This is a genomic window from Nonomuraea sp. NPDC049607, assembly GCF_040675375.1.
In the GTDB taxonomy this organism is placed as follows: Bacteria; Actinomycetota; Actinomycetes; order Streptosporangiales; family Streptosporangiaceae; genus Nonomuraea.
The window spans coordinates 1-55,888 of record NZ_JBFAOV010000022.1 but is presented as its reverse complement, the minus strand read 5'-3'; the positions used below and the strand labels follow the sequence as shown (position 1 = coordinate 55,888).

Annotated in this window: 47 protein-coding genes and 5 tRNA genes (1 of these 52 cut by a window edge); 33 read left to right on the top strand and 19 right to left on the bottom strand. The window is 72.8% G+C overall.

Features of this window, described 5'->3' with window-relative positions; all coding sequences use genetic code 11:
- A protein-coding gene (locus tag AB0J97_RS33905; RefSeq protein ID WP_364096318.1) for a LysR family transcriptional regulator crosses the window boundary here: on the bottom strand, positions 1–942 show its 5' portion. It extends 12 nt beyond the left edge of the window; 942 of the gene's 954 nt are visible here — the first part of the coding sequence; it begins with the start codon at positions 940–942; its stop codon lies off the left edge, out of view.
- Positions 943–1,331: 389 nt separating this feature from the next.
- Between AB0J97_RS33905 and AB0J97_RS33900 the strand changes: the two genes are divergently transcribed.
- Together AB0J97_RS33900 and AB0J97_RS33895 are read left to right on the top strand one after the other, a co-directional pair.
- Entirely contained in the window at positions 1,332–1,700 is a 369-nt protein-coding gene (locus tag AB0J97_RS33900) for a PH domain-containing protein (protein ID WP_357706696.1), read from the top strand.
- 66 nt (positions 1,701–1,766) lie between these two features.
- The gene (locus tag AB0J97_RS33895) at positions 1,767–2,918 is read left to right on the top strand and encodes a hypothetical protein (protein WP_364096314.1); all 1,152 of its coding nucleotides are present in this window, start codon (positions 1,767–1,769) and stop codon (positions 2,916–2,918) included.
- 62 nt (positions 2,919–2,980) lie between these two features.
- On the opposite strand, the gene glgA is transcribed toward AB0J97_RS33895, so the two are convergent.
- The gene (gene glgA, locus AB0J97_RS33890; protein ID WP_364096311.1) at positions 2,981–4,156 is read right to left on the bottom strand and encodes a glycogen synthase; all 1,176 of its coding nucleotides are present in this window, start codon (positions 4,154–4,156) and stop codon (positions 2,981–2,983) included.
- Between the two features lie 236 nt (positions 4,157–4,392).
- On the opposite strand from glgA, the gene glgC reads away from it, so the two are divergent.
- The gene (glgC, locus tag AB0J97_RS33885; protein ID WP_352329862.1) at positions 4,393–5,628 is read left to right on the top strand and encodes a glucose-1-phosphate adenylyltransferase; all 1,236 of its coding nucleotides are present in this window, start codon (positions 4,393–4,395) and stop codon (positions 5,626–5,628) included.
- 249 nt (positions 5,629–5,877) lie between these two features.
- Here glgC and AB0J97_RS33880 read toward each other — a convergent pair whose 3' ends face one another.
- Entirely contained in the window at positions 5,878–6,186 is a 309-nt protein-coding gene (locus AB0J97_RS33880) for a hypothetical protein (protein ID WP_364096307.1), read from the bottom strand.
- 265 nt (positions 6,187–6,451) lie between these two features.
- Here AB0J97_RS33880 and AB0J97_RS33875 point away from each other — a divergent pair, with 265 nt between their 5' ends.
- The gene (locus AB0J97_RS33875) at positions 6,452–7,783 is read left to right on the top strand and encodes an amidase (protein WP_364096304.1); all 1,332 of its coding nucleotides are present in this window, start codon (positions 6,452–6,454) and stop codon (positions 7,781–7,783) included.
- A gap of 144 nt (positions 7,784–7,927) precedes the next feature.
- On the opposite strand, the gene AB0J97_RS33870 is transcribed toward AB0J97_RS33875, so the two are convergent.
- The 6 genes from AB0J97_RS33870 to AB0J97_RS33845 all read right to left on the bottom strand — a co-directional run bounded on the left by AB0J97_RS33870 (position 7,928) and on the right by AB0J97_RS33845 (position 13,478).
- Positions 7,928–8,003 (bottom strand) — tRNA-Pro (locus AB0J97_RS33870).
- Between the two features lie 221 nt (positions 8,004–8,224).
- Positions 8,225–9,301: a mechanosensitive ion channel domain-containing protein gene (locus AB0J97_RS33865; protein WP_364096301.1), complete on the bottom strand. Its 1,077-nt coding sequence runs from the start codon at positions 9,299–9,301 to the stop codon at positions 8,225–8,227.
- A 161-nt stretch (positions 9,302–9,462) separates the two neighbouring features.
- Positions 9,463–10,413, bottom strand: coding sequence for a tripartite tricarboxylate transporter substrate-binding protein (locus tag AB0J97_RS33860; protein ID WP_364096298.1), 951 nt, complete (start codon positions 10,411–10,413; stop codon positions 9,463–9,465).
- Between the two features lie 108 nt (positions 10,414–10,521).
- Positions 10,522–11,295: an SAM-dependent methyltransferase gene (locus tag AB0J97_RS33855; protein ID WP_364096295.1), complete on the bottom strand. Its 774-nt coding sequence runs from the start codon at positions 11,293–11,295 to the stop codon at positions 10,522–10,524.
- Positions 11,296–11,357: 62 nt separating this feature from the next.
- Positions 11,358–13,178, bottom strand: coding sequence for a glutamine--fructose-6-phosphate transaminase (isomerizing) (gene glmS, locus AB0J97_RS33850; RefSeq protein WP_364096292.1), 1,821 nt, complete (start codon positions 13,176–13,178; stop codon positions 11,358–11,360).
- Between the two features lie 12 nt (positions 13,179–13,190).
- On the bottom strand, positions 13,191–13,478 hold the full coding sequence (locus AB0J97_RS33845) for a hypothetical protein (RefSeq protein WP_357706707.1): 288 nt from the start codon (positions 13,476–13,478) through the stop codon (positions 13,191–13,193).
- 220 nt (positions 13,479–13,698) lie between these two features.
- On the opposite strand from AB0J97_RS33845, the gene AB0J97_RS33840 reads away from it, so the two are divergent.
- The 5 genes from AB0J97_RS33840 (at position 13,699) to AB0J97_RS33820 (ending at position 16,190) form a co-directional block, all read left to right on the top strand.
- Positions 13,699–15,732 (top strand): peptidoglycan recognition family protein, encoded by a 2,034-nt coding sequence (locus AB0J97_RS33840; protein ID WP_364096288.1) that lies wholly within the window; start codon positions 13,699–13,701, stop codon positions 15,730–15,732.
- A gap of 90 nt (positions 15,733–15,822) precedes the next feature.
- Positions 15,823–15,894, top strand: a tRNA-Gly gene (locus tag AB0J97_RS33835).
- 15 nt (positions 15,895–15,909) lie between these two features.
- Positions 15,910–15,980: transfer RNA gene (locus AB0J97_RS33830), tRNA-Cys, on the top strand.
- 47 nt (positions 15,981–16,027) lie between these two features.
- Positions 16,028–16,099, top strand: a tRNA-Gly gene (locus AB0J97_RS33825).
- Positions 16,100–16,118: 19 nt separating this feature from the next.
- Positions 16,119–16,190 (top strand) — tRNA-Val (locus AB0J97_RS33820).
- 252 nt (positions 16,191–16,442) lie between these two features.
- On the opposite strand, the gene AB0J97_RS33815 is transcribed toward AB0J97_RS33820, so the two are convergent.
- A complete protein-coding gene (locus AB0J97_RS33815) occupies positions 16,443–16,622 on the bottom strand; it encodes a hypothetical protein (RefSeq protein WP_364096285.1) in 180 nt (59 codons plus the stop codon).
- Positions 16,623–16,746: 124 nt separating this feature from the next.
- On the opposite strand from AB0J97_RS33815, the gene AB0J97_RS33810 reads away from it, so the two are divergent.
- The 3 genes from AB0J97_RS33810 (at position 16,747) to AB0J97_RS33800 (ending at position 21,371) form a co-directional block, all read left to right on the top strand.
- Positions 16,747–17,988 (top strand): serine hydrolase domain-containing protein, encoded by a 1,242-nt coding sequence (locus tag AB0J97_RS33810; protein ID WP_364096282.1) that lies wholly within the window; start codon positions 16,747–16,749, stop codon positions 17,986–17,988.
- Between the two features lie 186 nt (positions 17,989–18,174).
- A complete protein-coding gene (locus tag AB0J97_RS33805; protein ID WP_357706713.1) occupies positions 18,175–19,389 on the top strand; it encodes a bifunctional glycosyltransferase family 2/GtrA family protein in 1,215 nt (404 codons plus the stop codon).
- 158 nt (positions 19,390–19,547) lie between these two features.
- Entirely contained in the window at positions 19,548–21,371 is a 1,824-nt protein-coding gene (locus tag AB0J97_RS33800) for a glycosyltransferase family 39 protein (RefSeq protein WP_364096278.1), read from the top strand.
- 71 nt (positions 21,372–21,442) lie between these two features.
- Here the strand turns inward: AB0J97_RS33800 and AB0J97_RS33795 are convergent, their stop codons facing one another.
- The gene (locus AB0J97_RS33795) at positions 21,443–24,298 is read right to left on the bottom strand and encodes an AAA family ATPase (RefSeq protein ID WP_364096275.1); all 2,856 of its coding nucleotides are present in this window, start codon (positions 24,296–24,298) and stop codon (positions 21,443–21,445) included.
- 285 nt (positions 24,299–24,583) lie between these two features.
- Between AB0J97_RS33795 and AB0J97_RS33790 the strand changes: the two genes are divergently transcribed.
- The 7 genes from AB0J97_RS33790 to AB0J97_RS33760 all read left to right on the top strand — a co-directional run bounded on the left by AB0J97_RS33790 (position 24,584) and on the right by AB0J97_RS33760 (position 35,271).
- A complete protein-coding gene (locus AB0J97_RS33790) occupies positions 24,584–26,866 on the top strand; it encodes a TOMM precursor leader peptide-binding protein (protein WP_364096272.1) in 2,283 nt (760 codons plus the stop codon).
- A 39-nt stretch (positions 26,867–26,905) separates the two neighbouring features.
- Positions 26,906–28,264 carry a SagB family peptide dehydrogenase gene (locus AB0J97_RS33785; RefSeq protein WP_364096269.1) on the top strand — a complete coding sequence of 453 codons (1,359 nt, stop codon included), beginning with the start codon at positions 26,906–26,908 and terminating at the stop codon, positions 28,262–28,264.
- 54 nt (positions 28,265–28,318) lie between these two features.
- Complete coding sequence (locus AB0J97_RS33780) at positions 28,319–29,131, top strand: HlyD family efflux transporter periplasmic adaptor subunit (RefSeq protein WP_357706722.1); 813 nt, start codon at positions 28,319–28,321, stop codon at positions 29,129–29,131.
- A 42-nt stretch (positions 29,132–29,173) separates the two neighbouring features.
- Complete coding sequence (locus AB0J97_RS33775) at positions 29,174–31,579, top strand: NHLP family bacteriocin export ABC transporter peptidase/permease/ATPase subunit (RefSeq protein ID WP_364096266.1); 2,406 nt, start codon at positions 29,174–29,176, stop codon at positions 31,577–31,579.
- Between the two features lie 4 nt (positions 31,580–31,583).
- Positions 31,584–34,511, top strand: coding sequence for an NHLP bacteriocin export ABC transporter permease/ATPase subunit (locus AB0J97_RS33770; protein ID WP_364096263.1), 2,928 nt, complete (start codon positions 31,584–31,586; stop codon positions 34,509–34,511).
- Between the two features lie 19 nt (positions 34,512–34,530).
- On the top strand, positions 34,531–34,857 hold the full coding sequence (locus AB0J97_RS33765; RefSeq protein ID WP_357706727.1) for a YciI family protein: 327 nt from the start codon (positions 34,531–34,533) through the stop codon (positions 34,855–34,857).
- Positions 34,858–34,926: 69 nt separating this feature from the next.
- The gene (locus tag AB0J97_RS33760) at positions 34,927–35,271 is read left to right on the top strand and encodes a YciI family protein (protein WP_357706729.1); all 345 of its coding nucleotides are present in this window, start codon (positions 34,927–34,929) and stop codon (positions 35,269–35,271) included.
- A gap of 22 nt (positions 35,272–35,293) precedes the next feature.
- Here AB0J97_RS33760 and AB0J97_RS33755 read toward each other — a convergent pair whose 3' ends face one another.
- Genes AB0J97_RS33755 through AB0J97_RS33745 form a run of 3 tightly spaced genes read right to left on the bottom strand, consistent with a single transcriptional unit; the run spans position 35,294 to position 37,580 of the window.
- On the bottom strand, positions 35,294–35,479 hold the full coding sequence (locus tag AB0J97_RS33755) for a hypothetical protein (protein WP_189646391.1): 186 nt from the start codon (positions 35,477–35,479) through the stop codon (positions 35,294–35,296).
- On the bottom strand, positions 35,476–36,327 hold the full coding sequence (locus AB0J97_RS33750; protein WP_364096258.1) for a methyltransferase domain-containing protein: 852 nt from the start codon (positions 36,325–36,327) through the stop codon (positions 35,476–35,478). Before AB0J97_RS33750 ends, AB0J97_RS33755 begins: the two co-directional genes overlap by 4 nt.
- Positions 36,324–37,580 (bottom strand): cytochrome P450, encoded by a 1,257-nt coding sequence (locus AB0J97_RS33745; protein WP_364096255.1) that lies wholly within the window; start codon positions 37,578–37,580, stop codon positions 36,324–36,326. The genes AB0J97_RS33750 and AB0J97_RS33745 overlap by 4 nt, the downstream gene beginning before the upstream one ends.
- A 305-nt stretch (positions 37,581–37,885) precedes the next feature.
- Between AB0J97_RS33745 and AB0J97_RS33740 the strand changes: the two genes are divergently transcribed.
- From AB0J97_RS33740 to AB0J97_RS33730, 3 genes are read left to right on the top strand one after another with little or no spacing between them, the layout of a single operon-like run.
- Positions 37,886–38,260: a hypothetical protein gene (locus AB0J97_RS33740; protein ID WP_357706732.1), complete on the top strand. Its 375-nt coding sequence runs from the start codon at positions 37,886–37,888 to the stop codon at positions 38,258–38,260.
- Between the two features lie 40 nt (positions 38,261–38,300).
- Positions 38,301–39,257, top strand: coding sequence for an ABC transporter ATP-binding protein (locus AB0J97_RS33735; RefSeq protein WP_357706733.1), 957 nt, complete (start codon positions 38,301–38,303; stop codon positions 39,255–39,257).
- A complete protein-coding gene (locus AB0J97_RS33730; RefSeq protein WP_364096250.1) occupies positions 39,254–40,111 on the top strand; it encodes an ABC transporter permease in 858 nt (285 codons plus the stop codon). Before AB0J97_RS33735 ends, AB0J97_RS33730 begins: the two co-directional genes overlap by 4 nt.
- A 12-nt stretch (positions 40,112–40,123) precedes the next feature.
- On the opposite strand, the gene AB0J97_RS33725 is transcribed toward AB0J97_RS33730, so the two are convergent.
- On the bottom strand, positions 40,124–41,320 hold the full coding sequence (locus AB0J97_RS33725; RefSeq protein WP_364096247.1) for a cytochrome P450: 1,197 nt from the start codon (positions 41,318–41,320) through the stop codon (positions 40,124–40,126).
- Between the two features lie 51 nt (positions 41,321–41,371).
- On the opposite strand from AB0J97_RS33725, the gene AB0J97_RS33720 reads away from it, so the two are divergent.
- From AB0J97_RS33720 to AB0J97_RS33705, 4 genes are read left to right on the top strand one after another with little or no spacing between them, the layout of a single operon-like run.
- Entirely contained in the window at positions 41,372–42,619 is a 1,248-nt protein-coding gene (locus AB0J97_RS33720) for an FAD-dependent oxidoreductase (RefSeq protein WP_364096244.1), read from the top strand.
- On the top strand, positions 42,616–43,530 hold the full coding sequence (locus AB0J97_RS33715; RefSeq protein ID WP_357706738.1) for a Rieske 2Fe-2S domain-containing protein: 915 nt from the start codon (positions 42,616–42,618) through the stop codon (positions 43,528–43,530). Before AB0J97_RS33720 ends, AB0J97_RS33715 begins: the two co-directional genes overlap by 4 nt.
- Positions 43,527–44,348, top strand: a complete 822-nt coding sequence (locus AB0J97_RS33710; RefSeq protein WP_364096240.1) for an alpha/beta hydrolase — start codon at positions 43,527–43,529, stop codon at positions 44,346–44,348. Before AB0J97_RS33715 ends, AB0J97_RS33710 begins: the two co-directional genes overlap by 4 nt.
- Positions 44,326–44,961, top strand: a complete 636-nt coding sequence (locus AB0J97_RS33705; RefSeq protein ID WP_364096237.1) for a VOC family protein — start codon at positions 44,326–44,328, stop codon at positions 44,959–44,961. The genes AB0J97_RS33710 and AB0J97_RS33705 overlap by 23 nt, the downstream gene beginning before the upstream one ends.
- Here the strand turns inward: AB0J97_RS33705 and AB0J97_RS33700 are convergent.
- Positions 44,944–45,105 carry a hypothetical protein gene (locus AB0J97_RS33700; RefSeq protein WP_357706742.1) on the bottom strand — a complete coding sequence of 54 codons (162 nt, stop codon included), beginning with the start codon at positions 45,103–45,105 and terminating at the stop codon, positions 44,944–44,946. The genes AB0J97_RS33705 and AB0J97_RS33700 overlap by 18 nt on opposite strands.
- 164 nt (positions 45,106–45,269) lie before the next feature.
- Between AB0J97_RS33700 and AB0J97_RS33695 the strand changes: the two genes are divergently transcribed.
- The 3 genes from AB0J97_RS33695 (at position 45,270) to AB0J97_RS33685 (ending at position 48,207) form a co-directional block, all read left to right on the top strand.
- Positions 45,270–46,643, top strand: a complete 1,374-nt coding sequence (locus AB0J97_RS33695; RefSeq protein ID WP_357706743.1) for an NAD(P)/FAD-dependent oxidoreductase — start codon at positions 45,270–45,272, stop codon at positions 46,641–46,643.
- A complete protein-coding gene (locus AB0J97_RS33690; protein ID WP_364096233.1) occupies positions 46,643–47,239 on the top strand; it encodes a hypothetical protein in 597 nt (198 codons plus the stop codon). The genes AB0J97_RS33695 and AB0J97_RS33690 overlap by 1 nt, the downstream gene beginning before the upstream one ends.
- Before the next feature lie 116 nt (positions 47,240–47,355).
- On the top strand, positions 47,356–48,207 hold the full coding sequence (locus tag AB0J97_RS33685; RefSeq protein WP_364096230.1) for a hypothetical protein: 852 nt from the start codon (positions 47,356–47,358) through the stop codon (positions 48,205–48,207).
- Between the two features lie 101 nt (positions 48,208–48,308).
- On the opposite strand, the gene AB0J97_RS33680 is transcribed toward AB0J97_RS33685, so the two are convergent.
- Positions 48,309–48,614 carry a DUF6401 family natural product biosynthesis protein gene (locus AB0J97_RS33680; RefSeq protein ID WP_357706747.1) on the bottom strand — a complete coding sequence of 102 codons (306 nt, stop codon included), beginning with the start codon at positions 48,612–48,614 and terminating at the stop codon, positions 48,309–48,311.
- A 66-nt stretch (positions 48,615–48,680) separates the two neighbouring features.
- Positions 48,681–49,841: a 4-hydroxybenzoate 3-monooxygenase gene (locus AB0J97_RS33675; RefSeq protein WP_364096227.1), complete on the bottom strand. Its 1,161-nt coding sequence runs from the start codon at positions 49,839–49,841 to the stop codon at positions 48,681–48,683.
- Positions 49,842–49,921: 80 nt separating this feature from the next.
- Between AB0J97_RS33675 and AB0J97_RS33670 the strand changes: the two genes are divergently transcribed.
- Positions 49,922–50,674, top strand: a complete 753-nt coding sequence (locus AB0J97_RS33670; protein ID WP_364096224.1) for an IclR family transcriptional regulator — start codon at positions 49,922–49,924, stop codon at positions 50,672–50,674.
- A 115-nt stretch (positions 50,675–50,789) separates the two neighbouring features.
- Here AB0J97_RS33670 and AB0J97_RS33665 read toward each other — a convergent pair whose 3' ends face one another.
- Positions 50,790–52,556, bottom strand: a complete 1,767-nt coding sequence (locus AB0J97_RS33665) for a thiamine pyrophosphate-dependent enzyme (RefSeq protein ID WP_364096221.1) — start codon at positions 52,554–52,556, stop codon at positions 50,790–50,792.
- Between the two features lie 87 nt (positions 52,557–52,643).
- On the opposite strand from AB0J97_RS33665, the gene AB0J97_RS33660 reads away from it, so the two are divergent.
- The 3 genes from AB0J97_RS33660 to AB0J97_RS33650 all read left to right on the top strand — a co-directional run bounded on the left by AB0J97_RS33660 (position 52,644) and on the right by AB0J97_RS33650 (position 55,675).
- Positions 52,644–53,531 (top strand): SDR family oxidoreductase, encoded by an 888-nt coding sequence (locus AB0J97_RS33660; protein WP_364096218.1) that lies wholly within the window; start codon positions 52,644–52,646, stop codon positions 53,529–53,531.
- Between the two features lie 102 nt (positions 53,532–53,633).
- Positions 53,634–54,260, top strand: a complete 627-nt coding sequence (locus AB0J97_RS33655) for a cupin domain-containing protein (protein ID WP_357706755.1) — start codon at positions 53,634–53,636, stop codon at positions 54,258–54,260.
- Entirely contained in the window at positions 54,257–55,675 is a 1,419-nt protein-coding gene (locus AB0J97_RS33650; RefSeq protein ID WP_364096215.1) for an FAD-binding oxidoreductase, read from the top strand. Before AB0J97_RS33655 ends, AB0J97_RS33650 begins: the two co-directional genes overlap by 4 nt.
- The last annotated feature ends 213 nt before the right edge of the window (positions 55,676–55,888 follow it).

The following is a 55,888-nucleotide window of genomic DNA, read 5'->3' as shown; positions in this document are numbered from 1 at the left end:
CAGGGCCTCGTCGGCCTCGGGAAGCCAGGAGTCCGGCGGGCGGCGCAGCCAGTGGTGGGCCCGTCCCAGCTCGGCCACAGCGGCCAGGAGCGCGGCGAGGCCCGGGTGACGCAGCTCCTGGGGATGCACCAGGTTCACCAGGCCGAACGGCACGGGCTCGGCCAGCGGCCTGGTCACCGCGCCCGGTATCCCGCCGATCCCCACGCCGGCCAGCACCGGCTCGCGATGCCGCCGCAGGTAGTGCCCCATCTCCGCGGCACCGACGGGCGCGGCGTGCGGCCGGGCCAGGCGCAGCCCGAACGCCTCGGCCAGCCGCTCCCCCAGGTCGCTCCACTCCCGCGTGCCGGCGTTCCCGGCCATGACGTCCAGGGGGAAGCCCGCCAGCAGGCCGAGCGGCACGGCGTCCGGCACGGCCAGCGGATGGTCCTCCGGCACGAGCACGGCCAGGCGGTGCAGGCGCACCGGGACCTGCGACAACCGGCCGCGCAGGTCGGCGGGCAGCCCGGCGAACCGCCCGAACGACACGTCGAGCCGCCCGTCCAGCATCGCCGCCGCGCCCGCGGCGAGCCCGCCGTGGAAGCGGGCCAGCATCTCGACGCCGGGAGCCAGTTCTCTCGCTCTGACCAGCGGCTCGGGCAGGTCGGGGCCTTGCATGGTGACGTCCACGAGCAGGGGGCGGTCGGCGCCGAGGACGTCGGCGACCACCTCGTCGTGCAGTGCCAGCAGCCGCCGTGCCCCGGGCAGCAGCCGGACGCCCGCGGGGGTCAGCTCGACCCGGCGCGTGGACCGGACGAACAGCGGCGTCCCGAGCCGGGTCTCCAGGGTGCGCACGTCGCGGCTGAGCGCCTGCTGGGCGAGGAAGAGCCGGGCGGCGGCCCGCCCGAAGTGCAGCTCCTCGGCCACGGCGACGAAGACGCGCAGCAGCCGGGGGTGCAGATCCACGACGCCACATTAACCACAGAAACGCGTCAATCACGAAATTTCCGGTGTTGGACCGGGGGTAGGCGTCGCCACGACGCTGAGAAGCATGATCCCCCACCTGCTGACCCGCCTGACCGGCCCCACCGGCTTGACGCGCCGGCTCCGCTCGACCCGATTGGCCGGAATGCCCCGATTGGCTGGGTCGACCCGTCTGCTCCGCCTGACTGGCTTGGCCCGTTTGGCCCGTCTGGGCCGCCTTGGGCCGCCTCCTTCGGTGCAGGTGCGCGTTCTGTTCGGGCTGCCGAGGCCGCCGGGTGCGTGCCGCTGCCTGCTCGACCTGCCGCACGACCCGTCCGCCCATCCCCGGGCGGGCATGGAACGCGGGGGCCCGTCCCGTTCGTTGGCCAGGCATGGCTGACATCCCCTACGACCGTAAAGAGCAGCTGAAGCAGATCGAGAGCGGCCTCCTCCCCGGCGAGCAGATCATCGCCGTCTACGACGCGATCGGCGCGGGCACCGGGTTCCTGGGGCTCACGGACCGGCGGGTGATCGTCCAGGACAAGTCGTTCGTGGGCAAGCGCATCGCGATCACCAGCATCCCGTACGGCAAGATCTCGGCGGTGAGCGTCGTGAGCAACAAGTCCCTGGCCGGCGGGTTCTTCTCCTCGGGCGCCATCGCCATCCACGTGGGCACGCACACCTACGAGGTGGACTTCCGGGGCGACAACAAGGCCCACCACGTGCACAACGTCATCCTCCACTACATTTCGCAGACCTGATCGGCGTCACGCGCGGTCTCCTGGGCAGGGTGAGCGTAATCTGCCGGTGATCGCGAAGGGGGCGAGGTGGGGCGTTCCGTACGTGCCCGTGCGGCCGGCGTCGGCATGCTGGTGGCGCTCTCGGCCTGCGCCGCGCCTGCTGGGCGAGATGTCGCGTCCGCTCCGCCGGCGAGCCCCACGGTACCGGCGCGCTGCTCCGAGCCCGGCGGCGACGACCTGCGGGCCGAGCCCGTACGGTCGCCGTGGCGGGCGATCCCGGCGGGCGAGGGGCACGGCACGCTCGACCGGCTCGCCGTCTCCGCCGACGGGGCGGTGTGGGCGGTGCGTTCCGTCCAGCGGGAGACGTCCGCCGGGATGGAGACGACGCCCGGCGGGCTCAGCCGATGGGACGGCGCCCGCTGGCGGACGTACGCGCTGCCGTCCGGGATGACGGTCGCCGCCGTCGGAGCGGTCTCCGGCGAGCGGGCGTGGGCCTTCGGGACCGGCGAGGACGAGCGTCCCGGCCTGGTCGCCGGCGTCGCGGACGGCGCCGTGAGCGCCCCCACGGCACCCGAGGAGGCCGCCTCCGCCATCGGTCTGCACGGCACCGCCGCGAGCGGCCCGTGGGCGGTGTCCGGGCACGACGCGCTGCGCTGGGACGGCTCGGCCTGGCGCGCGTACCGGCTGCCCGCCCCGGCGCGGGCCCTCGGCGGCGAGGGCGCGGACATGTGGACGGTGGGCGAGACCGCGCGCGACCCCGCCGCCCGCTGGAACGGCGCCGCGTGGCAGGCGGTGCCGCTGCCCGCGTTGACCGCGCCCCGGGGCGCGGCGTCCGCCCGGACGGGGCTCGGCGACGTCGCGGTGCTCGGCCCGGACGACGTGTGGGTGGTCGGCGGGATGTCCTGGTTCCCGCCCGGCGAGTACGACGCGCAGGGCGAACCCCTGGAACGCCGGCGCCCGCTGGCGCTGCACTGGGACGGCTCGGCCTGGCGGTGCCTCTGGGGCCCGGAGGGCGCGGCCTTCACCGAGGCAGAGCCCGACGGCCGGGCGGGCCTGTGGGCGCTCGACTCGACCCGCTCCCGGCTGCACCACTACACGACCGGCCGCTGGACGACGACGAGCGTGCCCGGCACGGTCACCGCCCTGGCCCGCCGCCCCGGCACGGCCGAGGTGTACGCGGCGGGCTGGACCGGCCCCGAGGGCGCCCTGACCAGCCCCGCCCTCTGGCTCACCCGCTGACCCGGCCCCGGGGCCCGCGCTCAGGGGCGCCGCAGCGAGGCGCAGAGGTCGAGGGTGCGGGCTCAGGAGCGTCGCAGCGAGGTGTAGAGGTCGAGGGTGCGACGGGCGATGCGCTCCCAGGAGAAGTGCTCGACGGCCCTGACCCGGCCCGCGCGGCCCATCGCGGCCGCCCGCGCCGGGTCGGCCAGCAGCTCGTTGACCCGCTTCGCCAGATCGGCGGCGAACGCCTCGGGGTCGTGCGGGGTGCCGTCGGGGCCCTGGTCGATCGGCACCAGCAGGCCCGTCTCGCCGTCGGCGACGACCTCGGGGATGCCGCCGGTCGCCGTGGCCACCACCGGCGTCTCGCAGGCCATCGCCTCCAGGTTGACGATGCCCATGGGCTCGTAGACCGAGGGGCAGACGAAGACCGAGGCGTGCGTGAGGAGCTGGATGACCTCGGGCTTGGGCAGCATCTCCGAGATCCAGAAGACGCCGTCGCGGTCGAGGCCGCGCACCAGCCCGGTCACCTCGGCGGCGATCTCCGGCGTGTCCGGCGCCCCCGCGCACAGGACGAGCTGGGCGGCCGGGTCGAAGGAGCGGGCGGCGTGCAGGAGGTGCACCAGGCCCTTCTGGCGGGTGATGCGGCCGACGAAGATCACGTAGGGCCGGCCGGGGTCGACGCCGTGCTTCTTCAGCACGTCGAGGCCGGGGTCGGGGGCGTACTCGGCGGTGTCGATGCCGTTGTGGATGACGGTGACCTTGCCGGGCGGGATCTCGGGGTAGGCGGCCAGCACGTCGCGCCGCATGCCCTCGGAGACCGCGATCACCGCGTCGGCCGCGGCCAGGGCGGTGCGCTCGGCCCAGGACGAGACCGTGTAGCCGCCGCCGAGCTGCTCGGCCTTCCACGGGCGCAGCGGCTCCAGGCTGTGGGTGGTGACGACGTGCGGCACGCCGTGGAGCATCTTGGCGACATGCCCGGCGAAGTTGGCGTACCAGGTATGGGAGTGGACGACGTCCGCGCCTTCGCAGGCGGCGGCCATCTCCAGGTCGACGCCGAGCACCTGGAGGGCGGCGTTGGCCCGCTCCAGGCCGCCGGGCACCCGGTAGGCCGACACGCCGGGCTCCTCGCGATCGGCCCCGAAGCAGCGCACCCGGACGTCGGCCAGCTCGCGCAGCTCCCTGGCCAGGTACTCCATGTGCACCCCGGCGCCGCCGTAGACGTCCGGCGGGTACTCCCTGCTGAGCAGATCAACACGCATGCCCACGACCTTACGACGAGCCGGGCCCGGCGCCCCCTACCGAGCCGCGAGTTTCGCGGTGACCATCAACTCCGGCGCCGCACTTGTGAACCGGCGCAAGGCATAGGGAACACATCGATACAGCCCAATGTCGGTAAGTCCGGCCCGTGCTCTAGGCGGATAAGTCAGGACACGGGAGCACAGCACAGTGTGGGCTTTCGTCGATAGATCGGCCATTTACGGGTAGCGTCCTGGACATGAGGTCCCGAAGGGTGCTTGCGGTCGTGCTGGCAGGTGGAGAGGGCAAGAGGCTCATGCCGCTCACGGCGGATCGGGCCAAACCGGCGGTGCCGTTCGGGGGGATGTATCGGCTGATCGACTTCGTGCTGTCGAACCTCGCGAACGGCGGCTTCCTGAAGATCGTGGTGTTGACCCAGTACAAGAACCACAGCCTGGACAGGCACGTCTCCCGTACCTGGCGGCTGTCGGCGATGCTGGGCAACTACGTGACCCCCGTCCCCGCCCAGCAGCGGCTCGGGCCGCGCTGGTTCTCCGGCTCCGCGGACGCGCTGTTCCAGAACCTGAACCTGATCTACGACGAGATGCCGGAGCACGTGATCGTGTTCGGCGCCGACCACATCTACCGCATGGATCCGCGGCAGATGGTCGAGCAGCACGAGGACTCGGGCGCGGACGTGACGGTGGCGGCGATCCGCCAGCCGCTGTCGCTGGCCGACCAGTTCGGCGTGATCGAGACCGATCCCGAGGGCCGCCGCATCGTGGCCTTCCGGGAGAAGCCGAAGGACGCCGTGGGCCTGGCCGACTCCCCCGACGAGGTCTACGCCTCGATGGGCAACTACGTCTTCAAGACCCAGGCCATGATCGACGCGCTGCGCGAGGACGCGCTCGACCCGACCAGCAAGCACGACCTGGGCGGCAACATCATCCCGATGCTGGTCAAGTCCGGCGGCGCGGACGTCTACGACTTCAAGAACAACATCGTCCCCGGCTCCAGCGAGCGCGACCGCGGCTACTGGCGCGACGTCGGGACTCTCGACGCCTACTACGAGGCCCACATGGACCTCATCTCCGCCCACCCGATCTTCAACCTGTACAACGACAAGTGGCCGATCTTCACCGGGCACGACCCGCTGCCCCCGGCCAAGTTCGTGCACAACGATGGCGACCGGGTGGGCCGGGCGATCGACTCGCTGGTCTCCCCCGGCGTGATCGTCTCGGGCGGCATGGCGATGCGCTCGATCCTGTCGCCGAAGGTCGTGCTCCACTCGCACTCGCTGGTGGAGGACTCCGTGCTGATGGAGAACGTCAAGGTCGGCCGGGGCGCGATCGTGCGCAAGGCGATCATCGACAAGAACGTGGTGATCCCCGACGGCGCGCGCATCGGCTTCGACCTCGACTACGACCGCACCCGCTTCGCGCTGACCCGCGGCGGGGTCGTGGTCATCGGCAAGAACGAGATCGTCGACCGTTAGGGCCGGGGCGGCCGGTCCGCGAGCGCGCTCGGGGCCGGCCGGGCAGCCCGTCGGCCGGAGAACGCCGCGCGGCGGCGATCGGGCGCGATCCCCTCGTGGAACGTCCGGCGGGCGGGCGCGCCCGCCCTCGCGGAAGGCGCGGCGCCGCTCATCCGGCGCTGGTGGGGGTGCGGGGCGGCCGTCACCGGCCGCCGGCAACGCGTGATCCCGGGCCACGCGCGGCGCGGCCCGGGATCGGATGACGCGATCTCAGAGGCCGACGCCCATGCCGACGCCCATGCCGTAGGCCCACCCGCCGGGCCAGTAGCCACGGCCCGGCCAGAAGCCCCAGTTGTCGCCGTCGTGGGGACGCCCGTAGTCCCTGCGGTGCTCGCAGGCCTCGGCGTCACGGTGTCCGGCGAACACACCCCATGGCGTGATGCGCAGCGCGGTGGAGTCGTCGTCGGTGCTCAGGTCGCACCTCTCCGAGTGGCCGTAGCCGCTGGCGTCGGCCGTCCCCGCCATACCGAACAGCGCGGCGACAGCGAAGCCGCCCGCCACGATGAGCTTGGCTTTCATGAATCCCCCTGGATCACGAAGTGACATCGCTGATCACTGTACGTAATCGCCTTCGTACCGCCGTGTAACGCCACGCCAGGAAGCGACTCACCGCTTTCCGGTGCTTCCGGCCGATGTCCCGCCTTCTCCTGGCACTCCGGAAGCCCGCCGCGTCCCGGCACGCCGCAGGAGGCCGGGACGGGGGTTCGACTAGTCTGCTCCGGACGCCTGTTCCCGCCCTTCCCTTGCCCGGCGGGGTCGCCGTGACCTGCCAGGAAAGGACCCCATGCCGCCCACACCGCCCGGCCCGTTCACCGGCCGCTCCGTCACCGGCCTGGCCCGGGACCTGCGCGCCGGCCGCACCACCGCCGCCGAGCTGGCCCGGCTGGCGCTCGACGCGGCCGCCGCGCTGGGTCCGGCGCTCGGCGCCTTCGTCACCGTGGACCGGGAGGGCGCCCTGGCCGCCGCCCGGCGGGCGGACCAGGAGCTGGCCGCGGGGAGCGACCGCGGCCCGCTGCACGGCGTGCCGGTCGCCGTGAAGGACCTCATCGACGTCGCCGGCCTGCCCTGCACCATGGGGTCGCGGCACTTCGCCGGCCATGTCGCCGACGCCGACGCCGCCTGCGTGACGCTGCTGCGCCAGGCGGGGGCGGTGATCGTCGGCAAGACCACGACCCACGAGTTCGCGTACGGCCCCACCGGCGACCGCTCGGCCAACGGCCCCTCGCGCAACCCGCACGACCCCGGCCGCATGTCGGGCGGGTCGAGCGGCGGCAGCGCGGCGGCCGTGGCGGCGGGCATCGTGCCGCTCGCGCTCGGCACCGACACGGGCGGGTCGGTGCGCATCCCGGCTGCTCTGTGCGGGATCGCCGGGTTCAAGCCCGCCTACGACGCGATCCCCACCGCCGGGATGTTCCCCCTGTCGAGAAGCTTCGACCACGTCGGTGTGCTGGCCGCCGAGCCGCTGGACTGCCTGATCGCCTACCGGCAGCTGGCGGCCGGCGAGCCGCCCGCCGCCCGGGGCGGCTCCGGAGCGGCGGCGGCCGTCCGGGTCGGGTGGATCGATCCCACGGTCCTGTCGCCGTGCGACCCGCGCGTCGTGCAGGTCGCACGGGCGGCCGCCGGTGCCGGGGCGGGCGAGGCGCGGTTGTCCAGGGAGCTGGCCGAGGAGTTGCGGGAGACGTACGCGACGGTCCAGGGCGCGGAGGCCACCGCCGTGCACGCCGACCGGATGGCCGCGGCGCCCGGGCTGTTCGACCCCGAGGTGCTCGACCGGCTGGGCGCGGCCATGGACCTGCCCGCCTGGGCGTACGTCAAGGCCCTGGACGAGCGGCCCGCACTGGCCGCCGCGGCACAGGCGTTGTTCGACGACCACGACGTGCTGGCGCTGCCCACCGTGCCGCTCGTCGCGCCGCCGCTGGGCGAGCGCGGGACCGAGCTGGACGGCCGGGCCGTCGCCGTCCGGGCCGCGCTGCTGGCCCTGACCAGCCCGTGGAACGTGCTCGGCCTGCCCGCGCTGACCGTGCCGGTGGGCTCGGTGGACGGCCTGCCGGTCGGGCTGCAGCTCGTCGGCCGTCCCGGGCAGGAGGAGCTGCTGTTCCGTGTGGCCGCTCGCTGAGAGGTGAGGCTGAGGGGTGAGAAGGTGGGCCCCGGGTCGGCCCGGCGTAGGCCGCGCCCGGGGCGGGGGCCCGTGTCCGGCCGGGGGGCGCCATTCCCGTCGGCCAGGCCGAAGCCCACGGCCCTTTTCTTTCAGGGCCGTACGTCCGAGTGGCAGGATTCGAACCTGCGATGCTCCTGCACCCAAGGCAGGCGGGCTGACCAAACTGCCCCACACTCGGTCACGAAATCAAAGAAGCCGCCCCCGGCCGAGGCCCGGGACGGCTTTCCTGGTGGATTCTCCGTGGAATCACCGGGAAAGCCTTGGCCGCAGCTCAGGCCGGTCGGCAGACGGCCTGGCGCATCGGGGTCCGCGCATGGCCACCGCCTTTCTCGTCGTTCCGGAAATGTCGTTCCCGGCGTGCTCCACGGTAGACCGGCGGCAGCCGGACATGCCAGGCATTTAACGCCGGTCGCGGTCGCGGTCGTTCGTCCAGGCCACGCCGGCGCGCGTTTCGGGCGCCTCGACGCGGAACCGGGGAAGGGCGTCCGGGTAATTGTCGCGGACGAAATTGACGAGGAATTCGCGGACGTCGCACTTGAGGTCCCAGGAGGAGGGCGAGTCGGCGGCGCTCATCAGGGCGCGCAGTTCGACCAGGCCGTTGGGCAGCACGTCGGTGACCTGGAGCGTCCAGTCCTTCTGGTCCCACAGCGGGTTGCCCTGGAGGAACTCGTACAGGGCGTCGCGCAGTTTGGGCACCGGCACCGCCCAGTCCACGCGCAGGAACACCACGGCGAGCACCCGGCTGCCGTGCCTGGTCCAGTTCTCGAACGGGTTCTGGGTGAAGTAGGAGACGGGCAGCACCAGCCGCCGCTCGTCCCACAGGCGCAGCACCACGTACGTGAGCGTGAGCTCCTCGATCCTGCCCCACTCCTTCTCCACGACGACCACGTCGTCCAGCCGCAGCGCGTCGCTGAAGGCGAGCTGCAGCCCGGCCAGCATGTTGCCGATGGTCGGCTGGGCCGCGATGCCGACGATGGCGCCGGCGATGCCGGCCGAGGCCAGCAGCCCGGCGCCGAGCGCCCGCACCTGCGGGAAGGAGAACAGCATGGCGCCGAGCGCGATGACGATGATGACGGCGGCGGCGATGCGGCGCACCAGCGCGATCTGCGTCCTGATCCGCCGCGCCCGCCGGTTGCGCTCGCCCTCGACCAGCACCAGCCGGTCGAGCACGACGTCCGTCAGCGCGTACGTCGCCTGGATGATCAGCCAGGTGACCGTGCCGATGGTGAGCAGGCCGATGATCCGGTCGATCGACTGGGCCGTGGGGGTGTCGCCGAAGCCGCCGGGGGCGAAGACCAGGTTGCAGGCCACCGTGGCGGCCACGAAGAACGCCGGCCAGGTGCAGTGTTCGACCAGGTGCCGGGCCAGGGCCCATTTTCGTCCGACCCTGATCAGCACCCGGCGGACCACCTCCACCAGGAGCACCGCTCCGACCACCGAGATGACGAGGATCGGCCAGGCTTCCGGCGACTGCACGTTTCGCGCCCCCTATGTTGTAGAACGTCGCTTCAAGGTCACATTGCCCTCAACCGCCACTTCATACGCGCGGACACGCCGCCGGAAGCCGAAGGAGGCGAACCGGCGGCGACGCCCGGAGCGGCCGTTCGGTGACCACTCAATGACCGCTCAGTGAGCGGTCAGTGGCCGTTCCCGCAGCTGCCCCAGCAGGTCGTGGCCCGGGTGCTGGCCAGCAGGCCGAGGTCGCGCAGCACGGCCTGCGTGCGCTCGACCTCGGAGGTGAGCCAGAGCCGGAAGTCGTCCCCGCTGAGCGGGATCGAGATCCACCCCGCCTTGCGGCACGCCCGCCGCCACGAGGGCGAGGAGGTCACCTCGTCGCACATCCGCACGGCCGACTCCCGGCCGTCCTCCGGCATGTCGTCGGGCCCGACGGCCGCGGCCCAGTCCGCGAAGTCCACCCGTACGCCGCACTCCAGCAGGGTCGGGACGTCGAGCCCCGGCACCCGGCGGGCGCACGAGACGGCCAGCGCCCTGACCCCGCCGCCGTCGATGACCGCCCGCCAGTCGCCGAGCAGGCCCGCCGCGGCCGCCGCCTTGCCGCCGAGCAGGGCGGAGACGGCCTCGTGGCTGCCCGGGTAACCGGTGTAGTCGATCTGCCTGGTGTCGGCGCCGAGCCCCTTGGCGATCAGGCCGAACAGCAGGTGGTCGGGCTCGCCCTGCGGCCCACCGGCCAGCATCGTCCCGCTCGGGTCGGTGCGCAGGTGGACGCCGAAGTCGTCGAAGTCCTTGAAACGGGAGTTGACGGGCACGACGACGACCTCGACGTCGCCGGTGAGCCTGGACAGCGGGGTCGAGGTGTCGAGCAGCGTCTGCCCGTTGTTCAGCTCGGAGGCGGCCAGCGCGGGCAGGCCGGTCACGGTGATCGGCGTGCCGGTGGACGACGTGCCGACGCCGGAGGCGCGGGCGGCGGCGGCGAACGCCTCGCCGACGCGGGCCCAGCGGCGGCCCCCGGCCACGATGGAGAACCGGCCGCCCGCGTCGGCCGGGCCGCCGCCGACGTGTCCCGTCCCGCACCCGGCCGCGCACGCCGCCGCGCCCAGGGTCCATGCCAAGAATCGCCGACGACGCATCCGCCCTCCCCCGACCTTCGCGAGTCCGCCCTTACCTCAGGTTATTGACGCTTCACTCGCTGTTACACATCGGGATACGGTTAACCGATATTTCGGCGTATAGCGGGGTCACTCCGGCTTCGCGGCCACCCCGGCCATCAGGGACGACGGCAGCGACCAGTCGCCCACCAGCTTGGGCCGGTCCGGCCGCCAGTCCACGGCCTGCACCAGGCCCGGCGGGTCGAACGCGAAGCCGCCGAAGAAGGCGCGGATCTCGGCCGGACTGCGGTCGCCACCGCCCGAGCTCGACGAGCCGCGCCGGACGCCCCGCGCGTCCTCGTCGTCGGACAGGCGTCCCATCGAGGTGGCGTGGGAGATCACGAGGCGGCTGCCGGGCGCGACCGCCTCGCGCAGCGCCGCCACCGCGCCCTGCGGATCGGCCGCGTCGGGCAGGAAGTGCAGGATCGACACCAGCACGATCGCGACCGGCCGCGACAGGTCCAGGAACCGGCCCGCCCGGGCCAGCACCTCTTCGTGGTCGAGCAGGTCGGCTTCGAGGAAGGCGGCCCTGCCCGACCCGGCGAGCAGGGCCCTGGCGTGCGCGGCGACGACCGGGTCGTGGTCGACGTAGACGACCCTGGCCTCCGGCGCGACCTCGTGCACGCTGCCCTGCGTCGGCAGCCCGCTGCCCAGGTCGATGAACTGGGTGACCCCCGCGGCGCTGACGTAGCGCACGGCACGCTGCAGGAAGGCCCGGTTCGCCCGGGCCAGCGGGACCGCCTCCGGGACCAGCTCGGCGAGCTGCTCGATGGCCAGGCGGTCGACCGCGAAGTTGTCCTTCCCGCCGAGCATGTAGTCGTACATGCGTGCGAGGTTGGGCGTGTGTGGGTCGAACTGCCGCACAGTACTGAATTTAAGTGGTCCGCAGCCGGATAAACACTACCCCGCACGGATTGTGGCTGAATTTATTCGACAGTCACGCTCTTGGCGAGATTGCGAGGCTTGTCGACGTCCCTGCCGAGGGCGACCGCCGCGTGGTAGGCCAGCAGCTGGAGCGGGATCGTCAGCAGCATCGGGTCGAGCTCGATCTCGTTCTTCGGGATCACGATCACGTCGTCGGCCAGCTTGGTGCCGGGCTCGCGGTGGCCGACCATGAGCACCTGGCCGCCGCGGGCGCGGATCTCGCCGAGCGTGGTGAGGTTCTTGTCGAGCAGCTCGTCGTCGGGGACGACCGCCACCGTCGGCATGTCGGGGCCGATCAGCGCGAGCGGCCCGTGCTTGAGCTCGCTGGCCGGGTACGCCTCGGCGTGCACGTACGAGATCTCCTTGAGCTTCTGCGCGCCCTCGCGGGCCACCGGGTAGCCCCGGACCCGGCCGACGAACATCATGCTCGGGTGCTTGGCGTACTTCTGCGCCAGCTCGGCGATCTTGTCGCCCTGGGCGAGGATCTCCTCGATCTGGCCAGGGAGCCGGCGCAGGCCCTCCACGATGCGCCGCCCGTCGGCGGGCGAAAGGTCGCGCACCCGGCCCAGGTGCAGCGCCAGCAGCGCGAAGGCGACCGAGGTCGAGGTGAACGCCTTGGTCGAGGCGACCGACACCTCGGGCCCGGCGTGCAGGTAGATGCCGCCGTCGACCTCGCGGGCGATCGCGCTGCCCACGGCGTTGACGATGCCGATCACCCGGCCGCCCTTGCGCTTGAGCTCCTGGACGGCGGCGAGGGTGTCGTAGGTCTCCCCCGACTGGCTGATCGCGACGTAGAGGGTGTCGGGGTCGACGACGGGGTTGCGGTAGCGGAACTCGCTGGCCGGCTCGGCGTCGGCGGGGATGCGCGCCAGCTCCTCGATGAGCTGCGCGCCGATCTGCCCGGAGTAGTACGCCGACCCGCAGCCGATGATCTTCACCCGGCGGAACGAGCGCGTCTCGCGGGCGTCCATGTTCAGGCCGCCGAGGTGGGCCACGTGGAAACGCTCGTCCAGGCGGCCGCTCATCGTGCGGGTGATCGTCTCGGGCTGCTCGGAGATCTCCTTGAGCAGGTAGTGCTCGTAGCCGCCGGTGTCGTAGTGGCCGGCGTCCCAGTCGACGGTCAGCGGCTCCTTGGCGGTCTCGCGGGCGTCGCCGGTGAAGGTGTGGAAGCCGTCGGCCTTGAGCACGGCCAGCTCGCCGTCCTCCAGGTGCACGACCTGGCGGGTGTAGCGGACCAGGGCGGCGACGTCGGAGGCGGCGAACATCTCCTTCTCGCCGATGCCGATCACGATCGGGCTGCCGTTGCGCGCCACGACCACCTCGCCGGGCCGCTCGGCGTCGATCACCGCGATGCCGTACGTGCCGACGATGGCCTTGAGCGTCTTCCTGACCGCCTCCTCCAGCGTGTCGTTCTCGTCGGCGGCGCGGGCGATCAGGTGGGCGAGGACCTCGGTGTCGGTGTCGGACAGGAACTCGACGCCGTCGGCCACCAGCTTGGCGCGCAGCTCGCCCGCGTTCTCGATGATGCCGTTGTGCACGACCGCGATGCGCTGGTCGGACGACAGGTGCGGGTGGGCGTTCTCGTCGCTGGGCACGCCGTGGGTGGCCCATCGGGTGTGGCCGATGCCGTGGTTGCCCTTGAACCGCACCGGCACGACCTTGGCCAGGTCGGCGACCCGGCCCTTGACCTTGCGTACCTTGAGTCCCTTGTTCGACACCACGACCCCGGCGGAGTCGTAGCCCCGGTACTCAAGCCGCTGCAGCCCTTCCAGCAGGATGGGCGCCGCGTCCTTGGGGCCGACGTAGGCCACGATTCCGCACATCGAGCTCTCCTCTTATCCGTAGACGATCCTGCGGAGCTGCCGCAGCGACAGCTCTGGTGCCGCTACCCGGCGTGCGGGTAACTCGGCGGCGATCCGGGGGAAGATCTCGTCGTTGGTCAGGCCGCGGGCCTTGAGCTCGCCGTGCCGGCGCCGTACGAACTCCTCGACCGTCTCGGAGAAGTACGACAGAACGTCGGCGACCACGCGGGCCGCCTCTCCAGGGTCGAGCGCGCTCGTCCTGGTGAGGTGGGCGATGAGGTCTTCATAGGGATGCCGCGCCGTGGACACAGACGAGGACATTACGCATCTGGAGCGGGACACGCCAACATCCTGCCCGGAATCGGGCAGGATTTAACTCCAAGGCGCTTCCGCTTCTCCCCATCGCTCACTGATGAGCTGGTAGGCGGGTTGGCGGCGGATCCCGTGGTTCTCATCCGTATCATCCGACCCGTCTGACACATCCCTTTCTGGGAATAGTTACGCTCAGTGATCGAGCAGTGCCGTTCCGTGGGGAGATGTCATGCAGCTCCGGCTTGCCGTCCTGGTCGCCAGCGTGATCGCCGCCGTCGGCGGTCCGGCCGTCCCCGCCGTCCCCGCCGTCACGGGCGTCCGGGAGCAGGGGCGGCAGGCCGACTTCGCGGCCGCCGCCGCGGAGTTCGGGGTGCCGGTGAGCGTGCTGCTCGGCGTGTCGTACCTGGAGTCGAGGTGGGACGCCAACCGCGGCCGTCCCAGCACGGCCGGGGGCTACGGCCCGATGCACCTGGTGGACGCCGTCCCCGCCGGGCAGCCGCTCGCCGACGCCATGGGCGACGCCAGAGGCGACGACACCCGCCCGCTGCCCCGATCGGCGATGCGGTCGGCGGCCCGCCCGGCGGGCTCCTCCCGCACTGCGGCGATCCCGGACGCGACCCTCGCCCTGGCCGGCCGCCTGGCCGGGATCGCGCCGCGCGCCCTGCGCACGGACCCGCGCGCCAACATCAGGGGCGGGGCCGCCCTGCTCGCCTCCTACCAGCGGCGTCCCACCTCCGACCCGGCCGGCTGGTACGAGGCGGTCGCCCGCTACTCGGGCAGCAGCGACCCGCTCGCCGCACGGTCCTTCGCCGACGAGGTGTACGCGGTGATGGGCGAGGGCGTCGCGCGGCGCACCGACGACGGCTTCGACGTGCGCCTGGACGCCGTGCCCGGCCTGCGCCCGCCCACGACGCCGCCGAAGAGCGGGGCCGACGACGACTACGACGAGGACGACGACGACCCGTTCTTCTTCTCCGACATGGAACCCGAGGGCGACGACGACTCGGAGGCGGCCGACGAGTCCGACTGGGACGTGCCCGCGCAGGACGAGATGCCGCTGACCGCCGCCGACACGTCCGTGGAGTGCCCGAGCAGCCTCAGGTGCGAGTGGATGCCGGCCGCGTACAAGAGGTACGGCAAGAGGAAGGACCACGACTACGGCAACCACGACCGGGTCGAGGGCCGCAGGCAGGTCGACTACATCGTCATCCACGACACCGAGGGCGGCTACCAGGGCATCCCGTCGATGATCCGCAACCCGAAGTACGTGAGCTGGCACTACACGATCCGCTCCCGCGACGGACATGTCGCCCAGCACGTGCCGACGAAGGACATCGCCTGGCACGCCGGCAACTGGGACGTCAACGCCCGCTCGATCGGCATCGAGCACGAGGGCTACCTGGCCAAGGGCGCCTGGTACACCGAGGCCATGTACCGGTCGTCGGCCCGGCTGGTGCGCTACCTCGCCGGCCGGTACGGCATCCCGCTCGACCGCGCCCACATCCTCGGCCACGACAACGTGCCGGGCGCCACGGCCGACGCGGTCGCGGGCATGCACGAGGACCCCGGCCCCTACTGGGACTGGGCCCACTACTTCGAGCTGATGAACCATCCGATCAAGGGCGACGGGACGGGCTCGTCGGTGATCATCCGTCCCTCCTACGACGCCAACCGCCCGTACTTCACCGGCTGCGTCAGCACCAAGCCCGGCCGGCGGTGCCCGGAGCACGGATCGGCCAGCGTGTGGCTGCACACCGGGCCGAGCTCGACCGCCCCGCTGGTCACCGACCTCGGCAAGCACCCGGGGCCCAAGCCGAGCACGTACAGCGTCTACGACCACAGCGCCCGCGCCTCGACCGGGCAGCGGTACGCGGTGGCCGGGCGGGAGGGGGACTGGACGGCGATCTGGTACCTCGGGCAGCGGGCCTGGTTCCTCAACCCCGAGTCGGATCCGACTGCGGTGCCGGCGAAGGGCGCCCTGGTCACGCCGCTGGCCGCGGGCACCAAGGTGTACGGGCGCGCCTACCCGGAGCGGTCGGCGTACCGGGGCGGCGGTGCGCAGCCGTTGACGCCGTTGAAGTACCGGATCGGGCCGGGGCAGTCGTACTCGCTGGGCGGCACGGTCACCGGGTCCTTCTACTCGGCGAGCGCCTTCAACCCGGCCCGGCACGTACGGGTCACGGGGTCGGTCCGGTACCACCAGATCCAGCTCGGGCACCGTGTCGCGTTCGTCCAGGCCAAGGATGTGCGCGTCATCCGGTGAATTTCGCCCCACAGGGCTCGGGCTGCGCACGGGCACTCCGCGAAGACGATATGGTTTTCCCGTGGCCCCGCGAGTTCGCGGGGGATTCACGCGGAAGTGGCTCAGTGGTAGAGCATCACCTTGCCAAGGTGAGGGTCGCGGGTTCGAATCCCGTCTTCCGCTCGGAGTCAAACTCCTGGTGGAGTGGCCGAGAGGCGAGGCAGCGGCCTGCAAAGCCGTCTACACGGGTTCAAATCCCGTCTCCACCTCGGTGGTACAACGGACTCTTCTGGGTCCGGTAAAGTTAAGTGCGCATGCGGAAGTGGCTCAGTGGTAGAGCATCACCTTGCCAAGGTGAGGGTCGCGGGTTCGAATCCCGTCTTCCGCTCTGAGTGACAACTCAACAAGGACGATTAGCTCAGCGGGAGAGCGCTTCCCTGACACGGAAGAGGTCACTGGTTCAATCCCAGTATCGTCCACCTCTGCTCGTCGGCGGTCAGACCGGGTTTCGGCCCGGTCCGGACACCAGTCAAGCCCCAGCGGCCGGCACATGCCGGACGACTGGGGCTTCTTCGTGTCGAGGGCCGGGCCCCGCCTCCCCTGGCAAGGTCCCCCCGTTCCTCCGGCCTGCCCGGCGGTCAGGCCGGAGGACAGCGGACGGCACCGACCATCAGCCGCCAGACGCACCCCGCTGGTCAACCCGCTCCGCGAGCGGCCCGGCTCGGCCGCCTTCAGCCGGAACCGGTGCCGGCGTCGTTCGTTCCCATGTCGCCGACCAGGTCGCGTTCGGCCTGTCCCCGGGCTGCGGCGTCGGCGTTCATCGCGGGCGGCAGGACCATCGCGCTGCCGGCCTGCGCCCGTTCCTTGATGCCGGGGATCTCGGTGTATCGCGGGCGTATCGAAATGCGCATACGCCACCGCAACAGTCCTCCGTCTTCAGTTGAGGCACCGGCCACGTGGTGGGTGATCGGTTGCCGACGGCGGTCGCCGTCAGACCTGCAACGGCCGGTTCGTCGTCAGGAAAGGACCGTGATCATGGACTCGGATTCTGCAGGTGGCATCGGCCGTCGGCGGCTGCTCGGGTGGAGCGGGGTGGCGGCTGCCGGCGTGGTGGCGGCCGGTGCGCCGCTGGTGGGCGGGCGGCCCGGCCCGCGACGGCACCCTCCGGCCACGACCGGCCCCGGCATCCCGCCGGCCACCCGTCCCGGCGGAGCCTACGACCGGTACGTGGCGAAGCTGGCCGCAGAGGGCAGGTTCTCCGGCGTGGTGCTGTTGTCGCACCGGGGCAGGACGGTGCTGTCCCGCAGCTACGGCATGGCGGACAAGGAGAAGGGGATCCGCAATCACGAAGGCATCGCGTTCAGCCTCAGTTCGGCGGGCAAGCCGTTCGGCGCGGTGGCCATCTTGCAGCTGGTGCAGCAGGGCAAGGTGAAGCTGTCGGACACGGTGGGCACCCACCTCAAGGGCTATGCCAGGGACATCGCCGAACGGGTGACCGTCCACCACCTGCTCTCCGGCACCTCCGGGCTGAACACCCCGGAGGAGGATCTGCGGCGCATCTTCCGGAGCCGGGAGGAGGTGCACGAGTTCTACGAGCAGTGGGCCCGGAAGGCGAAGCTGGTGGCCGCCCCCGGCACTCCCACCGAACACGCCGGTGCCGAGGTCGTCATCCCGGCGCTGATCGTGGAGGCGGTGACCGGCAGGACGTACTGGGACTACGTCGAGGAGAACATCTTCAAGCGCTGCGGCATGACCGGCTCGGCGTTCCGCACGAGGCCGCAGTGGCTCACCGATGCGCATATCGCGCACCCTTACATGAGGTTGGCTGACGGCAGCGTGGTGGACGCCGTCCGCCACCTGGACAAGAGCAGCTCCAACCAGTCCACGCCGGGCAAGAACCCGGGCCGCGGCTTCATCGACGTCCCAGGGGACGGTGGCTTCGCCACCGCACCGGACCTGGTCCGGTTCGCGCACGCCCTGAGCGAAGGCACGGTGCTGGAACGGCCCTACGCCGAGGTGCTCACCGCGCCCAGGTCCCCCCACGGACCGCAGTCGTTCGGGGCTTACCAGATGCCGGTCCGCATCGTCAGTGGTCAGTGGGTGCACGGGCGCGCCGGTGCCAACCCTGGTGTCGGCGCCAGCTGGAACATCTACCCGTACACCGGCTGGGTCGGTGTCATCCTCAGCAACACCGACGGCGGGACGCTGCAGGAGCTGAACGAGCGGGAGGTACAGGCTGTCACCGGAGGCACGCCGGGCGGCGGCGGGGGTGGCTGAGGTGGTCCGGCGGTCGACACGAAGAGAACGGATCTCCTGACGTCTCCCGTGGCCACCGCAGCCCGATGTCAGCCGGTCGCAGTCCTTCCGCGTGCGTCCCGGCTTGGCGCAGCGGACGTCGCCGCCAGGTCATCGGCTCCGCGGCCACACCTTTGAGAGGCCCTTCGAGCGAGCGAGGAGTTGGTCATGGATCGCATGGTGGAGATCGCCATTCCGGTCTACAACGAGCAGCATGTGCTGGCGTGCAGCGTGCGCAGACTGCACGCCTATCTGGAAGAGACGTTCCCCTACCGGTTTCGGATCACGATCGCCGACAACGCCAGCGTCGACGGAACGTGGCAGGTTGCGCGGGAGTTGGAGACCGAACTGCAAGGGGTCCGGGCAGTGCGGCTGGAGCAGAAGGGCCGGGGACGGGCGCTGCGGCATGTGTGGAGCCACAGCGACGCCGACGTGGTCGCCTACATGGACGTGGATCTGTCCACCGACCTGGACGCGTTCTTTCCGCTGGTGGCGCCGCTGATCTCCGGGCACAGCGATCTGGCCATCGGGACTCGGCTGACTCGCGGGTCGGCGGTGGTGCGCGGCCCGAAAAGGGAGCTGATCTCCCGGGGTTACAACGTGTTGTTGCGCACGACGCTGTCGGCCCGCTTCACCGACGCCCAGTGTGGTTTCAAGGCCGCGCGGACCGTGATCGCGAGGGCGTTGCTGCCGTCGGTGCAGGACGACAAGTGGTTCTTCGACACCGAGTTGTTGCTGCTGGCCGAGTGCAACGGGCTGCGCATCCACGAGGTGCCGGTGGACTGGGTCGACGACCCCGACAGCCGCGTGGACGTGCTGCGAACCGCGCTGGATGATGTGAAGGGCATGGCCCGGGTGGCGCGGCGCATGCTGACGGGCGCGTTCGACGCCCCGGTGGAGAGCCGGCCGAGGCCGCGGCTGCCGGCGGGGATGGCCCGGCAACTGCCGACTTTCGCGATCATCGGGGTGTTCAGCACGATCGCTCAGCTGCTGCTGTTCGTGCTGCTGCGCATGGTGATGGGGCCACTGTGGGCGAACGCGGTCTCGCTGTTGATCACCACTGTCGGCAACACCGCCGCCAACCGCCGTTTCACCTTTGGGGTGACGGGCCGTGAACGGGCGTTCAGGCAGCAGTTGGAAGGCGGTCTGGCGTTCCTGCTCGGACTGGTCCTGAGCACCGGCTGCTTGGCCCTGCTCCACGCACTGGCGCCCGAGCCGCCACGGGCCGTCGAGGTCGCCGCGTTGGTGACCGCCAACGGGGTCGCGACGCTGGTGCGGTTCCTTCTGATGCGCACCTGGATCTTCCATCCACGGCGCCTTGGGCACCGGTCGACCCCGGCCGATCCGACCATCGACACGGCCCGGAAGGACGAGGTCGCATGACCATCCGCGTACGTCGTTCACAGACGCCCTCCGATCCGCCGGGCCTGCCTGACAGGCCCGGCGGGAGTCGCCCCTCGGATGCCGGATCGGGGTGGCTGCGCCGACTGGCCTTGGGCGGGCCTGAAGATCCGCGCTGGTCGCGTCCCGGGCTCTGGGGCGTGCTGTCGGCGGCTCTCGTGCTGTACGCGTGGAACCTGTGGTCGGCCGGCTACGCCAACTCCTACTACTCGGCGGCGGTCAAGAGCGGCACCGAGAGCTGGAAGGCGTTCTTCTTCGGGGCCCTGGACTCCGAGTCGTTCATCACCGTGGACAAGCCTCCGATGGCACTGTGGGCGATGGGGCTGCTCGCCCGCGTCCTGGGGTTCGGGACGTGGAGCCTGATGTTGCCGCAGGTGCTGGCCGGGGTGGCCGCCGTCGCGGTGCTGCACGCCACGGTACGGCGCGCGGCCGGGTTTCCGGCGGCGCTGATCGCTGCCGGGGTGCTGGCGCTGACCCCGATCACGGTGGCCATCAACCGCGACAACAATCCTGACACGCTGCTGGTGCTGTGGCTGGTGCTGGCTGCGTGGTCGTGTCAGCGCGCGATCGAGTCGGGACGCCTGCGCTGGCTGCTGGCCTCGGCCGCGTTCGTGGGGTGCGGGTTCGACACCAAGATGCTGCAGGCGTTCGTGGTCGTCCCGGCGCTGGCGCTGGCCTACCTGGTGGCGGCCAGGCCGGGCGCGCTGCGCCGGGTGTGGCATCTGCTGGCGGCGGGTGCGGCGCTGGTGGTGTCGAGTTTCTGGTGGATGGTGGTGGTCGACCTGACCCCATCCGGGAATCGCCCGTTCATCGGAGGCAGCACCGACGGCACCGTGCGTGACCTCGTCATCGGCTTCAACGGCCTGGGCCGGATCTTCGGCCTGGAGACGCACGGCGGCGGCCGTGGCGGCGGGGGGTTCGGTGGCGCCGCGGGCGTGGGACGGATGTTCAACGACATGGTCGGCGGTCAGATCTCCTGGCTGCTGCCGTTCGCGGTGCTCGCGCTGATTGCGGGGATGGTGCTGCTGTGGAAGCGGCCGCGCACCGACCTGGCACGGGCTGGGCTGGTGCTGTGGGGCGGCTGGCTGGCGACGTACTACGTGGCGTTCAGCTTCGCCAAGGGCGTGTTCCACCCGTACTACACCACATCACTGGCCCCCGCGATCGCCGTACTGGTCGGAGTGGGCGGGGTACTGCTGTATGGCGCTCACCAGGGGTCTGTCCGGTGGTCGTGGGTGCTGCCCGTGGGCGTCGCGGTCACAGGTGCGTGGTCGTTCGCGCTGCTGAACCGGACGCCCGACTGGAATCCATGGCTGCGCTGGGTGATCGTGGCGGCGACCGTGCTGGCGGTGCTCGCGCTGGTGGCCGCGCGGCTGCGGTGGGCGCCGGGCCCCGGCATCGTCGTCGCGTCGATGACGTTCACGCTGGTCGCAGCCCTGGCAGGGCCGGGCGCGTACGCGGCGGTGACCGCGTTCGGCGGCGGCAACACCAGCGGCAACGCGCTGGCGGGGCCGTACGCGGCGCAGGCCCAGAACGGTCAGGCCCAGAACGGTCAGGCGCCGCCCCAGGGGCGGGGCGGCATGCTGGTGGTCGGCGGACCGGCCGGTGAGTTGAGCGACGACATGGTCGACTACCTGCTCAGGAACCGGGGCGGTGCGCGCTGGCTGGTCGCCGTGGTCAGTGCCCAGCAGGCGTCGTCGATCATCCTGTCGACCGGCGAGCCGGTGATCGCGATGGGCGGCTTCACCGGGCAGGACCCGGCGATGACGGTGGCCGGGCTGCAGGAGTACGTCCGCAGGGGCGAGCTGCGTCACATCGTGATCGACGGGTCGGGTGAGAGCGGCCCGATGAGCGGCGACCCCGCCGTCGCCCAATGGGTGCGGAAGAACGGTACGAGGGTTCCCGCGAGCACGTACGGCGGCACGTCCGACACGGGCGGCGGTGAACTGTACCGGCTCGGCTGAGGGAGCACGATGACGGCGCCCGACGAGGCGATGTTGGAAGCAGTGGGGTCCTGAGCTGCACGCCCCCGCCGTTACAGGTATTCGTGGGGGCCTGTGGGGACGGGCTCGGTCCGGGGTGGGGTGGGGTGGTCGTCGTCGGACAGGCCGGTGAGGATGACGGCGAGTTCGGCGCGGGTGTGGATGCCGAGTTTGCGGTAGATGCGGGCCAGATGGGTGTCCACGGTGCGCTTGCTGATGGACAGCGTCGTGGCCACCTCCAGGTTGCTCATCCCGCGCAGCACCAGGTCGGTGACCCGGCGTTCGCCGACGGTCAGCACATGGTCGTCCTGGCCGGGAACGAGCGTGGCGGCGCGCGCCGGGGCGGTGGCGGCGCGGTGCTTGTCGGCCAAGGCGGCCAGGCGGGCCGCGCCGCAGTCGGCGGCCAGCCGCAGCGCCAGGGCCAGCGTCTCGTGGGCCTTGCCGTCGTCGCCCGCCTGCCGCTGGGCGATGCCCAGGCGCAGCAGGGCCCTGGCGTGTTCGAGCCGGGCACCCCGGTTGCCCAGCAGGGCGACGGCCTCGTGCAGCATGTCGAGCCGGACCTGACCCTCGTGGGCGATGCTGGCCGCGCTCAGCGCGCGGGCGACGACGGTGGGCGCGCCCCACGCGCGGGCCAGCTCCAGCTCCCGTTCGGCCACGATGCGGGCCGCCGAACGCTCACCGGACAGGACGTACGCCAGGATCGAGTTCGTCCCCCAGGGCACGCAGGCCGGGTTCGTGATGCCGGCGGCGGTCAGGCGGCGGCCGCATTCCAGCAGGGTGAGCAGGCCGTCGCGCGGACGGCCCTGCGCGAGCCGGAGGCGGCCCAGCGCGTCGAGGGCCTGCCCGGAGATCATCGGGTGCCAGTCGCCGTACGGGGCCACGGACTTCAGCGCCGCCTCCGCGGCCTCCAGGTCGCCGTACTCCACCAGCACCCGGGCGGCGCAGGCGGCGGCGGCCACGTGGAAGCCCTCGGCCTGGCACTCGCGCGAGCTGACGACGGCGGCCTCGGCGTCGGCCAGCCCCGCCTCCAGGCTGCCGAGCTGGTAGCGCACCTCGGCCCTGGTCAGCAGCGCCAGTGCCAGGCCGGTGCCGGAGCCGGCGTCCTGGGTCTCGGTGACCAGCCGTTCGGCCCAGTAGGAGGCTTCGTCGAGGCGGTCGCCCCACACCAGCGGCAGGACGGCGGCCACCGGCACCGGGCCCTGGCCGTCGAGGCAGCGCCGGGTCTGGGCGAGCATGCGCGGCAGGCTGCGGCCGCGCGCGCCGGTGGCCAGGGCGAGCACGCTGACGAACTCCCTGGCCGCCGGGCTGACCAGTGTGCCGAGGGAGCGTCCCAGGCGGCGCAGGCCGAGCCGGCCGGCCGAGCGGCCCCACAGCAGCGCCTGGGCGGCGAACACCAGCAGCAGGTCCGTTCCGCCGAACTGCGGCGTGGCGGCGGCGGCCTCGGCCGCGCCGGCGAAGACCTCGGCGGCCTCGGCGGAGTTCGCGGTGACCAGGATGTCGGCGAACGGCGCCAGCGACATCAGGGCGTGCGGGGCCGTCCTGACCCGGCCGTAGACGGTGCGCAGGTGGCGCAGGCAGGCGGGCAGGTCGCGGTGCTTCTCCACGGCGCCCAGTTCGGCGGTGACCTCCAGGACGGTGTCCCGGTCGTCGGTCTCGGCCAGCGCGCGGTGCAGGTAGCCGGTCGCGTCCGCCCACGAGTGCTTGGCGGCGGCCTCGCCCGCGGCCTCGCGCAGCACGGTGACCGTGAGCGGGTCGCCGGTCGGGCCGGCCGACATCAGGTGGCGGGCCGAGCGTCTCAGCGGCGCGCCGAGCCGGTACAGCAGCGACGCGGTACGGCGGTGCAGCCGGTCGCGCTCGCCCGGGTCCATGCCGGCCAGCACGGCCTGCTGGATGCGCGGATGGGCGAAGCGGTCGGGCGGCGTGCCGGTGACCAGCCCGGCGCGGCGCAGCGTCTCCCCCGCCGCCCTGGCGGTGTCCTGGCCGTGCCCGGCGATCATGGACGCGACCTCCATGCCGTCCTCGGGTGCGACGATGGCCAGGCTGCGCAGCAGGTCGACGCCCGCGGCGTCCACGCCCGACCCGCTGCCGGACAGCCAGCCGAGCGCGGTCTCGGTCAGCGCCAGCGCGCCGATCTCCAGCACCCGGGACAGCTCGGCGCCCACCGGGCGCACGCCGGACCTGGCCAGCCGCCCGGCCAGCTCCCGCAGCAGCAGCGGGTTGCCCTGGGTGAGCCGGTGGCAGGCCGCGGCGACCTCCTCGCCGATCTCCTCCTCCACGCCGAGCACGGACTCCATGAGCCGTCCCGCGCATTGGGCGCACAGGGGGGCGGGCCGCAGCAGCCGCGTGTACGGCAGCGTGGCCAGGTCTCTGGCCAGGTCGTCGGGGCCGCCGGTGTCGGCGGTGGTGAGGATCATCGCGATGGGCAGGCCGTCGAGCCGCCGGGCGATGTAGGAGCACCACTGGGAGGACTGCGGATCGGTGTGGTGCACGTCGTCGACGGCGATGATCAGCGGCCGGTCGCCGGTGAAGGAGCGGGTGGCCCGGTAGAGGCCGTGCAGCAGGTCGGGCGTGACGGGATGGCTCCGGTCGAGCCCGCCGCCCAGGTCGGGACCGACGACGGCGCCCTCGCCGGGTGGCGGCGCGCGGCCGGCGGTCATGACCGGTTCGAAGAGCTGGCGGACCACGCCGAACGGGTGGTCGCGCTCGGTGGGGTGCCCCCGCGCCATCAGCAGCAGCGCCCCCGCCTCGCCCCTGGCCGCCAGCGCGGCGTTCAGCAAGGTGGTCTTGCCCATGCCCCGGGACCCCTGGATCAGGAGGACGGAGGGCCCGCCGGCGCGGACCCTCGACAGCGCCTCCCGCATCGCCGCGGTCTCGATGTCACGGTGTAGCAGCGGCTGTCCCGAAGACATCGCCACTCCCCACAGTTCGGCCCCCCTGAAACTGTCCACCAGGATCATGCCGCCTCGGGCGGGCGGGCTGTCAATACCTAGGCACGCAAATCCGACTAATCCGGACTATTGGCACCTGGTTCAACAGCGCGCCCACACCGGGGCGCATGCGCATTCCCGCCGGACCAATACGTATTTTCGCCCACCGTACCGGTGAAATGCGTACGCCGGAATTACGTCTTTACACCGGATCCGGCCCGGTGCGACTCTGCGATCAACCAATATGGACCCGATACGGGGAGGGTCATGGACCGCCCACGTCTCAAGGCGCACTTCACACCGCAGGTGATCGACGGGTCGAAGGTGTTTCTCCTGGCCGAGGGTCAGCACTACCTCGTCCAGTCGGCGGGGGCCGGGAAACTCCTTCCCTACCTGGACGGACGGCGTACCGTAGCCGAGATCGCGAGCGCGCTGATCGACGAACTGCCACTCCCGCAGACACTCATCGCCATTCGTAAATTCGCCGCATTCGGCCATCTCGCCAATGGCCGCCCCGATTGGCCGGACAGCACGCTGGCATTCTGGGACGCGCAGGGAATTGACCCGGTGCACGCGCACGACGCGCTCTCCCGCGCCGAATTCACCGTCGTGGCCTGCGAGGGGGCCGACGCCGCCGCGGTGGTCCCGGTGCTGGCCGAGCACGGGTTGCGTATACGTACGAGGAGCGTGGCGGAGGAGGCCGCCAGGCCCGAGGGGACGATGGCGGTCGTGGTGGCCGGCGACTACCTCGATCCGGCGCTCGACCGGCTCAACGCCGCCTATCTGGCCGCCGGGCACCCGTGGGCGCTGGTGAAACCGGGCGGGATCACGCTCTGGGTCGGCCCGGTGCTCCAGCCTGGACGCACCGGCTGCTGGGCCTGCCTGGCACAGCGGTTGGCCGGGAACCGGCAGGTCGAGCGGTACCTGGCGGGCAAGCGCGGCGGCGGCGTGCCGTACCACCCGGCGCGGGAGTCGGCGCCCGCCGGTCCGGCCGTGGCGGGCGGGTTGCTGGCCGTGGAGCTGGCGCGGATCGCCGCGGGGGCGGCCTCCTCGCGGCTGGAGGGCCGCATGACCACCGTCGACCTGCGCACCCTCGGGGTCATGGAGCACACCCTGGTCCGGCTGCCGCAGTGCCCGGCGTGCGGCGATCCCACGCTGATCAGCGAACGCAGCCCCAAGGTCGCGCTGTCGGCGCGCAGCGCCCGGCACGTCACCGACGGCGGATACCGCATCGAGCCGCCCGCGCGTACGTATGCCAGGCTGGAGAAGCACATCAGCCCGCTCATCGGGGCGGTCACCCGGCTGCACACCTTCGCCGACGAGGACAACGGCGTCACCTACAGCTTCACCGCGGGCCACAACTTCGCCATGATCGGCGACAACATGGACCTGCTGCGGCGCAACCTGCGCGGGCAGAGCGGCGGCAAGGGCCGCACCGAGGTGCAGGCCAGGGTGAGCGCGCTGTGCGAGGCCATCGAACGCTACTCGGGCGTGTGGCGCGGCGACGAGCCGGTCACCGAGGCCGCCTACGCCGACCTCGACCCGGCGGTGGCCGTCCATCCTGAGTCGCTACTGCACTTCTCCGACGCCCAGTACGCCGGCCGCGAGGAGTGGAACAAGGACCCCGCGCACCGGCTGCACCTGGTGCCCGAGCGGTTCCGTACGGACCTGCCGGTCGACTGGTCGCCCGCCTGGTCGCTGACCGAGGAGCGGGAACGGCTGGTGCCCTCGGGTTACGCCTGGTACGGCCACCCCGACCTGGAACGCCACTTCTACTGCGTGGGCGACTCCAACGGCAACGCCTCGGGCAACTCGATCGAGGAGGCCGTCCTGCAGGGCTTCTGCGAGCTGGTCGAACGGGACGCGGTGGCCCTGTGGTGGTACAACCGGGCCCGGCGGCCGGCCTTCGACCTGGACTCGCTGCGCGACCCGTACGTCGACACCGTGCGCGAGTTCTACCGCGGCATGGACCGCGACCTGTGGCTGCTCGACCTCACGACCGACCTCGGCATCCCGGCGTTCGTGGGGGTCTCGCACCGCATCGGGCACCCGGTGGAGGACGTCATCGTCGGGTTCGGCGCGCACCTCGACCCGCGGATCGCCGCCATCAGGACGCTCACCGAGGTCAACCAGTTCCTGCCCTCGGTGGAGCGGCGCGACGAGCACGGCGAGACGCTCTACCTGGACGACGACGTCGCCACGCTGGCCTGGTGGAAGGAGACCAGGCTGGCCGAGCAGCCGTGGCTGGTGCCCGACCCCGCCGTACGCGCCCGCACCCTGTCCGACTACGCCCGCTCGGACGGCGGCGACCTGGCCGGTGACGTGCAGACGTGCGTGGCCAGGGCCGCCGCGGCCGGGATCGAGGTCATCGCGCTCGACCAGAGCCGTCCCGACCTGGAGCTCAGCGTGGTCCGGGTGATCGCGCCCGGCATGCGGCACTTCTGGCGGCGGCTCGGCCCCGGCCGGCTGTACGACGTGCCGGTCTCGCTCGGCTGGGTCACCGAGCCCGTGGCCGAGGACGAGCTCAACCCGACCAGCGTCTTCTTCTGACCGGTTCGCGGGCCCCTGGGTGACGGAGAGGAGCGGGCCATGGACGAGACCAAGCTGCGGCTGCGGCGGGACGCGGAGCTGACCGAGGCGGACGGCGAGGCGCGCATCTCCACGCCCGCCGGCTCGCTCGGCCTGCGCGGGCTCGACGCCGGGACCGCGGCCGCCCTGCGGATCCTGGCCGGCGGCGACGCGGGCGAGACCGCCCTGGCGGCGACCGTGGGCGAGGCCGGACTGCTGCGCTGGAACCTGCTGGTCCGCCGCCTGGCCAGGGCCGGCCTGCTGGAGTTCACCGCGGCCGGGGCCCGGCTGCGCCCGGTCGGCGCCGGCGGCGTGGAGCCCGCACCCACGCCGCCGGCGGACACGCCGATCAGGCTGTCGCGCTTCGCCGTCGTGACCGCCGGGGACGGCGTGCTGACCGTGCGCTCGCCGCGCAGCCCGGCGGTGGTGGAGCTGTCGCCGGCCGCCTGCGGGCTGCTCGGCGCGCTGGCGTCCTGGACCACCCCGGCGAACCTGGCGGACGGCGGCCGGGCGCAGGACCAGGAGTGGGGGCCGGCGCTGCGGTTCCTCGCGGCGGCGGGCGTGCTCGCCACCGGCCCCGAGGACGACGACCTGGCGACGGCCCAGTGGCACCCGCGCGACCTGTGGCTGCACGCCCACAGCCGCGGCCCCCGCTACACCGGCCGCTACGGCGGCACGTACGCCTTCACCTCCCGCTTCGACCCGGTGCCCGCCGATCCGCCGCCGTTCACCGGCGAGCGGATCGAGCTGCCCCGGCCCGACCTGGAGCTGCTGGCCAAGACCGACCCCAGCCTGACCGACACGCTGGAACGCCGCCGCTCCCTGCGCGAGCACGACCCGGACGCGCCCATCACGCTGGCCCAGCTCGGCGAGCTGCTCTACCGGTCGATGCGGCGGCGGGCCGCGTTCACCTCGCCCGACGGGCAGGAGCTGACCGACCGGCCCTACCCCTCCGGCGGCTCGGTCCACGAGCTGGAGATCTATCCGCTGATCGTGTCCTGCCAGGGGGCCGAACCGGGACTGTGGCACTACGACACCGGCGGCCACGCCCTGGAGCTGGTCTCGCCCCCCACGCCCGCCGTGCGGGCGCTGGTCGAGCGGGCCAAGTCGGCGGCCCAGCTCACCGCCGACCCCCAGGTGGTGCTGACCGTCACCGCGCGCTTCGGCCGGGTGATGTGGAAGTACGAGACGATCGGCTACTCGCTGGTCCTCAAGCACGTGGGCGTGCTGTACCAGACGCTCTACCTGGCCGGCACGGCCATGGACCTGGCCGTGTGCGCGCTGGGCGGCGGGGACGCCGCCGACTTCGCGCTCGCCAGCGGCCTCGACTACCTGACCGAGGGCAGCGTCGGCGAGCTGATCGTCGGCAGCCGGCGGTGATGGGCACATGACGGCACGACGGCGGGCCGAGGGCCGCGTTCGGGGGACGGCGCGATGAAGTTCCGGTTCAAGGCGTTGCAGCGGATGCGGGAGCCCGACGAGCTCGACTCGCCGACGCTGCTGGCCTCGCCGCGCGGGTGGATCGCCACGTTCGTGGTGCTGATCATCGTGGTGGCCGCGGGGGTGTGGTTCTTCGCCGGGCGGCTGCCGGTCACGGTGCCCGCCGTGGGGCTGCTGACCCATCCCGGCGGCACGGCTCGGCTGCAGAGCCCGTACGGGGGGACGGTGCGCTCGATGCTCGTCCAGCCGGCCGAGGCGGTGCGCGAGGGCCAGGCGGTGGCGGTCATCGCCGCCGACGGCGGGGCGGAGCAGGTGGTGCGCAGCCCGTTCAGCGGGCGGGTGGTCGCCGGTTCCGCCGTGCCCGGCCACGTGGTCAGGGAGGGCGAGGAGCTGCTGCTCATCGAGCGTACGGACGCGCCGCGCGACCGGCTGGTGGCGATGTTGTTCGTGCCGGTCGACCGGGCGATGGGCGTGGTGCCGGGCAAGCCGGTCGATCTGTCGGTCTCCTCGGCGCCGCCCGGCGCGTACGGGCTGCTGCGCGGCCGGGTCGAGTCGGTCAGCGACTACCCCGTGATGACCGAGCAGGCCGCCGACCTGGTGGGCGGCGAGGACCCGGCGCGCGGCTACCTGCGGAACACGCCGTCCAGGCTGGTGATCGTGGACCTGGTGCGCGATCCCGCCACGCCGTCCGGCTACGCCTGGTCGACCGTGAAGGGGCCGCCGGTGGGCCTGCAGTCGCAGGTCTCCGTCAGCGGCGCGATCGGGCTGGGCAGCCAGACGCTGTTCGACCTGCTGCTCGGGCGCTGAGGTGAGCCGCGTGACCGCCCCCGCTCCCCCGCCGAAGGAGGGATGCGTGACCACGACCAGCGCCCCCGGGAGGGACGTGTGACCACCACCGGCGTCCCCGACCAGGGGCATGTGGACCAGGCACCCGCGAAGGACACCGGGAAGGGCACCGCGCCCGCTCCCCCGGCGACCCCGGCGGCCCCGGCGGCCCCGGCGGCCCCGGCGGCCCCGGCGGCCCCGGCGGCCCCGGCGGCCCCGGCGGCCCCGGCGCGGCGGCGGCGGTGGAGATGGCGGCGGCGCACGCCGACGGTGATCCAGATGGAGGCCGTGGAGTGCGGGGCGGCCTCGCTGGCGATGATCCTGGGCTACCACGGCAAGTTCGTGCCGCTGGAGGAGCTGCGTTCGGCCTGCGGAGTCTCCCGCGACGGCGCGAAGGCCTCCAGCGTGGTGGCCGCGGCCCGCCGCTACGGGCTGATCGCCAGGGGCTTCCAGATGGAGGCCGACGACCTGCGCTCGCTGACCGAGCCGGCCATCGTGTTCTGGGCGTTCCAGCACTTCATGGTCCTGGAGGGGGTGCGCAGCCGGTTCGGCAGGAAGGCCGTCGCGGTCAACGACCCGGCGGGCGGCCCCCGGATGATCGACTGGGACGACTTCGACTCCGGCTTCACCGGCGTGGTGCTGACGTTCGAGCGGGGACCGGACTTCCGGCCCGGCGGGCGGCCCACCCGCGTCGGGCAGGCCCTGCTGGCGCGGCGGATGCCGTCGGGCCGCGCCCTGCCGCTGGTGCTGCTGGCCAGCCTGCTGCTGGTGGTGCCGGGCATCATCGGGCCCGCGTTCAGCCGGGTGTTCATCGACCGGATCCTGACCGGGCGCGACCCCGGCTACCTGGTGCCGCTGCTGTTCGCGATGGGGGTCACCGCGGTCGTGGTGTTCGTGCTGACCTCGGTGCAGCGGCACTACCTGCTGCGGCTGGAGATCCGGCTCAGCCTGGTCAGCTCGGCCCGCTTCTTCCGCCATCTGCTGCGGCTGCCGGTGGAGTTCTTCCTCCAGCGGCGTCCGGCCGAGGTGGCCAAGCGGGTGCAGGCCAACGACGGCGTGGCCGAGATCCTGTCCCGCGACCTGGCCGTCACGCTGGTGAACCTGGTCCTGGTGCTGTTCTACGCGGCCGTGCTCATCCGCTACGACTTGCTGCTCGGGCTCGTCGGGGTGTCGATGGCGCTGCTGAACATCCTGGTGCTGCGCCAGGTGTCGCGGGCGCGTACGGACGCGGTGGCGGCGCTGCGGGCCGACCTGGGCAACCTGACCTCCACCACGTTCAACACGCTGCAACTCGTGGAGACCGTCAAGGCGACGGGGGCCGAGCCGACGGCGTTCCAGCGCTGGGCCGGGTTCCTGGCCAAGGCGGTCACCGCCAAGCAGCGGCTGGGCGTGGCCACGGCGACGCTGACCGTCGTGCCGCCGCTGCTGGCCGCGGTCAACAGCGGCCTGATCCTGCTGATCGGTGGGCTGCGGGTGGTGGACGGGGCGATCAGCGTCGGCATGCTGGTGGCCTTCCAGACGTTGCTGAACGCGCTGTCCAGGCCGGTCACCCAGCTCACCAACCTGGGCGGCCAGTTGCAGGACATCTCGGCCGACATCTGCCGCCTGTACGACGTCGAGAAGTACCCGATGGCCCGGACGTTCGAGCGGTCCGCGCGGGCCGAGGAGGAGGCCGGACCGAGCGGGCGCCTGGACGGGCGGCTGGAGTTCGCCGACGTGACCTTCGGCTACAACGCGCTCGCCACGCCCGTCGTCAGGAACCTGTCGTTCACCGTGGTGCCGGGCCGCCGGGTGGCGATCGTCGGCAACTCCGGCAGCGGCAAGTCGACCGCGGGCAAGCTGGCCGCCGGCCTGTACGCGCCGACCTCCGGCCAGGTGCTGCTGGACGGCCGGCCGCGGGACGACCTGCCGCGGGCCGTCGTGGCCGCCTCGGTCGCGTACGTGGACCAGGACATCACCCTGTTCGAGGGCACCGTGCGCGACAACCTGACGTTGTGGAGCGACGACGTGCCCGACGAGGTGGCGGTCTCGGCGCTGCGGGACGCGGCGCTGTTCGACCTGATCGCGGCCCGGCCCGGCGGCCTCAACAGCCGGGTGCTGGAGGGCGGCAGGAACCTCAGCGGCGGCCAGCGGCAGCGCCTGGAGCTGGCACGGGCCCTGTCGATCCAGCCGACGCTGCTGATCCTGGACGAGGCGACCAGCGCCCTGGACCCGGAGACGGAACGGATCATCGCCGACAACCTGCGCAGGCGCGGCTGCGGCTGCCTGATCATCGCGCACCGGCTGTCCACGGTGCGCGACGCCGACGAGATCATCGTGCTCGACCGCGGCGAGGTGGTCGAGCGCGGCAGGCACGCCGAGCTGCTGGCGCTCGACGGTCACTACGCCGCGCTGCTCAGGAGCTCACGCAAGAACGGCGACGGAGGATGACGCAGTGCTGAAAGTGGCTGGTTTCTCCCCGTTCTTCACCGACGCCGCCACGCCGGTGGACTACTCGGCGGAGAACCTGTTCGTGCTGTCGGGCGTGCGCGAGGTGCTGCTGGTGGAGGAGGGCGCGGTCGACCTGTTCGCGGTGCGCCTGGAGGGCGGCCGTCCGGTCGGCCGGTGGCACTACCTGTGCCGGGTCCGGCAGGGCACGTTGCTGCCGGGCTCGCCCAAGGGGCCCAGGCACGGCATCGTGGGCCGTCCGGTGCTCGGCACGCGGGTCTCGCGCCTGCCGCTGGCCAGGCTGGGCGAGCTGTCGGGCACCAACCGGTCGGCCACGATGTCCACCGCCGAGTACGGGCTGGCCGTGCGGCAGTTCGTCCGCGGGCTGGAGGGCGGGATGATCGCGCTGGCCACCGCGCTGCGCGACGCGCTGCCGCCGCGCGAGTTCGTCCCGCTGCTGCCCGACGCGGTGACCGAGCTGCCGGCCGGCCGCGCCGCCCGGTCGGTGGACGGCGTGCGGTGGATGACCGTCGAGGAGGGCGCGGTCGAGATGCCCGACGGCGTGGCCGGCGTGCTGACCGCGGGCGCCGAGCTGGCCGTGACCGAGCGGGACTGGATGGTCGCCGACGCCCCCGCCCGGCTGCGCGCCCGTTCGACCTGGCAGTTGCTGGCCGACGAGACGATCTGGGCCCGCTGGGTCGAGCACGCCATCCGCTTCCTCTACACGGTGGACCGCCGGGTCGAGCGGCGGCGGGCGCAGGAGCTGGAGGCGCTGCGGCGGCGCAGGGAGCGCGAGGCCGGCACGACGCGGGCGGCCCGCCGCGGCTTCGACACGCTGGTCAGCGACACCGAGGCCAAGGTGCGCGTGGCCGACGTCACCGCCGACCCGCCGGCGCTGGCCGCGGCCAGGCTGGTGGCCTCGCACGGCGGGTTCACCGTGACCGCGCCGCCACCGGGCCAGGCCCGGGGGGCCGACCCGCTCCAGGCCGTCGCGCTGGCCTCCGGGGTGCGCACCCGGTCGGTCCGGCTGGACGACGGCTGGTGGAAACACGACATCGGGCCCATGGTGGGCTACCGGGCCGACGACGGGACGCCGGTGGCCCTGCTGCCGATCGGCTCGCGGTACGTGGTCGCCCAGCCCGGCCACAGCCGGGTCACGCCCGTCACCAAGGCGGTGGCCGCCACGCTGACCGGCAAGGCCGAGGTGCTGTACCAGCCGCTGCCGCGCGAGGTGCGGACCGTGGCCGGGCTGCTGCGCTTCGGCCTGGCCCGCAACGGCCGCGACCTCTGGGTGCTGGCCTCCCTGGGCACGCTGGTGGCGGTCATCGGCCTGCTGGTGCCCGCGATGACCGGGCTGGTGCTGGGGACGTTCGTGCAGCGGGCCGAGCGCGACCTCATCGTGCAGGGCGCGGCGCTGGTGATCGGCGGCGCGCTGGTGGCGGGGGCGCTGTCGATCGTGCAGAACGTCGCGGCCCTGCGCATCGAGGGCCGCTCGTCGGCCCGGGTGCAGGCGGGCGCGTGGACGCGGCTGCTGTCCCTGCCCGTCACGTTCTTCGGCCGTTACTCCACCGGCGAGCTGGGCACGACCGTGCTGGGCGTGAGCGCGGCGCAGGAGACGTTGTCGGGCGTGATGACCACCGCGACGCTCGGGCTGTTCGGCGGGCTGGCCAACCTGGCGCTGGTGTACGTCTACGACGTCGGCCTGGCGCTGCTGGCGACCCTGCTGGTGCTGGCCGGCGTGCTGGTGTGCGCGGTCGCCGGCTTCTTCGAGGTACGCCTGCAACGCCGCCTGTACGAGCAGGAGCAGCGGCTGTCGTCGCGGGTGTTCCAGCTCCTGTCGGCGGTGCCCAAGCTGCGCGTGGCGGCCGCGGAGGACCAGGCGTTCGGCGTGTGGACGCGCGACTTCATGGCGACCAGGACCACCTCGGCCGCCGCCCGGCGGCTGCAGAACGTGGTGACCACCTTCAACGCCGGGTTCCCGCTGGTCTGCTCGGTCGTGATCTTCGCCGTGGCGGCCGGGCCGCTGCGCGGGCAGTTGCCGATCAGCGCGTTCCTGGCCTTCTTCGCCGCGTTCAACCTGCTCATCGCCTCGGTGCTGCAGTTCACCGGCGCGGCCATCACCGCCATGGGCGTGGTGCCGATGCTGGAGAAGCTGGCCCCGGTGCTGGAGGCCGAGCCGGAGGACCACAAGGGCAAGGCCGACCCGGGCGACCTGTCGGGCCGCGTCAGCCTGTCCCGGGTCTCCTTCCGCTACGGCGGGGACGGCCCCGCGGTGCTCACCGACATCGACCTGTCGATCGAGCCCGGCGAGTTCGTCGCGATCGTGGGCCCGACCGGCAGCGGCAAGTCCACGATCCTGCGCCTGCTGCTCGGCTTCGAGCAGCCCGACGTCGGTTCGGTCCTGTACGACGGCCAGGACCTGGGCGAGCTGGACCTCGGCGCGGTGCGCCGGCAGTGCGGCGTGGTGCTGCAGAACGGCGCCCTGCTGGCCGGCGACATCCGGCAGAACATCGTCGGCAGCACGAACCACACCGTCGACGACGCCTGGGAGGCGGCGGCGATGGCCGGCATCTCCGACGACATCACGGCCATGCCGATGGGCATGAACACCGTCCTGTCGGAGGGCACGAACACGCTCTCCGGCGGCCAGCGGCAGCGCATCATGATCGCCAGGGCGCTGGTCTCGCGGCCCCGCATCGTCTTCTTCGACGAGGCGACCAGCGCCCTGGACAACCCCGCCCAGAACGTCATCGCCGAGAGCACCCGCCGGCTCAACGCCACCCGTGTGGTCATCGCCCACCGGTTGTCCACCGTCCGGGACGCCGACAAGATCCTGGTGCTCGACGGCGGCCGCATCGTCCAGCAGGGCACCTACGACGAGCTGCTCACCGAGGAGCAGGGGCTGTTCGCGCGGCTGGCGCGGCGGCAGATGTGAGCGCACGGGAGGAGCCGTCATGGAGTTCGCGCTGCTGATCCACGGGCCGGAACGGGCCTGGGCGGAGCTGTCGGAGCAGGACCGCTCCGCGCTGTTCTCCGCCTACCTCGCCTTCGGGCGGGAGCTGCGGGAGGCGGGCGTCACGGTGGTGTTCGGCGCCCGGCTGGCCCGCCCGGACGCGGCCGAGGGGGAGCCGCGCGAGGACGGCCGTCCGGAGCTGGGCGGCATGTGGATCCTCGACCTGCCGTCGGAGGAGGCGGCCCTGGAGTGGGCCGGGCGCCTGCCGTCCGGGCCGGGCGACCGGGTCGAGTTACGGCGCTGCGACCGTGGAAGGATGTCACGATAGTGCCAACCGGGGCTCTGCCCGCGCCCCACCACGCCTTTGGGGCAGAACCCACAGGGAGGTAGACGACTCATGGACTTCGTGCTGCTGATCCACGGCGACGAGATGCTCTGGGACGCCTTCAGCGAGAGCGAGCGGGAGCGGATGGCCGAGGCCCACCGCCAGTTCGGCCGGGCGATGGCGATGGCGGGGGTCAAGGTCAAGTACGGCGCGGGGCTGACCAGGTCCGGGGAGGGCAAGCTGGTCAGACCCGACGGGCCCGCCGTCGACGGCCCGTACGCGGTCGGGCGGGAGCAGATCGGCGGCATCTGGGTCATCGAGGTCCAGTCGGCCGAGGAGGCCGAGTCGTGGGCGCGCAAGATGCCCTACGCGCCCGGTGACATCGTCGAGGTGCGCCCCTGCGACCCGGCCTCCTGACGGCCGGGCCCCGGGAGCGCCCTCAGTAGCGGGCCCTGCGGCTGAGCAGCACGCCCACGGCCAGGAACAGCAGGCCGGCGGCGCCGTACACGATGGCCAGCGAGGTCGCGGGTGGCTTCTCGCTGGCGTTCACGACGGCCAGCCCGAGGCCGACGATCGCGCTGATGTAGCTGAAGATCGCGATGAAGATCTTCCAGAACGGACTCATGACGTGCTTCCTTCCGATGAGTGCTGAGCCGGTCCGTACGGTGCGGTCCCGGCGACGACGAAGCCGAGCAGCATGACCCAGGCGTCCGGGTCGGCCAGGAAACGCCGCCAGCGGTCGGCGGCCAGGGCGAGCCCCGCCATCGGCAGCGCGCCCGAGGCGACGAGCGGCGCCAGGCGTTCGGGCCCCAGGTGCGGGGCGAAGGCCGCGGTGGGGTGGGTGTCGTTGGTGGTGGCGAACGGGCGCAGCACCACGTCGGCGAACCCGCCGCCGCGCAGCAGCCGGGTGAGCTTCCTGCCGATCTGCCGGTCCCCTCCGGCGCCGCGCTGGGCCTGGGCCATCGTCGCGTGGACGGAGGCCAGCTCGGGGTACATCGGGTCGGCCAGCCCCCACAACATGCTGTCCACCTCGACGACCACGATCCGGCCGCCGGGACGCAGCACGCGCAGCGCCTCGGCCAGCATCGGCGCCGGATCGCCCACGTGCTGCAGTACGTACCGCAGCAGTACGCCGCCCACGCTGCCGGTACGCAACGGCAGCCGGGCGCCGTCGGCGGTGACCAGCGGGGCGCCGCAGCCGCCCGCGTTGCGCAGCAGGGAGGCGTCCACGTCGAGCGCGATGACGGGCAGCCCCGGCTCGGCGGCACGCAGCCGGCGGGTGACCGCGCCCGAGCCGGCGCCCAGCTCCAGCAGCGGGCCCTCGCGGGTCAGCCCGAGGTCGCGCATGATGCGCAGCTCCTCCTCGAAGGAGAGCGCCGCCTGGGCCTCCAGCCGGGCCAGCTCGCCGGTCACGCCGCCCCACGTGGTGGCGGCGGCGTCGTAGGAGCCGGTGGCCGCCGGCGCCGCGCTCATCGGGGCCTCGGGGTCATCATCAGGCCGTGCCTGGGCCGCAGCGTGACCAGCGCCTCGGGCTCGACGGGGAAGCCCTCCACCAGTTCCATGCGCAGCCCGCGCAGGATCACCGCGAGCACGAGCGTGGCCTCCGCCAGCGCGAAGTGCCGTCCGACGCAGATGCGCGGGCCGCCGCCGAAGGGCAGGTACTGGTGGCTGAGCAGCCGGGCGGCCCGGTCGGGGTCGAACCTCTCCGGCCGGTACGCATCCGGCTCCTCCCAGTACCTCGGGTCGCGGTGCAGCACCCACGGGCTGACGCACACCAGCGACCCGGCCGGTACGTCGTAGCCGTCCAGCACGTCGTCGGCCGTGCCGCGGCGGGAGATCAGCCAGACCGGCGGGTAGAGCCGCATGGCCTCCTGGACGGCCTGCCGGCAGCGGCGCAGCCTGGGCAGGTCGGCGGCGGTGGGCGACCGGCCGGCCAGCACCTCGTCGATCTCGGCGTGCACGGCCTCGGCCGCCTCCGGGTGCCGGTCGAGCAGGTAGAGCGTCCAGGTCAGCGACTTGGCGGTGGTCTCGTGGCCGGCCATGACGATGGTCAGCACCTGGTCGCGCAGGTCGGCGTCGGACATCGCGTGCCCTTCGGCCAGCATCGCGCCGAGCAGGTCGTCGCCCGCGCCGCCGGCCCGGCGGGCGGCGATGATGAGCCTGGTGACCCGGTCGAGGAAGGCCCGCGCCCGCAGGAAGCCGGCGTGCCGCGCGGCGGTGTCGGCCGGGTCGGGGTCGTCGCTGGGTACGTAGTGGCCGATGAAGCGGTTGACCGCGTCCACGGCGCGGCCGAAGCCCTCGCCGGCGACGCCGATGTCGGTGCCCAGCATGGCCTTGACGATCACGCCGAGGGTGAGCGAGGTCAGGTCGTGGTCGACGCGTACGGGCCGGTCGCCGGCCCAGTGCGTCACCAGGTGCTCGGCGGCCTCGACGATGACCTGGTCGAACCGGCCCACCTCGGCGGGCCTGAACGCGGGCGCGCACATCCTGCGCTGGGCCGCCCACTCGGCGCCGTCGCTGGTCAGCAGGCCGTTGCCGAGCAGGGGGCGGAGCATGTCGTCGTCCGGCGTGCGTTCCTTGGTGTAGGCGGCGCCGTTCTCCTTCAGCACGTGCCTGGCCAGGTCGGGGCGGTTGAGCATGTAGACCGGCTCGCCGTCCGCGTCGTGGCGGGTGACGTCGCCGAGGGCCGCCATGGCGGTGACGAACTCCAGCGGCGCGTCGCGCATGGCCCTCAGGCTCTGGGTTCCGGCCGGTCCCGGCGGCACCCGGGGGGATACGTACGTCCCGGACATGGGTTCTCCCGATGGCTTACGCAAACGAATATTCCGATACGCATTTCCGGCCACCGAATACGTATATCGCTTCGTATTGTTCCGGTCGGCGTATTTGCAGAGTACCTTTTAAGCAGAGGGCTCTCAATACTTAATCCGGAGCCCCGGAAATTAAGTCTAGGCACCTCGAATTCGGCTGTGTAAGACTCCGTTCCGAGACGGCGCACCGCGCCGAAGGGGAAAAGCTCCAGGAGGACGCAATGGCCCTGAACCCCAGAGAGCGGACCGAATTCGTCAACGCCTACACCCGAGTCCTGATCACCGCGTGGTCGAGCGAGGAATTCTCGGCGAAGCTGGACAGCAACCCGCGCGAGGCGCTGGCCGAGGCCGGCCTCGAGGTTCCCGCGGGCGCCCAGATCACCCTCGTGCGCAACGTGCCCGACGGCCACCACGACACGAACCTCGACGTGCAGGTCTCGCTGTGGGAGCGCGGCCTGGAGACGGGGACGTTCGAGTTCCACATCCCCGAGACGCCGCAGATCGACATGGCCGAGCTGAGCGAGGGCGACCTCGACTCGATCGCGGCCGGCGTCGACGTCAACTGCTGCTGCTGCCCCTGCTGCTGCTGCACCTGACGCCGGGAGCCACGCACGCCAAGAGGAGGAAGAGGAGATCATGTCCGACGACCAGGCGAACCCCATCCACGTACGGGGGCTGCGCAAGCAGTACGGTCCCGCTCTCATCCTGCAGGGTGTGGACCTGGACGTTCGTCCCGGAGAGGTGTTCGCCTTACTCGGCCCCAACGGCGCGGGCAAGACGACCACGGTCGAGATCCTCGAAGGCGTGCGCCGGCGTTCGGGCGGCGACGTGCGTGTCCTCGGCCGCGACCCGGCCGAGGACGCCCCGCAGTGGCGGGCGCGGCTCGGCATCGTGCCGCAGACGACGGGCGCCTACGCGGACCTGACCGTCCGCGAGGTCGTCGAGCACTTCGCCGCCTTCTACCCCGCGCCGCTGCCCGCGGCGCAGGTCATCGACATGGTGGGCCTCGGCGCGAAGGAGCGCAAGCAGGCCCAGACGCTCTCGGGCGGCCAGCTGCGCCGCCTGGACGTGGCCGTCGGCGTCGTCGGCGACCCCGACCTGATCTTCCTGGACGAGCCGACCACCGGGCTGGACCCGGAGGCCCGGATGGAGGCGTGGGACCTGGTCCGCTTCTTCGCCGACCAGGGCAAGACGACCGTGCTGACCACCCACTACCTCGACGAGGTGGAGGCGCTGGCGCAACGCGCGGCGGTGATCGTGGCCGGCCGGATCGTCGAGACCGGGCCGGTGAGCGAGCTGGGCGGCCGGCGTGACACGCCCGCCGCGGTGAGCTTCACCCTCACGCCCGAGCTGAGCGCGGCCGAACTGCCGGACCTGCCTCCGGGCACCGCGCTGGACCCGTCCTGCGCGCCCGGCGTGCCCGGCGGCACGCTCACGCTGCTCACCCACACGCCCACGCGGGCCCTGGCCGCGCTGCTGCCCTGGGCCGCGCGCGCGGGCGCCGACGAGCTGCCCGACCTGCGCGTCCACCGGCCGACGCTGGAGGACGTCTACCTCAAGCTGATCCGCGAGAACCAGGGGGCCCAGTCATGACCAGCTCGAACGCGATCGTGGCCGAGCAGGGCCGTCCCGTGCGCGCACGGGGCGGCGGGTCGGGGCTCTGGCGGGCGTCGGCGGCCCGTTCGTCGGTGGAGCTGAAGTCGTTCTTCCGCAACCGCCAGTCGCTGTTCTTCACGCTGCTGCTGCCGATCGTGCTGCTGCTGGTGCTCGGCTCGATCTTCTCCGGCACGGTCCCCGGCACGCACACCGACTTCAAGCAGATGTTCGTGGCCGGGATCATCGCCTGCGGCATCATGAGCGTCAGCTTCAACGGCCTGGCGATCAACATCGCGATCGAGCGGGACAACGGCATGATCCGCCGCCTGGCCTCCTCGCCGATGCCGAAGACGGCGTACTTCGTCGGCAAGATCGTCCGGGTGGTGGTGACCGGCTTGCTGGAGGCGGCGATCCTGCTGGCCGTCGGCGTCGCGCTGTTCCGCCTGCCGATGCCGCCGGACGCCGCCCACTGGCTCACGTTCGCCTGGGTGCTGCTGCTCGGGGCGACGTCCTGCTCGCTGCTGGCGGTGGCCTTCAGCGCGATGATCCCGAACGCCCGCTCGGCCGCGGCGATCGTCACGCTGCCGTTCCTGGTGCTGCAGTTCATCTCCGGGGTGTTCTTCCCCTACAGCGAGCTGCCCGCCTGGATGCAGAGCCTGGCGGCGTTCTTCCCGCTGAAGTGGATGACACAGGGCCTGCGCTCGGTGTTCCTGCCGGCCGACTTCGCGGTGGTGGAGCCCGCCGGCACGTGGGAGCTGGGCAGGACGGCCGCGGTGCTGGGCGCCTGGTGCGTGGCGGCGCTGCTGCTGAGCCTGCTGACCTTCCGCTGGCGCGGCGCCAACGTCCGCTAGCCGGGGAGGGGCTCAGATGGCGAGGGTGAAGCCGGTCAGCCTCCTGGGCACCAGGCCCGGGGCCCACGCGGGCGGCTTCCCCGTCCGGCGCAGCCCGGGATACCGCTCCAGCAGCCCGCTCAGCAGCAGCCCGCCGGCCTGCCTGACCAGCGGCGCGCCCAGGCAGAGGTGGGTGCCCGCGCCGAAGGCCAGATGGGGGTTGGGCGAGCGGGTGACCAGCAGCTCGTCGGGCCGGTCGAACACGGCCGGATCGCGGTTGGCCGCCCCGACCAGGGCCAGCACCCTCGCCCCCGCCGGGATCACGCCGCCGTCCAGCGGGACCGCCTCGGTGGTCACCCTGGCGGTGAACGGGATCGGCGACTCCAGCCGCAGCAGCTCGTCCACGGCCGACTCGGCCACCTCCCGGCCGCCGTTCCTGATCCGGTCGGCGGCCTCGTGGCACGGCAGCAGCCAATGGAGCGCGTTGCCCACCATCTCGGCCAGCGGCTTCCATCCGCCGACGACCGTGAGCGCGGCGATGCCGAGCATCTCGGCCCTGGTCAGCCGGTCGTCGGCGGCCAGCCGGCCGAAGGGCGAGCCACCCGGCCCGTTCCCTGCGGCGGCGGTGGCGGTGGCGGCGTCGGCGCGCTCGCCGAGGAAGCGGGTGAGCTCGCCCATCGCGGCCCGCCCGGCCGCGGCGGCCTGGGGCCCGGCCAGCGGGTCGAGGTTGACCGACACGCGGGCGGCCAGCCCGGCGAAGACCGGCACGTCGGCGGCCGGCAGCCCGAACAGCCTGGCCAGCACGCCGGTGGCCAGCGGCTCGCCGATGTCGGCGGTGGCCTCGATCTCGTCGCGGCCGGCCAGCGCGTCGAGCACCGCGCCGATCCCGGCCTCGATGTCGCCCGCGACGCCGCGGATGGCGGCCGGGCCCATCAGCAGCGCGCCGGGCGAGCGCAGGCGCTGGTGCTCGGGGGGATCGGTGGTCAGCATCGACGGCGGCAGCTCGTCGTCCCTGACCCGTTCCCGCTGCCCGAGCGCGGCCGAGAAGCGCGGGTCGCGCAGCGCGAGCGCGCAGTCGGCGTGCGCGGTCAGCAGCCACATGCGCGAGGTGACGTCGAAGTGCACGGGGTCGTTCTCGCGCAGCCAGCGGTACGCCGGATACGGGTCGAGCCGCCCGCGAGGAGAGAACGGGTGCGCTAAGTGGCCGGGCAGCGTGCGGGGTGCCGTCATCGCGTCTCCTCATGATCAGGCCGAGGACAAACTACTACAGAGGATGTGCCGGTGGCAGAGCTTGACGTCGTCGTGATCGGCGCCGGGGTGAGCGGGCTGGCGGCGGCCGCGCGCCTGGCCGGCGCGGGCCTGGCGGTCGCGGTGCTGGAGGCCGGGGAGCGGGTGGGCGGCCGGATCCGCACCCACCGGCCGTCCCTGCTGGAGCTGGGCGCGCAGGTGATCCACGGTGACCGCAACCCGATCGCGGCGCTGCCCGGTCTGGAGGCGCCGGTGCCGGTGCCGCGGCGCGCGGCGCGGGTGCTGCTGCCCGGCGGGCCGCGTCCGCTGACCGCGCTGCGGCCCACGCCGCCGCTGCTGGAGGACCGGCTGACGTCGGGCGCGGCCCGGGAGCCGCTGCGCCGCCTGGCGGGGGCGAGCCCCTGGGACGTGCCGGTCGCGGCGTGGCTCAAGGAGGAGACCGCCGACAGCCCGCGGGCGCTGGAGCCGGCCGCGGAGTGGTTCAGGCAGAACTGGGCGGCCGAGCCCGAGGCGCTGAGCGCGCCCGCGCTGGCCGCGCTGCGGCGCGCCGACCCGGCGGGACGGGGCGAGTTCGCGCTGCCCGGCGGCTTCGACCGGCTGCCCGCGCGGCTGGCCGAGGGGCTGCGGGTGCGGCTCGGCGACGCGGTCGTCCGCCTGTCCTGGACGCGCGGCCGGGTGCGGGTGCTGACCGCCGCCGGGCACGTGGAGAGCGCCGCCGCCGCCGTGGTCACCGTGCCGCCGCCGGTGGTCGCCGAGGGGCGGCTCGTGGTGAACGACCTGCCCGTGCGCAAGCAGGCGGCGGCGTACGAGCTGCGGCCCGGGGACGCCTGGTGCGGGCTGGTCGCCTATCCCGAACAGGCGCCCGAGTCCGTCGTGGTCTTCGACGCCGGGGGCCGTCTGGGGTTCGTCAGCACGACGGCCGGGCGGCCCGAGGTGCTGGTGATGGCCAAGGCCCGCGCCGCCGCGGCGGCCAGGAGCGCCTGGGCCGAGCCGGGCGGGCTGGTCGCGCTGCTGGCCGGGGCCCTGCCGTGGACGCGGGGGCTGAACCCGGCGGAGGTGGTGGTGTGCGACTGGGGCGCCGACCCGTGGACGGGCGGGGCCTACACGTACCCGGGCGTGGGGGCGCTGTGGGCGTCCCCGGCCTGGGCCGAGCCGCTGGGCGGGACGGTCTTCTTCGCCGGGGAGGCCACCGTCGGCCTGTCCGGTCCGCCCATGGCGCACATGGCGATGGCCAGCGGGGAGCGCGCGGCCACAGAGGTGATTGGGGCGCTGGAGAGATGACGGCTGGCAACGGGGAGCTCCACGGCGGGTGGTTCCTGCTCGCCCTCGACGACGAGATCGGCCCGGGGATCACGCCGCTGCGGCTGGGCGGTACGCGCCTGATGGCCGTGCGCGACGGCGAGCGGATCCGGGTGTTCGAGGCCACCTGCCCGCACCGGGGCGCCCACCTGGCCTACGGCGGCAAGCTGGACGGCGACTGCGTGATCTGCCCCTTCCACGGCAAACGCATCTCGCTGGGCGGGTCCGGCCGCCGCTGGGCGGTGGACGAGCTGCGCACGCTGCGCGCCGGGGCGGCGCTGTTCGCCCGGCTGTCCGGCGACCCCGGCGACGACCGGGGCTTCGAGCAGGCGATCAAGCAGGCGGCCGAGGACCTGGTGATCGTGGCGGCGGTGAACCAGCCGGTGACGGTCCCGGCCGAGTACGTCGTCGAGAACGCCTTCGACGCCCAGCACTTCAGCACCGTCCACCTGGTGCCCTCGGTGCGCGGCATGCGGGTCAGGATGGGCGAGCACGACGAGCTGGTGATCGAGGGCGAGTTCCGTACCAAGGCGCCGCCGTGGGAGAAGGAGCGGCGGCTCGACTTCGCCTCCCGCTTCGTGGCCCGCGCCTACAGCCCGCATCTCGTGGTGACCGAGCTGGGCACGCCGGAGGCGCCGTACACGATCGTCACCGGCGCGGTGCCGGACGGGACGGGCTGCGTGGGACGGGTGGCCATCGGCGTGCGGCCGGACCGGACGGACTCGCTGCCCGCCCTCGTGCACGGCGCCCGCTACGCCTTCGACCAGGACCGCGTCGTCTGGGACCACCTCGACACGGACGCCCCGCAGCGGCTGGACGCCGGCGACACCCCGGTCATCGCCTTCCGCCGCTTCTGTCAGGGTTTCGCCGCCGTCCCCGGAGCGTCCTCATGAGCCTGTACGTGCGCTCGACCGGCCAGGGCCGGGCCGTGTTGTGGATCCACGGCTACACGATGGACGCCTCGGTGTGGGAGCCGCTGTGGAACCTGCTGCCCGGCTGGCGGCACGTCGGCGTGGACCTGCCGGGCCACGGGCGTTCCGGGCCGCTGCGGCCGGGCACGTCGCTGCCCGCGCTGGCGGCCGAGCTGGCCGGGCTGGCCAGGGCCGAGTCGGCCGCGCTGGTGGTGGCCGAGTCGATCGGCTCGATGATCGCCCTGCAACTGGCCATCGACCATCCGCGTGACGTGCGCGGGCTGATCGTCGGCTCCCCGACCATCGCGGGCGCGCCCCCCGAGCCGGGCACCGCCGGGCGGTACCGGGCGCTGGCCGGGCTGGCTCGGATGGGCGCGGGGGGCGAGCAGCTCGCCGACCTGTGGATGTCCTCGCCGCCGGACATCTTCCGCGGCACCGAGGACCACCCCGAGCTGCGCGCCAGGCTGCGCGCGATCGTGGCCGGGCATTCGTGGCGGGAGCTGCGCGACGGCGCGATGCACGGGCTGAGCAGGCACGTCCACACGGTCGAGGACCTGCGCGGCATCCGGGCGCGCACGCTGGTCGTCGTGGGCGACCGGGACATGCCGACGTTCCGGGCCGGCGCCGCGCTGCTGGGCGGGTCGGTCCCGCTGTGCCGTACGGTCACCGTCCCCGGCGCGGGGCACCTGTGCATGATCGAACGGCCCGAGGTCGTGGCGCCGCTCATCGCCGGGCACCTGCGGCTGTCGGCCCTCGAAGCGGACGAGGAGGCCGGGCGTGCCGATTCACGAGCACTATGAGCCGGGCGAGCCGTGCTGGGTGGACTACGGGGCGCTCGACCCGGCCGGCGCACGGGCCTTCTACGGAGAGCTGTTCGGCTGGACCTTCCGCGAGGAGGGCGGCTACTCCTTCGTCGAGCTCGGCGGCCAGGTCGTGGCCGGTTTCGGCCGGGTGCCGCCGGGCCTGCCGGCCTCCTGGAACACCTACCTGGCGGCTCCGGACGTGGACGCGGTGGCCGTAGGGGTGAAGGAGCTGGGCGGCGGCGTCGTCTTCGGCCCGATGGCGGCCGGCCAGGACGGCCGCGTGCTGTTCGCGACCGACCCGGCGGGGGCGGCGGTCGGCTTCTGGGAGGGACACCGTCCGGCCGGGATCGTGCTGGCCGGCGAGCCGGGGACGTGGTGCGGGCACGAGCTGTGGTCGGCCGGGACCGCGTTCTACCGGGACCTGCTCGGCGCCGCGCCCGCGACCCGCGAGGGGACGGGGGCACGCCCGCAGTGGATGACGTTCTTCGCCACCGCGGACCGCGCCGCGGCGGCGGCGACGGCGGCCCGGCTGGGCGCCACGACCGCCCCCGGGCATCCCCGGGCGACGATCGTGCGCGACCCATGGGGGGCCCTATTCGCGCTGACGTGACCGCCCGGACAGGACGAAGAACAGGGCCACGAGGACGGCGCCGGCGATGACGACCACCGAGCCGACCGTCTTGCCGATCAGAAAGGCCACGACCACCGCGACGGCGTAGACCAGGGGAACGACCAGCCGGAGGTTCAATCCCATGCGCGCTCCTTGAAGAAAGACGGAACGGAACTCAGACGCATCATCGACCAGGCCGGGCCGGCGGTCCAGAATAACGCCGGAATATACGTATCGGCCTACGTATTGGGCCCCGCTTGCCGGGCCCGCGACTGCGTAATACGCATCGATTATCGGAAGGGCTCGCGATGACCAAGGTATTAGTGATCGGCGGCGGCCCGGCGGGCTCGATCGCCGCCACGCTGCTGGCCCGCAACGGAATGGACGTGAGGCTGCTGGAACGCGAACGTTTCCCGCGTTACCACATCGGCGAGTCGGTGTCCCCGTCGTGCCGGACGATCATCGACTACGCCGGGGCGCACGACAAGGTCGAGGAACGCGGCTACCCGGTCAAGGAGGGCCTGCTGCTGCGCTGGGGCGCCGAACGCGACTGGACGGTGAACTGGGCGGCCACGTTCGGCCCTGACGTGCGCTCCTGGCAGGTCGACCGGGACGACTTCGACCAGGTGCTGCTGGACCACGCCGCCTCCCAGGGCGTCGAGGTGATCCAGCAGGCGAGGGTCCGGCGCGTGCTGTTCGAGGACGGCCGCGCGTGCGCCGCCGAGTGGGACCGCGGCGTCGAGCGCTTCGATCACCTGGTCGACGCCTCCGGACGCGCCGGGGTACTGTCGGCGCGGCACTTCCGTGACCGACGACCGCACGACGTCTTCAGGAACGTCGCGATCTGGGGCTACTACCAGGGCGGCGACCTGCTTCCGGACACGCCGGGCGGCGGCATCAACGTCATCTCCTCGCCGGAAGGGTGGTACTGGGTGATCCCGTTGCGCGGCGAGGTGTTCAGCGTCGGCTTCGTCACCCACCAGACGCGCTTCCTGGAGCGGCGTCCCCACTACGGGTCGCCGGAGGAGATGTTCCACGCGGTGGTGGCCGACTCGCCGACCGTGGCGGGGCTGGTCGGCAGGTTCACCGGCCCGGTCCGGATCGAGCAGGACTTCTCGTACGTGGCCGACTCCTTCTGCGGCCCCGGTTACCACATCGCCGGGGACGCCGCCTGCTTCCTCGACCCGCTGCTGTCGACCGGCGTGCACCTGGCCATGTACAGCGCCCTGCTGGCCGCGGCCTCGATCACCGCCACCGACCGCGGCGAGGTGAGCGAGCAGGAGGCCCAAGGGTTCTACGAGTCGCTCTACCGCAACGCCTACCAGCGGCTGCTGACCATGGTCTCCTCGGTCTACCGGCAGTACCGCGGCCGGGCCAGCTACTTCTGGCTGGCCCAGCACCTGGTCAGGGGTGAGAGGTCCGACCACGCGTTCGCCGCGATCACGGCCGGGCTGTCGGACCTGACCGACGCCACCACCGCCGGCGGCACCGCGCCGATGAGCGAGCTGGTGACCGCCGCCCACGACGCGGGGCTGCGCGCCCTGCGCAACGTCACGCCCGCCGGCAGCACCATGGCCCCCATGCGCATGGACGCCAACGACCTGTACGACGCCGCCACCGGCCTCTACCTGACCGCTCACCCCCGGCTCGGCATCAGCCGCTCACTGACGAGGACGCCTTGATGAAGTCACTGGTCCGCCTGCTCCTGCCGCTCGCCCTGCTCGCGGCCCTGCTCTCCCCCGGCCCGGCGACGGCCGCCCGGACGCCCTCCCCGGCGCTCAGCGGGCAGGCGCTCAGCGGGCAGGCATCCGTCGGGCAGGCACTCGTCGGGCAGGCGGAGGCCATGCGGCGGCTCTCGTTCATGATCGGGACCTGGGCGGGGCCGGGCTGGACCGTCACCCCGTCCGGGACGCGGCAGGAGTTCCTGCAGACCGAGCGGGTGCGCCGGCAGGCGGGCGACCTGGTGATCTCGGTCGAAGGGCAGGGCCGCGACAAGGCCGACCCGCGCACGATCGCGGACAGCGCCCTGGCCGTGATCAACTACAACGAGGCGACCGGCCAGTACCGGTGGGAGGCGTTCTCCCGCGGCTACGTCACCACGGTCGTGCCGGAGGTCGGCGACAACACCTTCCGGTGGAGCCTCCAGACGCCCGCCTACACCAGCCGCTACACGCTGACGTTCACCACCACGACCTGGCACGAGATCGGCGAGACCACCGTGGACGGTGGGCAGACCTGGCACCAGAACTTCCAGATGGACCTGCGCCGGCTACGCTGACGCCCGCGCACACTTGTACAAATGTAACAGTCTGCAAAAATTCGGTTGCTTTGGGTGCATAGTCCCAGTTCAGGCGGGTAGCGCGACTCCATTGGCTCCTCGTCCTGGAGGAAACCGTGGACATCAATATTGGCCAAGGCCTGACGGACGCCTGGCGACAGGTGGCGACGTTCGTGCCCAGGCTGGTCGCGTTCCTGGTGATCCTGATCATCGGGTGGATCGTGGCGAAGGCGCTGCAGAAGCTCGTGGACAAGCTCCTCGACCGCGTGGGGTTCGAGCGGGCCGTGCAGCGCAGCGGCGTGCAGCGGTGGCTCGAAAGCAGCCGGTACGACGCCAGCGGCCTGCTCGCCAAGCTCGTCTACTACGCGATCCTGCTGATCACCCTGCAGATCGCCTTCAGCGTCTTCGGGCCCAACCCGATCTCGGCGCTGCTCAACGGGGTGGTCGGCTGGCTGCCCAAGGCCGTGGTCGCCATCGTGATCATCGTGATCGCGGGCGCGATCGCCAGGGCCGTCAAGGATCTCGTCGACGGCGCGCTCGGCGGCCTGTCCTACGGGCGCTGGCTCGGCATCGCGGCGGCCGTCTTCATCTGGGCGCTGGGCATCATCGCCGCGCTCAACCAGATCGGCGTCGCCACGACCGTCACGACGCCGGTGCTCATCACCGTGCTCGCCACCATCGGCGCGATCCTGGCCATCGGGCTGGGCGGCGGGCTCGTCCGTCCGATGCAGCAACGCTGGGAGCGCTGGATCGGCCGGATCGAGGCGGAGGCGCCGCAGGCCAGGGCGCACGCCGAGGCGTACCAGCGGGGACGTGAGGACGCCCGCACGATGGCCCGGCCCGCCGAGCCGGCCCAGACCACGCCCGGCGCACCCGGCACGACCGGCACGACCGGCACGACCGGCACGACCGGCACGACCGGCACCGCCGGCGGGGCGACCCGCGCGGACATCCCGCCCGGAACCTGAGCTCCGTGTGGCCGGGACGAGCGCCCGGTCACGCGGACCCACCAGGGCCGGCCCGCACCACCCGACCCCGCGGACCGGCCCCGCCCCCGTCTTGGGGGCGGTCAGGCGGGTTCGGCGAGGAAGCCCTGTTCGCGGGCGAGCCAGCAGACGGCCGTCAGCCGCAGCGCGGGTGCGTCGTGGTCGCCGCTGAAGATCCAGCCCAGGTGGCGCAGCTCGTCGAGGAAGCCCAGCAGGTAGTCGCCGAGGGTCTCGCGGTCGAGCGGGATCGCGTCACGCAGCAGGGCCGCGTGCTGATCCACGGCCGCGACCAGCGCCGGCTCGCTCTCCATCCTGGCGAGCTGGGCGTGGCCCAGCGTGTCCATCAACCACCGCAGGGGCGAACGCGCCCAGCCCTCCTCGAAAACCACGCGCCAACCTTAAGGCATCACCCGAGGTCAGACCGCCCGGGGGGGTGGTCGCACGGGCCGGACGGGTCAGTCGAAGGGCAGCCCGACGTAGTTCTCCGCCAGCGTGGTCGCCGCCGCCTCCGAGGAGGTGACGTAGTCCAGGTAGGAGGTCTGGAGCCGCCGCCCGTACGCGTCGTCCTCGTCGAAGGTGTGCAGCAGCGTCGTCATCCACCACGAGAAGTGCTGCGCCCGCCACACCCGCTTCAGGCACGCCCGCGAGTAGCCGTCCAGCAGTTCCGGCGAGCCGTGCTCGAAGAAGGCCGTCAACGCCTCGGTCAGCACCCGGACGTCGGCCACGGCCAGGTTCAGGCCCTTGGCGCCGGTCGGCGGCACGATGTGCGCGGCGTCCCCGGCCAGGTAGAGCCGCCCGTACTGCATGGGCTCGGTGACGAAGGAGCGCATCGGCGTGACGCCCTTCTCGATGATCTCGCCCGTGGTCAGCTCGAAGCCCGGGACAGTCTCCAGCCGGGCCTTCAGCTCGGCCCAGACGCGCTCGTCCGGCCACTGCGCCACGTCGGCGTCGGCCGGGACCTGCAGGTAGAAGCGGCTGACGGTGGGCGAGCGCATGCTGTGCAGGGCGAAGCCGCGCTCGGTCCTGGCGTAGATCAGCTCCTCCGACGAGGGCGCCACCTCGGCCAGGACGCCGAGCCACGCGAAGGGGTACTCCCGCTCGAACACCTCCAGGACCCCGTCCGGGACGCTGGGGCGGGAGACGCCGTGGAACCCGTCGCACCCGGCGATCACGTCGCAGTCGAGGCGCTCGCCGCCGAAGGTGAGGTACGGCTGCGACTCCGGCGAGTGCACCGCGACGTCCTCGACCTCGAACCGGACGTCGCCGCCCGCCGCCAGCCGGGCCGCGATCAGGTCCTTGACGACCTCCTGCTGGCCGTAGACGGTGATGGCCCGGCCGGGGACGAGCTTGTCGAAGGCGATGCGGTGGCCGGCGCCGCCGTACCGCAGCTCGATGCCGTGGTGGGGCAGGCCCTCGCGCAGCAGGCGCCCGCCCACGCCCGCCTCGACGAGCGTGTCCACGGTGCCCTGCTCCAGGACGCCCGCGCGCACCCGCCGCTCGACGTAGGCGCGGCTGCGCTTCTCCAGCACCACCGAGGAGATGCCGCGCAGGTGGAGCAGATGAGACAGCAGCAGGCCCGCGGGGCCCGCGCCGATGATCCCGACCTGAGTTCGCATGAGGGAAGTCTGCTGCCTTCAGGCCCCGGGAGCCGAGTAGCCTCTTCCACTGAGTGGAAGAACTGTGCAGGAGTGTGGTCATGTCCGGAGGAGCCCGGCAGCCGGGGCAGACGGTGACGTCCAAGGTGCTGGCGATCCTGGGGGCGTTCGACGCGGCCCATCCGCAGCTCACGCTGACCGACCTGGCCAGGCGGAGCGGGGTGCCGCTGAGCACGGCCCACCGGCTGGTGGCCGAGCTGGAACGGTGGCAGGCGCTCAGCCGCTCCCCCGACGGGCGGCTGCGGGTGGGGCTGCGGCTGTGGGAGCTCGGCCAGCTCGCCCCCGGCAGCCTCCAGGGCCGCGCGCACCCCTGGCTCCAGGAGCTGTTCGCCACCACCGGCGAGAACGTGCACCTCGCCGTCCGCGACGGCCTGGAGGTCCTGTACGTCGACAAGGTGTACGGCAGGCGGGCCGTGCCCATCGTCTCGCGCACCGGCGGGCGGCTGCCGATGCACCCGACGGGCGTGGGCAAGGCGCTGTTGGCCTTCGAGCCGGAGTGGTTCGTGCAGGCGTACCTGGCCCGCGCCCTCGAACGGCCCACGCCGCACACCGTCACCGAGCCCGGCCGGCTGGCCAGGGAGCTGGCGGCGGTGCGGGCGCAGGGCTACGCGCTGACGCACGAGGAGATGACGCTCGGCTCGTGCTCGGCGGCGGCGCCGGTCGTGGTGGACGGGCGGGCGGTGGCCGCCGTGGGGATCGTGCTCGCCTCGCGGCGCTCCCGCGAGCTGCCCCGGCTGGTGGACCCCCTCCTGGAGGCCGCCGCCCGGATCGCACACGCCCACCAGACCCCCTGACCGGCCGGCCCGCCCGGGTCGCCCCACCCCTGACCGGCCGGATCCGAACGCGAGCGGCCTCTCAAGGCAGGGGTCCCAGGTGTCCCGAGGTGGGGCGGTGTCCGGAGGTGGGGGATCAGTCGGTGAATCTCTGGATGCGGTCCTTGAACAGGGTGGTCGCGATGGCCGCCTTGTGCGGCTGGCCCTTCAGGAACGCCTGGGCGAAGCTCTTGGCCTGGTCGTAGGAGACCTTGCCGGGCATGGGCGGCTCGTTCGGGTTGACGTCCACGTCCACCAGGGCCGGGCCGTCGTGGGCGAGCGCCTGCCTGATCGCCGCGGCCACGTCCCCGGACTTGGTGACCTTGGCGCCGAACCCGCCGCACGCCCTGGCCCACACCGAGTAGTCGGCCTCAGGCTGGGCGAAGCGCACGCCGTGCTCGGGGTAGCCGAGGACCATCTGCTCCCACAGGATCTGGCCGAGGGAGTTGTTGTTGTTGATGACGACCTTGACCGGCAGCCGGTGCTGGGCGGCGGTCAGGAACTCGGCCATCAGCATCGCGAACCCGCCGTCGCCGACGTAGGCGATGACCTGGCGGCCGGGGAAGGCGTGCTGCATGGCGATGGCGTACGGCAGGCCCGGGGCCATCGTGGCCAGCGTGCCCGACAGGTAGAACTCGCGCCCGCCGCGGATCGTCCAGTGGCGGGCGGCCCAGGTGGCGATCGTGCCGCTGTCGCAGGTGAGGATGGCGTCGTCGGAGGCCAGGTCGTCCAGGACGGCCATGGCGTACTGGGGGGCGATCGGGTCCCTGTCGGGGTTCTCCAGGGCGTCCATGTCGGAGCGCCACTTGGCCATGAGCTTCTGGTACTTCGCCAGGTGGCCGTTGCCGTTCCCGCGGTTGAGCAGCGGCAGCAGCTCCCGCAGTCCCTCCTTGGCGTCGCACACCACGGGCACGTCGGTCGGCACCCGCGCCCCCGCCCTGGTCGGCTCGGCCTCGAACTGCACCACCCGCGCCTTGCCCGGCTCGGGGAGGAACTTCGAGTACGGGAAGTTCGTGCCGATCATGAACAGCACGTCGGCCTCGTCCATCAGCTCCTCGCTCGGCCTCGTGCCGAGCAGCCCGATCCCGCCCGTCGTGTACGGCGAGTCGTCCGGGACGACCGCCTTGCCGGGCAGCGTCTTGACCACCGGCGCGCCCAGCGCCTCGGCCACGGCCAGCACCTCGTCCCGGGCGTGCAGCGCGCCCTGCCCGGCCAGGATGGCGGGCCGTTCGGCGGCGTTGAGCACCTCGGCGGCCCGAGCCAGGTCCTCCTGGCGCGGCAGCCCCGGGGGCCGCAGGTAGATCGGCGCGGTCTCCGGCGCCCGCACCGGCGCGACCGTCCGGTACGGGTCCTCCCCCGCGTCGGCCACCTGGATGTCGTTGGGCAGCGTGAGATGGGCGACGCCGCGCCGCGCGTAGGCCGTCCGGACGGCCAGGTCCACCAGCGAGGGCAGCTGGGCCGGGTTGGTGATCATCATGTTGTACTCGGCCACGTCGGCGAACAGCTTGTCGAGGTGGACCTCCTGCTGGTAGCCGGTGCCGAGCACGGCGGTCTCCTGCATGCCGGTGATGGCCAGCACGGGGACGTGGTCGAGCTTGGCGTCGTAGAGACCGTTGAGCAGGTGGATGCCGCCGGGGCCGGAGGTGGCCAGGCACACGCCGATCCGTCCCGTGGCCTTGGCGTAGCCGGTGGCCATGAAGGCGGCGGCCTCCTCGTGGTGCACCAGCACGAACCGCACCCGGTCACGATGACGGCGCAGCCCCTCCATGATGCCGTTGATACCGTCGCCCGGCAGGCCGAAGACGGTGTCCACGCCCCACTCGGCGAGCCGTTCGATCAGGGATTCGGATGCGATACGAGCCATATTGGCGGCTCTACCCCGCACCGCCGTCCACAGACCTCGTCACGAAAATCATTGTCATCTCTGGGGATTCGCGGGTATGGACCCGGCATGCGCATTCTGGTCACAGGAGCCACCGGCACCCTCGGCAGGGCACTGGTGCCCGTCCTGCTCAAGGCGGGTCATCGCGTACGGGCGCTCAGCCGTACCCGGCACGAGAGCCGCGGGGGCGTGGAGTGGGCTTGGGGCGATCTGGCCTCGGGCAAGGGCGTCGCGGAGGCCGTACGGCAGATCGAGGCCGTCGCGCACCTGGCCACCGGCGGCCGGCAGGGAGGCGCCCAGGTGGACCTGGCCGGCACCCGCACGCTGACCGCGGCGGCCCGCGCGGCCGGAGCCTCGCACCTGCTGCTGCCCTCGGTCGCCGGCGCGGACCGCGCGCCCGGCCACCGGCACAAGCTGGAGGCCGAACGGCTGGTCAAGGAGAGCGGCATGGCCTGGACGGTCGTCCGCGCCACCCCGTTCCACCAGTCGGTCGACCGGCTGCTGCGCGACCTGTCCACGCTGCCCGTGCTGCCCATGGACCGCTCGCTGCTCTGGCAGCCGGTCCACGTGAACGACGTCGCCGGCCGCCTGGCCGCGCTGCTGGCCGGCGGCCCCGCCTGCGCGGTCCTGGAGTACGGCGGCCCGCAGGTCCTCGGCACCGAGGAGCTGGCCAGGACCTGGCTCGACGCCCGTCACCTGCGCCGCCTGTGCCTGCCGGTGCGCATCCCGGGCAAGCTGGCCGCCGCGCAGCGCGCGGGCGCGTTCACCACCGAGGCCGATCCCAAGGGCCGGATCACCTGGCACGACTACCTGTTCCCGCCGCCGCCCACGCCCTCGGACGACTTCGCCGAGGAGCACACCGCCTCGCCGACCAGCCCGGCCACCCAGCCCGAACACGACCCGTCCCGGCACGTCTACGGCGGCGACGAGGGCTACCAGCGGCCGACCCGCGGCTGAGACCGGTTACCGATTCGTTAGGCACCCCCCTCTTGCTGGGCTTTCTCCGCCGTCGGTACGGTCACTGAACAACTTGTTCAGCCTGACCGATCGAGGGGTTCGATGACGGACCTGGGCACCCGCATCCGGGCCTACCGCGGCATGCGCGGCATGACCGTGCGCGCGCTGGCCGGCGAGGCCAAGGCGAGCCCGAGCTTCATCAGCCAGCTCGAACGCGGCCAGACCAGCGCGAGCATCGGCATGCTGCGCAGGATCGCCTCGGCGCTCGGCATCACCGTGGCCGACCTGTTCAACGAGGACGACGAGCCCGCCCACCGCGTGGTGCGCCGCGCCGAGCGTCCCGAGCTGGCCACCGGGCCGGGCACCCGCAAGTTCCTGATCTCCCAGCGCCCGCTGCGCACCCTGGAGATGTACGCCGGGGAGTTCGAGCCGGGCGCCTCCACCGGCGACGAGCCGTACACGCACGGCGACTCGCAGGAGATCTTCCTCGTGCTGCGCGGCAACCTCACGCTCTGGCTGGGCCCCGCCGGGTCCGCCGCCGCGCACCCGATGGGGCCCGGCGACAGCGTGGAGTACCGCACGTCGGTCCCGCACCGGGTGGTCAACGACGGCGACGAGACCGCCGAGGTGCTCTGGGTGATCAGCCCGCCCACCCCGTCCGCCGGGGACAAAGCGGACGGGGAAACAGCGGAGGGGCAAGCAGCAGCCGTGGAGGCAGAACAGTCATGACAGGCATCCCGCTCACCGACGACTTCGCCAACGGGGGCGTCTCGTTCTGGTACCGGCAGATCGGCCTGCCCGCCAGGCGGCCGTCGCTGCCCGGCTCCCGCGAGTACGACGTGGCGATCGTCGGCGGCGGCTACACCGGTCTGTGGACGGCGTACTACCTGAAGAAGGCCCAGCCCGACCTGCGGATCGCGATCCTGGAGAAGGAGTTCGCCGGGTTCGGGGCGTCCGGGCGCAACGGCGGCTGGCTGTCGGCCGAGTTCGCCGGCTCACGCGAGCGGCACGCCGAGGCGCGCGGCCGGCAGGCCATGATCGACCTCCAGCACGCCATGTTCCGCGCGGTGGACGAGGTCATCGACGTCACCCGCGCCGAGGGCATCGACGCCGACGTGCACAAGGGCGGTCTCGTGCACGTGGCCACCAACCCGGCCCAGCGGCGACGGCTCCGCGAGGAGGTCGCCGACCTGCGCTCCTGGGGGTACGGCGAGGACGACATGCGCCTGATGGACCGCGACGAGCAGCGCGAACGCCTCCAGGTGGCGGGCACGCTGGAGGCCGCGTACTCGCCGCACTGCGCCCGCGTGCAGCCGGCCAAGCTCGCCGTCGGGCTGGCCACGGCCGTCGCGGCGCTGGGCGTGGACATCTTCGAGGGCACGACGGTGACCGAGATCCGGCCGCGCGTGGGCGGCGGCAAGGCGACCGCGCACACGCCGCTCGGCATCGTCTCGGCCGACTACGTCATCCGCGCCACCGAGGGCTTCACCGCGTCCCTGGCCGGGCAGCACCGGCAGTGGCTGCCGATGAACAGCTCCATGATCGTCACCGAGCCGCTGCCCGCCGAGGTGTGGAAGCACATCGGCTGGGCCGGGCACGAACTGCTCGGCGACCAGGCCCACGCCTACGTCTACGCCCAGCGCACGGCCGACGACCGGATCGCGATCGGCGGGCGGGGGGTGCCGTACCGGTTCGGGTCGCGTACCGACCGCCGGGGGGCCACCCAGGCGCGGACGGTGGCGCTGCTGTGGCGGATGCTGGTGAAGCTCTTCCCCGCGGCGGCCGACGCGCGGGTGCAGCACTCGTGGTGCGGGGTGCTCGGCGTGCCGCGCGACTGGTGCTCGACCGTGCACCTCGACCACGCGAGCGGGCTCGGCTGGGCCGGCGGGTACGTCGGCAGCGGCGTGACCACCACGAACCTGGCCGGGCGCACGCTGCGCGACCTGGTGCTGCGGCGGGACACCGAGCTGACGGCGCTGCCATGGGTGGGCCGGCAGGTGCGGCAGTGGGAGCCGGAGCCGCTGCGGTGGGCGGGCGTGCAGCTCATCTACACGCTGTTCCGGGCCGCCGACCGCCACGAGAACGACCGCGGCACCGGCACCTCGCTGTACGCCCGCCTCGGCAACCTCGTCTCCGGCCGCTGACCCGCCCTCCCCGTCTCCGGCCGCTGACCCGCCCCCCTCGGCCTTCCGGGGCGCTACCTCCCTCAGCGCCCTGGTTCCCGGCCGCCGATCCGCCCCCCTGATCGGCGGCCCTGGCCGGCGGCCCCTGACCGGGCGCGGCAGGGCGCCCGGTCACGCCGGCCACGTCCTCAGGAGATGCCTGTTCAGTGATGGCAATCCTCCTGTGCGGCAGCG

What these genes read in the sequence shown, in the direction of transcription:
- AB0J97_RS33900 (WP_357706696.1), top strand. Translation starts at nt 1,332, where the DNA reads ATGGCTGACATCCCCTACGACCGTAAAGAGCAGCTGAAGCAGATCGAG.
- glgA (WP_364096311.1), bottom strand. Translation starts at nt 4,156, where the DNA reads ATGCGTGTTGATCTGCTCAGCAGGGAGTACCCGCCGGACGTCTACGGC.
- glgC (WP_352329862.1), top strand. Translation starts at nt 4,393, where the DNA reads ATGAGGTCCCGAAGGGTGCTTGCGGTCGTGCTGGCAGGTGGAGAGGGC.
- AB0J97_RS33880 (WP_364096307.1), bottom strand. Translation starts at nt 6,186, where the DNA reads ATGAAAGCCAAGCTCATCGTGGCGGGCGGCTTCGCTGTCGCCGCGCTG.
- AB0J97_RS33875 (WP_364096304.1), top strand. Translation starts at nt 6,452, where the DNA reads ATGCCGCCCACACCGCCCGGCCCGTTCACCGGCCGCTCCGTCACCGGC.
- AB0J97_RS33860 (WP_364096298.1), bottom strand. Translation starts at nt 10,413, where the DNA reads ATGCGTCGTCGGCGATTCTTGGCATGGACCCTGGGCGCGGCGGCGTGC.
- glmS (WP_364096292.1), bottom strand. Translation starts at nt 13,178, where the DNA reads ATGTGCGGAATCGTGGCCTACGTCGGCCCCAAGGACGCGGCGCCCATC.
- AB0J97_RS33845 (WP_357706707.1), bottom strand. Translation starts at nt 13,478, where the DNA reads ATGTCCTCGTCTGTGTCCACGGCGCGGCATCCCTATGAAGACCTCATC.
- AB0J97_RS33840 (WP_364096288.1), top strand. Translation starts at nt 13,699, where the DNA reads ATGCAGCTCCGGCTTGCCGTCCTGGTCGCCAGCGTGATCGCCGCCGTC.
- AB0J97_RS33815 (WP_364096285.1), bottom strand. Translation starts at nt 16,622, where the DNA reads ATGCGCATTTCGATACGCCCGCGATACACCGAGATCCCCGGCATCAAG.
- AB0J97_RS33810 (WP_364096282.1), top strand. Translation starts at nt 16,747, where the DNA reads ATGGACTCGGATTCTGCAGGTGGCATCGGCCGTCGGCGGCTGCTCGGG.
- AB0J97_RS33805 (WP_357706713.1), top strand. Translation starts at nt 18,175, where the DNA reads ATGGATCGCATGGTGGAGATCGCCATTCCGGTCTACAACGAGCAGCAT.
- AB0J97_RS33795 (WP_364096275.1), bottom strand. Translation starts at nt 24,298, where the DNA reads ATGTCTTCGGGACAGCCGCTGCTACACCGTGACATCGAGACCGCGGCG.
- AB0J97_RS33790 (WP_364096272.1), top strand. Translation starts at nt 24,584, where the DNA reads ATGGACCGCCCACGTCTCAAGGCGCACTTCACACCGCAGGTGATCGAC.
- AB0J97_RS33785 (WP_364096269.1), top strand. Translation starts at nt 26,906, where the DNA reads ATGGACGAGACCAAGCTGCGGCTGCGGCGGGACGCGGAGCTGACCGAG.
- AB0J97_RS33780 (WP_357706722.1), top strand. Translation starts at nt 28,319, where the DNA reads ATGAAGTTCCGGTTCAAGGCGTTGCAGCGGATGCGGGAGCCCGACGAG.
- AB0J97_RS33775 (WP_364096266.1), top strand. Translation starts at nt 29,174, where the DNA reads ATGCGTGACCACGACCAGCGCCCCCGGGAGGGACGTGTGACCACCACC.
- AB0J97_RS33765 (WP_357706727.1), top strand. Translation starts at nt 34,531, where the DNA reads ATGGAGTTCGCGCTGCTGATCCACGGGCCGGAACGGGCCTGGGCGGAG.
- AB0J97_RS33760 (WP_357706729.1), top strand. Translation starts at nt 34,927, where the DNA reads ATGGACTTCGTGCTGCTGATCCACGGCGACGAGATGCTCTGGGACGCC.
- AB0J97_RS33755 (WP_189646391.1), bottom strand. Translation starts at nt 35,479, where the DNA reads ATGAGTCCGTTCTGGAAGATCTTCATCGCGATCTTCAGCTACATCAGC.
- AB0J97_RS33750 (WP_364096258.1), bottom strand. Translation starts at nt 36,327, where the DNA reads ATGAGCGCGGCGCCGGCGGCCACCGGCTCCTACGACGCCGCCGCCACC.
- AB0J97_RS33745 (WP_364096255.1), bottom strand. Translation starts at nt 37,580, where the DNA reads ATGCGCGACGCGCCGCTGGAGTTCGTCACCGCCATGGCGGCCCTCGGC.
- AB0J97_RS33740 (WP_357706732.1), top strand. Translation starts at nt 37,886, where the DNA reads ATGGCCCTGAACCCCAGAGAGCGGACCGAATTCGTCAACGCCTACACC.
- AB0J97_RS33735 (WP_357706733.1), top strand. Translation starts at nt 38,301, where the DNA reads ATGTCCGACGACCAGGCGAACCCCATCCACGTACGGGGGCTGCGCAAG.
- AB0J97_RS33730 (WP_364096250.1), top strand. Translation starts at nt 39,254, where the DNA reads ATGACCAGCTCGAACGCGATCGTGGCCGAGCAGGGCCGTCCCGTGCGC.
- AB0J97_RS33725 (WP_364096247.1), bottom strand. Translation starts at nt 41,320, where the DNA reads ATGACGGCACCCCGCACGCTGCCCGGCCACTTAGCGCACCCGTTCTCT.
- AB0J97_RS33715 (WP_357706738.1), top strand. Translation starts at nt 42,616, where the DNA reads ATGACGGCTGGCAACGGGGAGCTCCACGGCGGGTGGTTCCTGCTCGCC.
- AB0J97_RS33710 (WP_364096240.1), top strand. Translation starts at nt 43,527, where the DNA reads ATGAGCCTGTACGTGCGCTCGACCGGCCAGGGCCGGGCCGTGTTGTGG.
- AB0J97_RS33700 (WP_357706742.1), bottom strand. Translation starts at nt 45,105, where the DNA reads ATGGGATTGAACCTCCGGCTGGTCGTTCCCCTGGTCTACGCCGTCGCG.
- AB0J97_RS33695 (WP_357706743.1), top strand. Translation starts at nt 45,270, where the DNA reads ATGACCAAGGTATTAGTGATCGGCGGCGGCCCGGCGGGCTCGATCGCC.
- AB0J97_RS33690 (WP_364096233.1), top strand. Translation starts at nt 46,643, where the DNA reads ATGAAGTCACTGGTCCGCCTGCTCCTGCCGCTCGCCCTGCTCGCGGCC.
- AB0J97_RS33675 (WP_364096227.1), bottom strand. Translation starts at nt 49,841, where the DNA reads ATGCGAACTCAGGTCGGGATCATCGGCGCGGGCCCCGCGGGCCTGCTG.
- AB0J97_RS33670 (WP_364096224.1), top strand. Translation starts at nt 49,922, where the DNA reads ATGTCCGGAGGAGCCCGGCAGCCGGGGCAGACGGTGACGTCCAAGGTG.
- AB0J97_RS33665 (WP_364096221.1), bottom strand. Translation starts at nt 52,556, where the DNA reads ATGGCTCGTATCGCATCCGAATCCCTGATCGAACGGCTCGCCGAGTGG.
- AB0J97_RS33660 (WP_364096218.1), top strand. Translation starts at nt 52,644, where the DNA reads ATGCGCATTCTGGTCACAGGAGCCACCGGCACCCTCGGCAGGGCACTG.
- AB0J97_RS33655 (WP_357706755.1), top strand. Translation starts at nt 53,634, where the DNA reads ATGACGGACCTGGGCACCCGCATCCGGGCCTACCGCGGCATGCGCGGC.
- AB0J97_RS33650 (WP_364096215.1), top strand. Translation starts at nt 54,257, where the DNA reads ATGACAGGCATCCCGCTCACCGACGACTTCGCCAACGGGGGCGTCTCG.